Raw genomic sequence first — 53,369 nt, 5'->3', positions numbered from 1 at the left:
TACTCGATCAACAAGGTGCTGAGCGACGAGCAGCACACCAGACTCACTGCATGGATCAAGCGATTCGGCGGTTCAGCACGCGCAGGCGAACCGCTAGTGCTGGACAACTCGGCAACTTGGACCCCGACCGCGCAAACCGGCGTCGACGCGCAGCACGTTGAAACCCGGCGCTTGCAGATTGAGGAGGTCTGCCGGGCGTACGGCGTCTTCCCCGCCATCATCGGCCACGCTGACAAGGCATCAACCCACGCGAGTGCTGAATCGTTCTTCGACGCACACCTCCGGCAAACGCTTAAGCCGTGGCACAAAGCCTGGCGCGACCGACTGGACGAAACAATGCTTGACGGCGCCGGGCCGCTCTATGTGCAGTTCGACACTCGCTATATGGTCGCCGGGTCCATGAAGGACCGCGCTCAGTGGGCACGAACCATGGCCGAGATGGGCATCTATACCCGCAACGAAATCCGGGATGAGGAAGGTAAAGACCCGCTCCCAGGTCTCGACGAACCGCTCACCCCTCTAAATATGACGCAGGGCAGCAAGGAACAAGACGATGAAGACACTGAGCCAGACGCCAAATAAGCGCGACCGCAAGGATATGCCCGCACCGGCGCCACATCGCCAGCAATCGCCGATCGCAGCCGCCTCCAAGCCATCGCTGGAGCGAAAAAGCGCCGGCACCGGTGGCCGTGAGGTGCGCTCCTATGTCCTGCAGATTAAGGCGGTTGGCGACGACGGCACGGTCGAGGGCTACGGCTCGGTGTTCGGCGTGCGCGACAACTACGACGACGTCATCGCACCAGGTGCATACCTGGCGTCGCTCGCCGCGCACAAGTCGGCCGGCACTATGCCGGCCATGCTGTGGCAACACGATGCTACGGCGCCGATCGGCGTCTGGCTCGAGATGGTCGAGGACGCTAAAGGCCTGCGTATCAAGGGCAAGCTGGCGTTAGACACCGTCAAGGGAGCGGAAGCGTATGCGCTGCTCAAGATGGGCGCGCTCAACGGGCTGTCGATTGGCTTCGTCTCCAAGCAGTGGACGTACGACCGCGAAACGGACGTCCGCACGCTGACTGAGGTCGACCTGTGGGAAGTTTCCCTAGTCACGTTTCCAGCAAACGACAAGGCGCGCATCACTGGCGTCAAGGCGGCCGACGTCGCCGGCATCAAAACCATTCGTCAAGCCGAACAGGCCCTGCGGGATGCGGGCTTCTCGGCGGACACGGCCAAAGCGTTCCTCGCCGAGGTCAAACGCATCGCCTTGGATGAGCGGGACGCTCATGGGGCAGCTGCGGCACTGAAGGCGGCCAACCGGCTGCTCGACACCCTCACCTCATGAAAGACAACCACATGACCAAGAAAATGATCGTGATCGGCGCCGCAACCGCGATGGCCGCCCACTTCGCAGCCTTCCAGGCGAAAGCCGCGCTGCTCCCGTACGAAAAGCGCGAAGACCCAACCATCAAGTCGGTCGCCGAGTCGATCGACAAGATCGCCACCGCTTTCGAAGAGTACAAAAAGACCAATGATCAGCGCATTGAAGCAATCAAGGCTGGCAACTCCACAGCCGACTTCGATGCCAAGCTGGCCAAGATGGACCAGCACATCGAATCGCTGAACGAAGCAAAGTCCCGCCTCGAAAAGGTCGAGACTAAGCTGGCCCGCCCGGGCGCCGGAGGCGGCGAACAGAAGGACGGTCAGTCGAAAGAGGCGGTCGAGTACCGCGAAGCTTTCATGAGCTGGATGCGCGCACCTGGCGATCATGAGCGTCAGCAGAAAGCCGCGCAAGCCCAGAAGGCACTGGAAGCGAAGGCCACCCAGACCGTTACTTCGACCGGCTCCGCTGGCGGCTTCGCTCTGCCGGAAGAAATCGAGCGCACTATCGCGCGCCTCGGCGTTGAGGCTTCGCCGATGCGTCAGCTGGCCACTGTCCGAACCGTTGGCAGCCCGGACTACACCGAACTGTTCGACATCGGCGGCGCCGGCTTCGAATGGGTGGGCGAGACCGACACTCGCAACCAAACCAACACCCCGAACCTGGTCGAGGTGAAGCCGACCTTCGGCATGGCCTCCGCTAAGCCACAAGCGTCGGAGGAGTCGCTGGACGACCTGTTCTTCAACGTCGAAGATTGGCTGATCAGCTCCGCCTCCGAATCCATGTACGCCGGCGAAGGCGCCGCCTTTTTCCTGGGCGATGGCATCAAGAAGCCGACCGGCATGCTCGGCGGCCCGGCGCCGGTAGCTACCGCTGACGGCGGCCGCGCATTCGGCACCCTGCAGTACATCGCTTCGGGCCAAGCAGCAGCCATGCCGACCAGCGCGGACGTGTTCTACGACTTGATCTACTCGCTGCGCGCTCGCTACCGCGCCAATGCTCGCTGGGTGACCAACAAGCTGATTCTGGCAGCGATGCGCAAATATAAGGACACCCAGGGCCAGTACCTGTGGCAGCCGTCGCTGGTCGCTGGACAGCCCGATCTGTTCATGGGCTACGGCGTGACCGAGGCGGAGGACATGCCGGGCCTGGCCGCCAACGCTTTCCCTGTTGCCTTCGGCGACTTCAAAGAAGGCTACCTGATCTGCGACCGAGTCGGCATGCGCATGACCCGCGACGAGATCACCACGCCAGGGATGGTCAAGTTCTACATTCGCAAGCGTGTTGGCGGCAAGCTGCGCAACACTCAGGCGATCAAGCTGCTGAAAATCGCGACGGCGTAACCCAAGAGCGGGCCACTTCGGTGGTCCGCCTCGTTTTAGGAGCGGTAATGAAGCTGATAGTACAGTCGCCCTTTAGCTGGGCGCACCGCGGAGTCGAGATCGAGAACTTCGCGCAAGGCCAAGAGATCGAGACTGAAGATCACGACCTGATCGATGTAGCTAAGAACGAAGGCTGGGTTGCGGAACCTGGCGCCCAGGCGCCGGCGAAGCCCGTCCGCACCAAGAAATAACCGATCCGGCCGCCGTCGCCTACGCCGAATCGCTGAAGTAATCCCCTGCCGCTGGCTCTGCTGGCGGCTTCACAGAACATCGAAAGGCAGCACATGCCCACACTGCAAAAATTCGAAGATTTCGCCGAGCAGGTGCTGCGCGGTAAGCACGACTTTGGCACGCACGTGCTCAAGGTCGCGTTGACCAACACGGCGCCGGCCGCGACGAATACTGTCCTGGCAAACATCACCCAAGTTGCAGCGACCGGCGGCTATGTCGCCGGCGGCTATGTGCTGGATTCGGTCGTGCTGGCCGAGGTCGGTGGCATCGCAAAGGTCACGATTGCCGACGAGGTAGTCACCGCCGCCGGCGGTTCGATCGGCCCCTTCCGCTATGCCGTCGTATACAACGACACCGCGACTGGCAAGCCTCTCGTGGGCTACGTCGACCGCGGCGACAGCATCACGCTGCTCGAAGGCGAGAGCGTTACCGTGGACTTCGACGCCGCCGGCGGCGTCCTGACGCTGAGCTGATCATGCTCGCCAACTGGACCCAAGCGACGACCAACACGGCGGGCACTGGGGCGATCACGCTGTCGTCCGTAACCGGCTTCCCTGCCTTGGGCGACTGGTTCACCGACGGCGACCTGGTCGCCTACAGCATCGTTAGCAGCTCGGATCAGCCGATCGAATCCGGAATCGGCGCTTTTACGGCATCGGGCTCGGTGCTGTCGCGCACCCTGGTGCAGGCGACCTTCGTTGGCGGCTCGTTGACGAAAGCTGGCGGCGCTGTGTCAGCGGCCACCCTAAGCGGAACGAACAAGGTGTACATCTCCCCGCTGACCGGGACATTTTCCCCTGGGCGGCGCGCGACAATGCAGTTCGGCGCCGCCGCTCAATTGATAGCCGCCTTCCCCGAAGGCTACGCGAACGTATCGGGCGGCAGCGTTGTCGCCAACCGAATCTACCTGTCTGAGTACAAACACGACAGCCCGCGTCAGATCAAGGGGTTTCGGGTATTTTGCGGATCCGCGAGCGGCAACATCAACTTCGCGATCTACCGCGTAAACGCGGACGGCTCGGTCGGTAAGCTGCTGGCCACAACCGGCAGCAAGCCGGTTGTGGCGGGCCTGCAGCCGTACGCACTGACGTCTCCCATCTGGCTACCACCCGATCGCTACTATGTCGCCGCCATCGTCGACAACGGGTCGGCCTCGTTCCGCCTGGCTTTCGGGTACGCGGTGACTGCCTTTGGTCCGGACGCGGCGGGAAATTCTCTCGGGTTCATGACAGCGTCGCCAGGGGCGTTCACGCTCCCTTCGCCCACGTGGTCCGGGGGCCTATCGGCGGTTGATGGCGGCAACGCTGGGCCCGCTGTCTTTATGGAGCTCCTCTGATGGGTAAAGAACGTTTTGCCGGCTCGCTGGTCAACCCGGAGTTTTCACTGGATGACGCCAAATCATACAAGTGCGAGCTGGTCGAGCGGCATGCCAAGACTCTGCGTGACCGGCTGACTTCGAATCTATCGAAAGGCGAGTTGTCGAGCTGGCCAATCAAGCGCGAGGAAGCCCGGCAGTGGGAGATGCTACGTGAGCAAGGCGAGTGTGCGATCCTGCGCGCCGAGGCATTTGAACGCGGCATCTCGATGGATGAGATGGTAGCGAAGGTGAAGGGTAACGCCGCGCTGTTCGGAAATCTTGAGGCAGGAATTGCCGGGGTCAGTGGGCGTCACCGCGATGCTATCCGCGCGCTGCCCGACTTCGATGCCGTCGCCGACTACGATTTCTCTGCCGGCTGGCCGGAGGTCTAAATGATGCTCGGGCTATCGCCACTGGGTGCGCGTCCGCTTGGTCTCGCAAAAGTCGCGAGTGCAGCAGGCGCTCCCTACTCGCTCACCGTCACAGCAGCGTTCCTAGTGATGGGTGGCGGCCAAGTTGAGATGCGAGTGTCGCGTCGACTCGCGGCACAGCCGACTGCGCTTTCGCTCGCGAACGGCTCTGCTGCACTAATCGCCGCGCGTGCACTTCCAGTGCAGCCGGCATCGTTCCAGGCAACCGGTCGCGACGTCGGACTCAGGGCGGCACGCCGCATCGTAGTAGCGCGAGCTGATCTGTCGGCCACCGGCAGCGCCGTCGCAATGCGAGTTTCGCGGCGGATGACGGTCGCGCCGGTAGAAATGACGATCACCGGCGGATCGATCCAGTTCGAATACATGCCGTCGCCGCCGGCTGGCAGCTACGAAATGCCGGTTTCCCCGGCTGCGCTCGCGTTCACCGGCGGAAATGTCGGAATGCGCGTGACCAGGCGCGTTTCGGTGGCGCCGGCCGCGCTCGCGATGTCTGCTGGCGACGTTCGGCTGCTTGCTGGGCGTCGCATGGCGGTCGCCGGTGGGGCGCTGCAGCTGGCCGCTGGACCTGCGTTGCTGCGCGCCGCCCGGCTGCTGCAAGTCAGCCCGTCCCAGATGGCCGCCGCCGGAGGAGCCGTGACGCTGCGCTACAGCCAGCAGATCGAATACGCGCGGGCGCCGGCCGGCCCCGGCTACGCACCACAGCGCGTCGAAGTGCAAGCCAGGCCGGCGCAGATCGGCGGCTACCGCCCTGCTTCAATTCAAAGGAACAACCGATGACAACGAAACTGGTATCGCCGCCGGTCGGCCTGCCGGTGCCGCTTGCTGCCGCGATCAGCAAGGCGCGCGCCGACGGGGCCGACATGGAGGCCGAAGTCGAGCTCGAGGTGCGCGGCATTGCCGGCGAAGTAGAGCACCTCCTGCAGCGAGCACTGATTGACCAAACCAGGCGCGTCACAATGGATGCCTTCCCTGGCGCGATCAAGATGTCTGGCGCGCCGCTGATTGCGGTCGAGCACGTGAAGTTCTACGACCCGGCGGGCGTGCTGCAAACGCTCGATCCGCAAGACTACCTCGTAGACAGCGTGAGCGAGCCGGGCTACATCGTGCCGGCACCGGGCCGGGAATGGCCACCCACCGCCGATCGCGTGAACGCCGTCGAGGTGCAATACCGCTGCGGCTACGGCGCTGATCATACCGCGGTGCCGGCGGCGATTCAGAGCTATATCCTCGGGCGGCTGGAGTTGCTGCACTTGCCGGCCGGCAGCAAGAGCGGCGAATACCTAAGTGGGCTGCTCGACAGATACAGGATCTACGAATGAACGACAAGATCACGATTCAGCGCCCGCCGACCACGAAGAATGCCGCCGGCCAGATCGTAGGCGAATGGTCCGACGTGGCTGCCGTGTGGGCTGACGTTCGCCATCAATCCGGCGCCGAGGTGCTGCGGAACGGCCTCCCGGTGTCGACCGTCCGCGCTTCGATCATGATCCGAGCCCGCGCAGACGTAGATAACAGCATGCGCGTCGCCTACAAGGGTGCGCTCTACAACATCAAGTCGGTGCTGCCGAACGATCGGGACCGCCGCTTTATGTTCCTGGTCTGCGAGTCGGCCAAATGATCCGGATCGACATGAGCGAACTGACGGAGGTCGTCGAAAGAACGGTGCGCGAGATCCGCGAGTCGGTCAATGAGCCCGCTCTACGCAAGGTTGGCTTCGCCGGCGCCGAGGTCTTTCGCGACGAGGCTAAACGCAACGCCATGGCGCACATCCAGACCGGAACCATCTACCGCAACATCATCGTCAAGCGCCTGGAGGAACAATCTGACGGGGGCAACCGCCAGGCGTACCTGGTCACCGTGCGCAAGGGCGACTATGGCGGTGGTGATGCCTTCTACTGGCGCTTCGTCGAACACGGGCACAAGTTCGTGCCGCGCAATACCAGGGTCAGCGCCCGAACAGGACGAAAGATCGGATGGGCTGCACACCGTCGGGCCGCCGAGCTCGAGTACGGCACCGCCAGCGCGCCGGCCTACCCATTCATGCGGCCGGCCTACGAAAGCAAGAAAGGCGCGGCGACCAGTGCGATGACCCGCGCCCTGTCTGAAATCCTCGCGAGGAACACGTGACACCTGAAGCCCTCATCTATGACGCATTGAAGCACCTCGCCGGCGGCCGTGTTCTGCCCGACTTCGCGCCAGAAGGCCCCGACGCGCCCTTCATCGTCTACCAGGTCGTGGGCGGCGAGCCGATCAACTACCTGACCGGCGAGCAGCCTGACAAGCAGCGGGTGCGCATGCAAGTAAGCGTGTGGGCCGGCGAGGATCGCATCGAGGCGTCCGAGCTTGGCGCCGAGGTCGAAGCAGCCATCCGCGCCGCGACCGCCCTGCAGCCCGAGGTCGCAAGCGGCCGCATCGCCACCTACGACGAAGAGACGCGCAGCCGCGGCACTCGCCAAGACTTCTACCTGCTCTGCTGATTTACCGATTTCCATCTAAGCCGCCCCGAGCAGTCCGGGCGGCTTTTTCTTTGCCCGGCTCCCGGGCTTTTAACTTCGAAAGGCCCTAAATGCAACTGCCAAACAACATCGCGTTCGCCGTAGCGACCGTATTCGCTACGGCCGTCAGCGTCACCGCCGCCACCAACGCGGCTGAGACTGTTCTGACGGCCACCAATAGCTACACTGTTGGCGACTTCCTTGAGTTCACCAGCGGCTGGAGCAAGGCCAATGGTCGCGTGTTCCGCGCGAAGGCCGTTACCGGCACCACCGTCACCCTCGAGGGCCTGGACACTACTGACGTCAACCTGTTCCCGGCCGGCGCCGGCATCGGCACGCTGCGCAAGGTCACGACCTGGGTGCCGATCACTGGTGTGAACCAGGCCGACATCAGCGGCGGCGATGGCAAGACCGTCGAGGTGCAGACCCTCGACAGCGACATGCCGATCATGCTGCCGGACGGCTTCAGCGCAACCAGTGTCACCCTGACGATCATCGACGAGCCAACCAAGGCGCACCATGCCGCCCTCAAGGCAATCTCGGACGGCGTGAAGCTGACCTGCCTGAAGGGCGTCCTGCCGAACGGCGGCACCCTGCTCTACGCTGGCTACTGCTCGTTCAACGAGTCGCCGAGCATGGGCAAGGGCAATGTGATGGCGGTCAAAGCGACCTTCTCGCTGCAGAACAAAGTCGTCCGCTACTAATCCGTTTTGCCAGCCGGTCGGTGCCGGCTTTCCGCCGCGAGGTCGCCCCTCGCGGTCTTTTTCTCCTTCCTGAAAGAACAAAATCATGGCAAAAGCACAAAAGATCACCCTCGGCAAGCGTCCGGAAACCTTCTCGAAGGAAGTCACCTTCCCGATGCTGGACGGCTCGACCGGCTGCGTCCGGATCGACTACGTGTATCGCACCCGCAAAGAGCACGCCGCCTTCGTGGACAGTATCCAGGCCTCCGTCGAGGCGAAGGCCAATGCAGAATCGGAGCGCTACAAGAAGCTGGCCGAGGCCGGTGAGGAAGTCCCGCAGCTCAAGCAGTCTGATCTGGTCGAGTATCAGACCGCGGCGAGCGTCGATACGCTGATGGGTGCGGTGAAGGGTTGGAATCTCGATATCCCATTCGACCGCGAGGCCGTCGAGCAGCTGGTGGATGAGCTGCCGGCCGCTGTCGCTGCAATCGTCGGCGCCTACCGCGAAGCTATCGTCGAAGGTCGCCTGGGAAACTGAAAGCCCTGGCGGAGGCGCTATACACCTCCGCCCCCACCGCCGAGGAATTGGCGGTGGCTGGCCTGACAGAAGATGACCTTGGCGGCGGCGCCGAAATCTGGCCTGAGAACTTGAGAAGCTATGAGCTTTTTAACGCCCTGGCAACACAGTGGCGCATTGGTATGGGCGGCCAGGCAGGGCTCGACTACAACGTGGTGCCCGTCGTATTGCGCCTGCAGGGCGTGCCGCGCGCGGAGTGGCCGGAGTTATTCGCCGATGTGCGGGTGATGGAAGCCGCCGCGCTACAGGCGATGCGCGAATAGATTATGGAGATTCAATGAATCAGGAAGACACAACAATCGTCTGGCGCCGCTTGGCCATTGCTACATATATCGCTGCTGCAGGAATCGGGGTCGGTGCAGGCTGTCTTGGTCTGGCGGCATTGGCGAAAGTGCTGATGAGCTAAGGGTCTTCCATTTCGGATGACCCTTACTGAGCCTTTTTGATTTCGGCCAGAACGCCGTGGAGCATGTTCTCGAACTCGTCGATAAGGATCATCGTTTGACGCGGCTCAAAGCTCTGCTCCAGGCGCGCGACTATCTCGGCATTTAGAGAGCGGCCAGCTTCCTGTGCTGCCGCCTCTAATCGCTCCTTTAGCTCAGGCTGCATACGAAGGCCGAACGGCGTGATGTGCGCAGTTGGTGGGCGAGTTGTTTTTGGTTTCGTCATGGCTTCACAGTGTAGTTAAAAAGTGCTTGACTCGATAGCTACACCATGTAACCATAGCTACATCATGTAGCCATAAGGAGCAAAAGTGAGCACCGCAATTAAACCATTCGGCCTTCGCCTCCCGCCCGATCTGAAGCAGTGGCTGAGCGGCAAGGCGCAGGCAAATCGCCGCAGTATGAACAGCGAGTTGATTCAGATGCTTGAGCGGAGTCGGACCCAAGACCAGCAGGCAGCACAACAAAAATAAACCCCGATCGAGCTTGGCGGCAGGGATCGGGGTTTCTTCCAGAGAGGAATTGAAATGAATGCTACAGCAGGCACTACCAAGATGCAACATGCGCTGACCTTCGGCGCGCATGAAGTCAAAACGATTACTAGCGGTGGGCAGCTCTGGATGAGTGCTCGCGAAGTTGGCCAGGCCTTGGAGTATGCGAACCCTGATGCGGCCGTCTCAAAGCTCTATGGTGCTCACTCGGACGAGTTCACGCCGACGATGACCAAGATAATTAAGGTGATGACCGCCGGAGGCATGCAGGCTGTTCGCTTCTTCAGTCTGCGTGGTGCGCACCTGATTGCAATGTTCGCCCGCACTCCGGTAGCGAAAGCTTTCCGCGTCTGGGTGCTCGACATCCTCGATCGCGAAGTTGAATCGCTGCGCGTTTTGGCTGCGCAAGCAGGTCAACTTGATGAGGCGACCCGAGTGAATGTTGAGGGGCTGTGCAACCATATGGCTTTCCTGCATAGCTGGTGGAGGCGAGTCTACCCTGGCTTGAGGCAAATTAACGAGCCCCTGGCCGCTAAGGCCCACGATCGCTTCGGGGACGGCTCTATCTTCGCCAGCGTGCTAGTAAAAAAGCTAGGTCTTAAATCTTGGAAGGAGTACGCTGATGGGTACCCTTGGGACGGCACTTGGTCGGATGTCGAAGACTATCGCCGCCGGATGGGGAAGATTACATGACTCTGCCAACACTAGAGCGCGTTAAAGAGCTGCTGGAATATGATTTTAAATCGGGCCTGTTCAAGTGGAAAAAGGTGACGTCGAATCGAGCGGTTCTTGGGGCAGAGGCCGGCTGGTTTCATCAAGCCTCCGGCTACCGCATCATCAGTATTGACGGCGAGAAGATCCGATCCCACCGGCTAGCATGGTTCTACATGACGGGCGCTTGGCCGCCCGATCAGATTGACCACATCAACGGTGTTCGTGACGATAACCGCTGGTGCAATCTGCGGCCGGCCACCGATGCGCAGAATGCTCAGAACAAACGACACGCGAAGAGTGACAATCACTCTAGCGGGCTGCTGGGCGTTTCTCGCAATGACAAGCGCTTTAGGCCATGGAGAGCCCATCTCACGCTGAGCGGTAAGTACTACCATTTGGGGAATTATGAAACCAAAGAAGAAGCGCACGAAGCGTACTTGAAAGCCAAGAGAAAAATGCACCCAAACTGCACAATCTGACTGGTGTATTATTGCCTCATAACATTTTATGGGGCGGTCATGGGAGACTTTTTCAAGTTCATCGTGCTGGTGGCACTCGTTGTAGTGCTGGTGTGGCTTTATTTCTGGCCGACTTTTCGCGCAAGGAAGGTCAAGCATCCAGCACTCAACTCTATCTTTATCGTGAATTTGCTGCTGGGGTGGCTTTTCATCCCTTGGGTGATAACGCTGGCGTGGGCGTTCCGTCACTCGCCTACCGCTGATACCTTAAGGCCGCCTGTAGAGGGCGGTAGCGCATAGACACGTCAAGTAACACTCAATATCACAAGGCTCGCTTCGGCGGGCCTTTTTCATTGGAGCGCGCATGGCAGAAACGACCAACACCGCCGAGATTCTGATCGTGGCCGACGCTTCCGGCGTCGAGGCTGGCCTCCGCCAGGCGACGAACGCGGCCGAGCGTACCGAACGCCAGATCACCACTGGCGCAAACAACTCGGCACGCTCGCAGGGCAGCCTGATTTCCGCGATCCAGCGCACGACTGCTCAGATGGAATCGGGGGGGCGCGCAGGCTCTCGCTACTTCGAGATCCTGGCGCAACAGCGAGGCGTCAATCCGCAGGCGCTGGAGCCGTACCTGCGGCAGCTGCGCGCGGTCGAACAGGCGCAGCAGCGTGCCGGACAGTCGGCCGCACAGACCAGCAACGCCATGCGGCAATTGCCGGCGCAGATGACCGACGTGCTCACCAGCCTGCAAGGTGGATCGTCGCCACTGACTGTGCTGATGCAGCAAGGCGGGCAAATTGCCGATTCATTTGGCGGCGTCGGCGCCGCCATCAGAAACGTGGGGTCGCACCTTCTCGGCCTGCTTAACCCCATCACTCTTACTACGGCTGCCGTCGCCGGCCTGACCTATGCCTTCTACGCTGGCAGCAAGGAGGCGCGCGAGTACAACCTCGCGATCGCCACCACCGGCAATGCTGCCGGCACGTCTGCCGCCCTGATGGCTGAGGCTGCAGCGCAAACTGCCGAGTTCGTCGGCTCGCAGAGCAACGCGGCCAAGGTGCTGGCTTCCATGGTTGCCACCGGCCAAATCTCCGGCGCCGTAATGGTCGACCTGAGCGTGGCCGCCATCAAGGCTCAGCGCGACCTGGGGCGCGAGGTGAGCGTCACCATTGAAGAATACAATGCTCTTGGCAGGGATCCGGTCAAGGGGCTTGCTGACCTGATCGGGAAGTATCACCACCTAAGCGGCGCGACCTACGCCCAAGTCAAGGCACTTCAGGACGAGGGCCGAACTGTCGAAGCGGTCACGCTGGCGCAGAAAGAGCACGCGAAAGGGATCACCAGCCAGACCGCACGGGTAGTAGAGAACCTGGGCTACATCGAGTCCGCATGGAAGGGCATCAAGAACGGTGTGCTCGAGGCAGCCGGCGCGACTAAGGACTGGTTCCTCAGCATGGGGCGAGACACTACCCTTGCTGACCTGACTGCCAGCGCTGCCAAGATCCAGAAGAATATCGACGATGCCAACGCGCGCAAGGACACTTGGGGTGCACGGAAGCAGCAGGCCCTACTCGACGTCCTGAACGGCGAGATTGCGGCGATGCAGAAGAAGCTTGGTCTATCGCAGCAGGAGGCCGAGTCTGAAGCGCGCCGGGCGCGTGCTGACCAGCTTCGCATTGAGATCACGAACGGCCTCGACACCCTGCTCAGCCGCGAGCAACTCCGCGCCCGCGACATCGCTGCAGCGCGCACCAAAGCTACTGAAGCTGGCCTTTCGCAAGTCGAAACCGAGCGACTTCTCGCCGTCGTTCGCAAGAAGTACGCCGACGTCGACGAGGCTGCACAGAAGAAGCGCGAGGCCGCAGCGAAGACGGCCGCCGAAGCCCTCAAGAAGGAGGCTGGCCTGCTAGCAGAGCTCGCGGGCCTGACTCCCGGTTTTGCCGAGGACTGGGAGCGCTTGAGTAAGGCCTATGGCAAAGGCGCCCTCTCGCTTGACCAGTTGACGAAAGCGCAAGCGGACCTGCTCGCCAAACAGCCTGGCATCAAGAAGGCGAGCGACGACCAGATCAAGGCTCAAGCTGAATCCGACAAGCTGTATGAGCAAGGCATCAAGACCGCCGAGCAGTACCGCGACTCACTGCTGGAGCAAATCACCGCTCAGCAGCAAAGCAACGAGGTGATTGGTCTGTCCACGCAGGCTGCTGCGGATCTGGTCGTCCGTCGCCTGCAGGATGCAGCAGCGCTGAAGGAGCAAACCGCGGCCTCACTGGATGCCGTAGAGCCAGGCAGCCGCGTGGCGGAGCTATACCGCGCGCAGGCTGCCGCCCTGCGTGAACTCGCCTCTGCAAAGGACGAGGGCGCCCGCAAGCAAATTGCCGCCGATTCGGCCAGGCAAGCCGCTGAGGACTGGAAAAGAGCGGCCGAGGACATCAACCGCTCACTGACCGACGCCCTCCTCCGCGGCTTCGAGTCCGGCAAGTCGTTCGGCAAGAACCTAGTCGACACGCTGAAGAACATGTTCAGCACGCTCGTATTGCGTCCGGTGATTCAAGGTGTCATGGCCCCGGTTACCGGTGCGCTGCTTGGCTCTGCCCCAGGTGCTGCGCAGGCTTCTGGCGGCGGCGTTGGCGGTGCGATGGGTGCGGCATCGAGCCTCGGCGGGATCGCCGGCTTGTTCGGCGCCGGCGGGCTGGCTGGCTCGGTTATGGCCGGCGCTGGATGGCTGACTGGCGCAACCACGCTTGGAGGGTCGTTGGCTGCTGCCGGTTCGCTGGCTGCCACTGGCACGCTCGGCGGCATCGCATCGAGCCTTGGTATGGCTGTCGGCGCCTTGGGCCCGATCGCCCTTGGCATCGGTGCTGCAGTAGCGATCTGGAAGAAGCTCGACACCTCCGGCACGTACCACACTGGCGGGGCTGCATCTGCTTCGGCGTCCGGGGCAAGCGTGATTCGTGCTGAATCGCTGAACTTCCAGGCGACGCGCACGAGTAGCGAGACGGAGAAGCTAGTTACTCAGCTGGCATCCGGCATGGTCGGCATCCTCGACTCCACGGCGCTTGCGTTTGGCAAGACTGCGGGTTACACGGCAGCCACCGCCTTTGCCGACGACACATCGAAAGATGGCGCATGGGGCTCGCTGGTGATCTCCAAGATGGGAGAGAAGTTGGTCGACTGGCAGGATACTCGCACCTCCAAGTGGGCTCCAAAGGAGTTTGCGGACGGCGCGAAGGGGCAGCAGCAATACCTTGAGGCACTGACGAAGTCGGTGCGCCAGGCGCTTGATGGTATCGGCCTGCCAGCGTGGGCGACGAAGATGCTCGACTCGCTTGGCAAGGAGGCTGGGCTTGATGAGATGGCGAAGGTTGTTGAGAGCATCAACGCCACGCAATCGGCCCTGAAGACCATGGGCGCCCATCTTGTCGGCTTCTCATCCTTGAGCGATGGTGCGGTAACCGCACTCATCAATGCGTCTGGAGGTATTCAGAACTTGGCCGGAGCAACCTCCGCCTATTACGAAAACTTCTACAGCGATAGCGAGAAGACTGCGGCCGCAACGAAGCAAGTGGCGGACGCTTTCAAGGCAGCTGGCCTGCAGATGCCAGCAACCAAGGACGAGTTCAGGAAGCTTGTGGAAGCGCAGATGGCCTTGGGCGAGAAAGGCGCCGGAGCCGTAACTGCTTTGCTTGGGGTGAGTGCCGCTTTCGCGCAGCTCTCCGATGCCGTAACAGAGGAGCGGAAAGGCCTGCAGGGGCAGCTCGACCAGTTGACCTTAACGCCCGAGCAGCTGCGCAATAAAGAGCGCGGCAAACTTGACGAGAGCAACCGTCTTCTGTTCGATCAGATAAGTTTCATGACGGAACGAAAGGGCCTGCAGGATCAGTTGGATAAGCTGACCTTGTCATCGTCCGAACTGCTCCAACGTCAGCGTGATGCCCTGCATTCCAGTAACCGAGCACTGCTAGATCAAGTCACGGTTCTCGCTGAGCGCAAGAACCTTCAAGACCAACTTGATGAGGTCACTTTGTCTGCGGCGGAACTGCAGGCGAAGCAACGCGAAGCTATCCAGGGAAGCAATCGGGCGCTGTTTGATCAAATCAACATTCTCAGCGAGCGCAAGGACCTGCAAGAAAAGCTCGACCAGGTGACACTGACTTCCGCGCAGTTGCTCGAGAGGCAGCGTAACGCGCTAGACGAGAGTAACCGCGGTCTGTTCGATCAGATCACGGTCATGACGGAGCGGAAGGGACTTCAAGAGCAGCTGGACGACCTCACGCTGACATCAGGGCAGCTGCTAAAAAAACAGCGCGATGCTCTCGACGAAAGCAACCGCGCTCTGTTCGACCAAGTCCAGGCGGTTAAAGCGCAGAAAGAGTTTGTTAGCTCGTTCGGCGGCGCGATCATGGATTCGATCGGCCGAGCCGAGCAAGCAGCGAAAGCCCTGCGCGACTTCAACGACTCCCTGCTGCTTGGCAACCTGTCGGCGCTCGACCCGGATGCGAAGTACCGCGCAGCCAAGTCGCAGTTCGAAGCCGCCGGCGTCAACGACACCCAGGCGATGCAGGCTTTCCTGCAGGCGTCGAAGGACCGTGGCGCCGACTCGTTCTACTACGAGCGTGACTTTGCTGCGGTCCAGGCGAAGCTGGCCCAGGGCATCAAGCAGGCGGATGCATACCCGGCGGCGCTGGCTGCGATGTATCGGGACATGTCGAGCTGGCTGTCGCCTTCTCTGCCGGTGTTCACGGCGCCGACCGCGCCGGTGGTTCAGGTTGGCAGCATGTCGAAGTCGTCGGCGCAGCAGTCGTCGGAAACCTTGGACCTGAAAGTTGAGATGGCAGAAATGCGCAAAACCAACGAAAGAATGGCTAGCAGTATGGATAAGCTGACGACCATGTTTGACCAAGTGTCGAATGGCGGCGCCGGCCTGGTACTGGAGGGTCCATGACACCAGTCAGCTTCATTTCCCCTCTGACCATCACGGCCAGCATGATCACCAGCAGCACCGCAGTGAGCAAGCTGGCCGGCGAAGCGGACTGGAATGCCACGGCGACCTACTCGGTCGGCACGGTGGTCTACCGACCTGTGATCGGCCGGCGCTTCGAGAACAAAATCCCCGGGGTGAACAGCAACCCTCCCGAGGATGACTCGGAGCGCTGGTATGACCTGGGCGCTACCAGCTCCCTGTCGATGTTCGATAGCGAGGTCAGCACGCAGTCGATGTGCGCCGGTACGCTAACGACCACGTTCCGGCCTGGGGCGTTCAATGCAATGCATCTCGCCGGCCTTGAAGGTAGCGCGCTCGCGATAACGATCAAGGACACCCCCGGCGGGTCGCCGGTGTACAGCTACAGCGGATCGCTCGAGGGTTCTCAGCCCGAGGACTACTACGAGTACTACTTCTCGCCGTTCAGGCCCAAGACCGACTTTCTGGTCACCGACCTGGCACCGTACGCTAGCTGCGAGGTGACGATTTCGATCTCCAATCCGAGTGGTGTGGCCCGGTGCGGCATGGCATCCCTTGGTGACCTCGTTTCGCTCGGCGGCCCGGCGCTCAGCGGCGTGACCGTCGAGCCGAAGTCCTATGCCCGGATCGTCACCGACGAACGCGGCAAGACCAGCATCAAGAAGGGCAAGGCCGCCCGAGACATGGCGATCACGGCTTGGGTTCCCATCGAAGACACCGACGCCGTAGTCGACGCGCTTACCAACGTGATGGGCGTGCCATGTACGTGGATCGGTACCGATATGGCCAACTACCGATCCCTCCGAACCTTCGGCCTAGGTAACGGTAAGTTCACCTACGACAAAGTCAACTACGCAACCCTCAACCTCACCGTGCAAGGAATGATCTGATGCCGACTACCCCACCAACCATTAGCGCAGCCCCGGCCGCGCCGCAGCGGAACGTCAAGGCGACCTTTTCGGATCGCGTCGACGCCTTCGTGACCTGGCTGGTCACGGCCGTATCGCAATTCGCAGCCGTAGCCAACAACGTCTACAACAACGCAGTCGAGACCTACAACAGTGCGGTCACGGCCAGCACCGCTGCCACCACCGCTACCGACGCTGCAGCCGCAGCAGTCGCCACCGCCAACGCCACCCTGTGGGTCAGCGGCCAGACTGTCGCGCAGGATGCTAACAAGATCAGTCCGCTGACCCGCTTGACCTATCGCCGCAAGACGGCAGCTGGTTCTGGAACAACTGACCCTTCTCTTGATCCGACAAATTATGTACCACTGTCTTCGGCGCTCGTTCAGATGTTTACTTCGGCTGACCAGACTTTCACAGCGAACGGCAGTCTGACGATAGCTCACGGGCTTGGCGTGGTGCCAAAGATAGTTCTGTTTTTTGCTCGCGACACTGTAACCGGGCGCGTTTACTCGGTTCCGTGTGTCGTCTATTACGGCGAAGGTACTGCCTTTCGAGGAGCGACCGTCACCGCTGACGCTGCCAACATTTACATCGTGTTCTCGTCAAATCCTCCGAACATTGCCAATGGCGTCTACTTTGTGAGGGCCTTCGTATGACCCAATATTTCGTAGATGAACAAGGCCGCTACCTGGGTGGCTTCGACGGTGCAGAGCCTCCAGAGGGTGCGATCGAAGTACCGCATCCCCCGGCGGACGCGCGCATGGTGTGGGATGGTGAGCAGTTCGGCGCAGCGCCGGCGCCGGAAGCGCAGATCGTCGCCGGATACATGGCCGAGGTCCAGCGGCACATGGATGCCAAGGCGGTCAGCTATGGCTACGACAACCTGCTTTCGGTGATCACCTACGCCGAAGCGCCCGAGGTGGAGCGCTACCAGGTCGAGGGCCAAGCCTTCCGGGCCTGGCGCTCGCTTTGCTGGGCCAAGTGCGAACAGGTGCTGGCCGAGTTCAAGGCTGGCGAGCGCGCCGAGCCCTCCTACGCTGAACTGATTGCCGAGATGCCGGAACTGGGCCTTGGCGCCCCGGCGCACTTCGCTGCCTGACCTCCTCAGCCGCACCCACCCAGCCCGCTTCGGCGGGCTTTTTTACGCCCATACGAAAGGCACGCCATGAACCCACCGACCCCGCAGGGCAGCATCGACGTTGACGCTTTGCTGAGCTGGATCCTCCTCATCCTGTTGTCCCTGTGGGGCGGCTGGGCCTCGTTCGTCCGGAAGATGCGAGACGGCCACGCCCGCGCGTGGAACATCACCGAGTTCGTCGGCGAGCTGTGCATCTCCGGTTTCACCGGCATCGTCACCGCGCACCTGTGCGACTACATCGGCGCGCCGGTCTCGCTCAAGTACGCCCTGGTCGGGATCATGGCCCACATGGGCAGCCGGGCGCTGTTCAAGCTCGAGAGCCTGGCCAACACGAAGTTCGGCCTGCCGGCCGACGCACCGAGCAAGGAGGGCTGAACATGCCGCCTACCGCATTCCTCGACCTGCTGCTTCCCGCCGCGCGCGAGTGCCAGCGCATCACCGGCATTCCCGCTTCCTTCACCCTGGCCCAGGCCGCGCTCGAATCCGCCTGGGGCACCTCCAGGCTCGCCCAGCAGGGCCGCAACCTGTTCGGCGTGAAGGCTGACCGATCCTGGAAGGGCGAGACGCTGGACATGCTGACCACCGAAGTGGTGCGCGGCAAATCCATCAAGGTGGTCGCCAAGTGGCGCGTCTACCCCACCTGGTCGGCTTGCATCCTGGACCGCGCCAAGTTCTTCCGCGACAACCCGCGCTACAGCAAGTGCTGGGCTGAGAAGACCGGCGAAGGCTGGGCCCGGGCTGTCGCCGCTGCCGGCTACGCGACCGACCCCGACTACGCGCAGAAGCTGATCGCCACGATCCGCGCCCGCAACCTCACCCGCTTCGACACCCTGGAGACCGAATGAAAAAGCTCATCGCCCTGGTCTTGGTCACCACCCTCGCCGGCTGCGCCAACCTGACCGTCAAGGCCACGTTCGAATATCCGGCGAAGGCCGCGGTGGCGAAATGACGGCGCCCGCCAGGTTCCACACGGCGCTGTCGGTCGAGCAGCTGGACGATGAGCGCTGGCGGCTTACCGGCCTGTTGGCGTTCTACTCGGCGAAGCTCGATCGCATGATCATCGTGCGTAAGGGGTTCGTTACCGACTTCGCTAGCATTCCGCGCATCCCCCTCGCCTACTGGCTGTTCGCCGGCGTCGGTCAAGCTGCCGCCGTGGTGCACGACTCGCTCTACACGGACGGAATCGTGCCGCGCGAGGTGGCCGACAGCATTTTCCTGGAAGCGATGGAAGCGTGCGGCGTGTCAGCCTGGAGGCGGTGGCCTATGTTCTGGGCGGTTCGCGCGTTCGGCGGCAGTCGGTACAGCGCTGCGCCGCTCGCCGGGCCTAAGCAGCACCCTGCGGGCGAGCTCGAGCGGGAGCCCGAGTTGGAATAGCTGACTGGCGCCGGCGGCGACGCCGTGCGAATCGGCCAGGTTAATGGCCAGGTCGACGTGGAAGGCTGTCAGGCGGTCGGTTCGCTTATGCATCCTGGGAGAATAGCAGGCCCGGCCGCGCGCCGGGTTTGATCCTGCTCAACAGTCCTCGTCCTCGTCCATTGCCGCAAACTGGATCGCATCGAGCTTAGCCAGCGCCTGAGCCAGCGACTGCCGAACTGCGGTGAAGTGCGCCCGATACTTCTCGTCGATCACCACCATGGCCGGATAGTCCGGATGCTGGTGCAGCCGGATCGTCTCGTCGATCACCTCGCTCAACGGCGACGACACGACCAGCACCCGCTCCTCGCCCTTTGCGGCGCCTTCGATTAGCAGCGGCAACACGGACTTGAGCGGTTCGGCGCGGTCACTGAAGTAGTGCGCCAGGACGGGTTCTTCCTGGCCGGCGGTGGGGTCGAATTCGATGGTTGGATGTTGCTGGCGTTCGATGAACATGGGGGGCTCCTGCCCTGCCTTCTGGGCCCGCTATTATGCCCAAAATGGCACAGATTTTTTACTAAAACGCTGTTGTAAGTGTTTGATTATTGCTTGGAATAGGTGGCAAATTGTTGATATAGAAGGGATGTTAATTTGGCCATAAGTAGCTGATTTTCCTATGAAAACCTACCTTTACAGATAGGTTTCAGATGTAAGCATCTGCTTCAACGCTCCCTCCCGCCGGACTCCGGCGATATAGTGGGTCATCCGTTTTTGGATCTGGAGACCCGACATGAAGCGCACCTACACCCTCGCTGCCCTGATCGCCCTTGGCGCCGCCTTCGCGCCGCTGCCGTCGATGGCGCAGACCGATTTCCAACTGTACATCGGCTCGGCCCCGCCGGCGCCCATCTATGAACGCGTACCTGCCCCGCGCCACGGCCATGTCTGGGCCCCGGGCTACTGGGAATGGCGCGGCCACCGCCACGCCTGGGTGCCGGGCTACTGGGTCGCCGCCCGTCCGGGCTATGTGTACGCACCGCCGCGCTGGTACCAGCGCCAGGGCGGCTGGTACATGGAGCCGGGGCGCTGGGACCGCGACCGCGACGGCATTCCCGACCGCTACGAGCGCCGCGGCTACGCCCCGGTGTACGCCGGCGGGTACCGCGACGGCGGCGACTACGGATACAACCGCGACGGTCGCCGCTATGACCGCGACCGCGACGGCATCCCCGACCGCTACGAGCGCGGCGGCCGCCGCGACTTCGACCGCGACGGCGTGCCGAACCGCTACGACCGCGACCTCGACAACGACGGCGTGCGCAACCGCTACGACCGCGACATCGACGGCGACGGCGTCCCGAACCGCTACGACCGCCGGCCGGACAATCCCTACCGCCGTTGATCCCGACGGTCCAGAGACGGAAAAGGCAGCTTCGGCTGCCTTTTTGCTATGCTTGCGCCATGTCATTTCACCCAACCGACGACACCGCCCTGCTCGCCGCCGCCTTCAAGTCGGAACTCGCCGCCAGCCGCAAGCTCGCCGCCCGCAGCGGCATGCCGGAAGCAGAGGCGCTGCGCGCCACGCTCACCCTGCAGGCCGGTGCGGCCGGACTGGAACGGCTGCTGGCGGCGCGCGCGGCCGAGCGCCTGCGCAGCGAACACGGCGCCGCGGCGCGCCGGGCCCATGCGGCCGCGGCGCTGGCCCGGCGCCAGCACCAGCCGGTGGCCGCCCCCCCATGGCGCGCCTGGTTCGACGGCTCGGCCCGGCCCAATCCCGGACGATGCGGCATCGGCGCCCTGCTCGAAGGGCCGGGCGGGCTACGCATCGAACTGTCGCGCCAGGCCGGCCACGGCAACAGCAGCGAGGCCGAATACCAGGCGCTGATCGCCGTGCTCGAGGCGGCCGTGGCGCATGGCGCGCAGGCGCCGGCCGTGTACGGCGACAGCCAGGTGGTGATCGACGACGTCCACGCGCCCGACAGCGCCAGCGCACCGGTTCTGCGCGCCTACCGCAGCCGGGCGCACGCGCTGCTGGCGCGCTTGCCCGGCGCCACCCTGCGCTGGATTCCACGCCACAAGAACACCCGGGCGGACGCGCTGTCGCAGCGCGCCGTGCCTGCCCTGACCCATGAAGAGCCGCATGAACGACCCGAACGACGCAGCGCAGAACACCCCGCATACTGATCTCGCCACCTGGCGCCCGCGCCTGGCCGCCATGGCCGCGGGCAGCAGCGGCGGCGACGGCGCCCACGACAGCGCCCACCTCGAGCGCGTCTGGCGCAATGCCCAGGCCCTGCTGGTGCAGCATCCGGAAGCCGACGCGCTGGTGGTGATGGCGGCCTGCTACCTGCACGACCTGGTCAACCTGCCGAAGAACGACCCGGAGCGCAACCAGGCCTCGACCCGTTCGGCCCAGCTGGCGCGCCACCAGCTGGCGTGGATGAACTTTCCGCCCGAGCGCCTGGACGCCGTGGCGCACGCGATCGCCGCGCACAGCTTTTCGGCGAATATCGCGGCTACCTCGCTGGAAGCGCAGATCGTGCAGGACGCCGACCGCCTCGACGGGCTCGGCGCCGTGGGCCTGGCGCGGATGTTCTACATCGCCGGCCGCATGGGCAGCAGCCTGGCGCACCCGGACGACCCGCTGGGGCTGGCGCGCGAATTCGACGACCGCAGCTATGCGCTCGACCACATCATGGTCAAGCTGGCCAGGCTGCCGGGGATGATGCAGACCGCGGGCGGGCGCGCGCTGGCCGAGGAGCGGCTGGCGCGGCTGCTGGCCTTCCGCGAGGAATTCGCCGCCGAAAGCGGCGGCCTGCCGTGAAGCCCGCGGCGACCGCGGGTTTGCCAACTCGGCCTTGCTCGATGTTAAGATAGTTGCACGTCATCCGTCCGAGGCCTTCATGAGCAGCCCGACCGCGTCACCGAAGCCAGACTGCGCGAAGCCAGACAGCGCGAAACCAGGCGCCGGCAAGCTGAATTTCGTCCTGGTCTGCATCTTCATCGACATGCTCGGCATCGGCCTGATCGTGCCGGTGATGCCCCTGCTGGTCGGCCAGTTCGTTCCCAGCCGCGACGACCACGCCCTGTGGTTCGGGGTGCTGGCCGCCACCTTCGGCGTGCTGCAGTTCCTGTTCATGCCGGCGCTGGGCGCGCTCAGCGACCGCATCGGGCGCCGCCCCGTGCTGCTGTATTCGATGGCCGGCATGTGCCTGAATTTCCTGGTCACCGCCTGGGCGCCGAGCCTGTTCTGGCTGTTCGTCGGGCGCGCCATCGGCGGCATGTCCTCGGCCAGCATGTCGGTGGCCTCGGCCTACGCTTCGGACATCTCGACCAAGGAGAACCGCGCCAAAAGCTTCGGCAAGATCGGCGCCGCCTTCGGCCTCGGTTTCATCTGCGGCCCGGTGCTGGGCGGCCTGCTGGGCAACAGCGACCTGCACCTGCCCTTCTACGTGGCCGCCCTGCTCAGCGCCGCCAACTTCGTCTACGGTTGCTTCATGGTGCCGGAATCGCTGGCGCCCGGCCGGCGCGCCGCCTTCGACTGGGCACGCCTGAATCCGCTGGCGGCGCTGGGGCGCCTGGCGCGCCGCCGCGACATCCGCGGCCTGGTCGTGGTGATTAGCCTGGTGACCTTCAGCCAGATAATGCTGCAGTCCACCTGGGTGCTGTACACCACCTTCCGCTTCGACTGGACCCCGCGCGACAACGGCATCGCGCTGTTCTGCGTCGGCCTGGTCTCCGCCGTGGTGCAGGCCGGCCTGCTGGCGATGCTGGTGCGCCGCTTCGGCGAGACGCGCCTGGCCCTGATGGGCATCGCCTCCGGCGCCTTCGCCTTCCTCGGCTACGGCCTGGCCACGCAGGGCTGGATGATGTATGCGCTGATCCTCTGCAACGTGCTGGGCTTCGCCGCCGGCCCGGCCATGCAGGCGATCGTGTCCAAGGCCACCCCGGCCAACCAGCAGGGCGAGCTGATGGGTTCGCTGCAATCGATCAGCAGCCTGGGCGTGATCGTCACGCCGCTGCTCGGCACCGCCATCATCGCCTCGGTCAGCCACCTGCCGCGCGGCGACTGGCGCACCGGCAGCCACTTCCTGCTGTGCGCCGCCATGCAGGCGCTGGCGATCGTGGTGGCCTGGCGCTACTTCCGCAGCCACCGCGTGCACGACAGCCGCGGCGCAAGCGCCGACAGCGACAAGCTGCGCGCCTGATGCCGGCGGCGGTCCCCGGCCCGGTGCTGGCGGCGGTGCTGGGCGCCGCCCTGCTGCACGCCGGCTGGAACGCAGCCGTCAAGGCCGAGCCGGACAAGCTGCTCAGCGCCAGCGCGGTCACGCTCGGCGCCCTCGCCCTGTGCTTCCTGCCGGCCCCGCAGGCCGCCAGCTGGCCCTTCATTGCCGCATCCGGCGCGCTGCAGGTGGCGTACTACCTGCTGCTGGCCGCCACCTACCGCGACGCCGACATCAGCCATGCCTATCCCCTGATGCGCGGCAGCGCGCCGGTGCTGGTGGCGCTCGCCAACGGCGGCAGCGAAGCGCTGCACGGCGCCCAGCCGGCGGCGCGGCGCTGCTGCGGCTCGCCTGAGGGCTAGAATTTCATCTCGAGCGTGCTGCGCAGCTTGACCCCGCTCGGGTAGTTCCAGCGCCGCTTCTCCAGGCCGGAAACTGGATCGAAGTAGCTCGGTTCGAAGGAGTTGCCCCTGCCGAGCAGGTTGGACAGCGCGATCCGCAGCACGGTCCTGGGCCTGAAGGTCCATGCCGCATAGGCATCCAGGTCGGTGCGGGCCACCCTGTAGAAGCCGCGGTTGGCCTCCACCCGCACGTAGCCGCCGCGCCGGTGCGACACGCTGGCGCCCGCCGCCAGCCTGCCTGCCTTGTAGTCGAGGCCGAGGTTGGCGGTGAGCGGGGTCTGCTGCTCCATGCGGTTGTCCGGCCCCGGCACCGATGCCACCCGCGACCAGAAACGGCTGACGCCGGCGCGCAGGTCGATCGCCGGGGCGTCCGCGAACAGCGACTTGAGCGGAAATTTCGTTTCCAGCTCCAGGCTGCGCATTAGCGCGCGGTCGTCGTTGACCGGGGTGAAGATCCAGCGCAGGCCGTCGAAGTAGATGCGGTTGCTGGTGTAGTCGTCGATACGCCGCACGGCGCCGCTCACCGACAGCATCGCGCCTTCGGCCCAGTAGTGTTCCCAGGCCGCGTCGACGCCCCAGGCCAGTTCCGGCTTCAGGTCGGGATTGCCCTGGTAATCGGCTTCGGTGGCGCTGTTGTTTTCCCATCCCAAGCGGCGCGGCACGATGCTGTCCAGCTCGGGCGCCTTGTAGGTGCGGCTGACGGCGAAGCGCAGCTGGTCGCCCCGCTTGCCATCCCTGGACGGGAATTTGTACAGGGTCTGCAGGATCGGACTGAGCACGCTGGAGCGCACCCGCGTCGATGCGACCGCGTTGCCCGACACGCGCGTGCGCACGCCTTCCCAGCGGGTGCCGAGGTAGAGCGACCATTGCGGGTCGAGCGTCCATTCGTCCTGCACGTAGAAGGCGGCGCGGCCGACCGTGGCGCGAAAATCCTCGTCCGGCAACTGGCCGGGCGGGAAGCTGCGCACCCGGTCGCGCTCGACGCGGATCGACGAGGTCTGGTCGACGCGCAGGTCCCAGCCAAGCGCCAGCAGGTGGCCGCCCTCGACGCTGCGGGCGGCCTTGCCGGTCGAGTTGGCGCCCCTGGTATGCGCGTCGTTCAGCACGCTGCCCTCGGTCTCCGGCAAGCCTGCGGCGTCGCGGCCGCTGCGGCGCACGAACATCTTGCGCGACGACCATTCGGCGCCGAGCTTGGCCTCGAGCGTCAAGCCGGAGGCCGTGTTGCGGCTCCAGCTCAGGTCCGATTTCAGCAGCCGGTCGTCCATCTCGCCGAAGGTCTGCAGGTCGGGCGTGCGCGGCGGGCGGCCCAGCAGGGTCGTCACGACCGGATGCGCACCGTTGCGGAAACTGGCGCTGTTGAACAGCGTCTCCCAGCCGAGCGTATCGCCGTTGTCGAGGGTCCAGTTCAGGCGCGGGCTCAGGTTCAGCCGGTTCATGCGGCCATCCTCGGGCGCGTGCGTGGTGCGGAACATGTCCACCGTGCCGTCGGGCCGGGTGTTTTCCTCGAAGCCGCCCCATTCGCGCGACAGCTTGTCGTGGTTGCCGCTGGCCGAGAACGACCAGGACGACTTCTCGCCGCGGTCGCCCGCCTGGGTGCTGAAAGTCGGGCCGCGGAAGTCGCTGGAGAGCAGGTAACCCAGCTTGGCCTCGCGCTGAGCCTCGCTCACCTTCTTGCGCAGCACGATGTTGATGGTGCCGGCCACCGACTCGGTGGAGAATTCGGCGGTGGCCACGCGCAGCACCTCGATGCGCTCGATCATCTCGGGCGACAGGGTGTCGAGCGCGAAGCCGGTCGGGGTGCGCTCGCCGTTGACGAGGATCTGGGTGTAGCCGCCGCCCAGGCCGCGCATCCGGACCTGGGTGCTGCGCCCGGCCCCGCTGGTGACGGTCACGCCGGGGATGCGCTTGAGGGCGTCGGCCACGTTGGTGTCGCCATAGCGCAGCACCTCTTCGCGCTTGACCACGATGCGCGCCGCGGTGTCGTCGCGGCGCGCATCGTAGGCCGCGCCCTTCACTTCCACCTGCTGGACCGGCCCATCCTTGGCGGACTGCTGGGCGAATACCGGGCCGGACAGGCCGGCGAGGAGAACTGCCAGGTGACGCGGGCGCAGCAATGTCATTTCCACTCTCCAGAAATTGTTGTTCGAGTAACTGAGCGACAATATGCCACATAAGAGCAAGATGTAGACGCTACATGGAATATTTTATTGCCTATACATAGCAATATATATTTCCATCTAAAAGAAAAACCCGGCGCGGCCGCGCTTGGCTGGAGAGTCGCCGGATCAGAACTTCCGTTCATAGGTGGCGCGCAAGCGCACCCCTTGCGGGAACACGAAGCTGCGGGTCTGCGTGCCGAAACGCGCATCCTCATAAGTGTTCTCGGCCAGAAAGTCCTGGCGCAGCAGGTTGCTGGCCGCCAGGCGCAGCTGGCGCTGCGCGTCGAACTTCCACAGCGCATACAGGTCGAGCTCGCGGCGCGGCCAGGCATAGGCGCGCTGGTTGGCCGAGATCCGTACCGGTCCGCCGCTGCGGTAGGCGAAACTGCCGCCGGTGCTCAGGGCGCCGGCCTTGTAGTCGATGCCGAGGGTGGCGCTCAGCGGGGTCTGCTGGTCGAGGCGGTTGTCCGGTCCGGGCACCGATTCGACGCGCGGACCCTGCCGTCCGGCGCCACGCCGCGCTCCACGCCCGCCGATTCGAACTCGAAGCGGTCCTGGGTGGCGTTGGCCGACACCGAGTACGAGAAGCCGCCGTCGCGGTCGGACAATTGCAGGTTGGCGTTCGGCCCGTAGCCGTTGCGCGAACCCTGCATGGCGAGCTTCAGCTCGCGCAGGCGGTTCTTCACCGAGCGCTTCAGGATGATGTTGATGGTGCCGGCCACCGACTGGGTCGAGAATTCGGCGCTGGCCGCGCGCAGCACTTCGATGCGCTCGATCGAATCCGGCGCCAGCGAGTCCATCGAGAAGCCGGCCGGCGCGCGCTCGCCGTTGACCAGGATCTGGGTATAGCCGCTGCCGAGGCCGCGCATGCGGATCTCGCCGCCGCGGCCGTTCGAGGAATTGACGGTGATGCCCGGCACGCGCTTGAGCACGTCGAGCACGTTGGTGTCGCCGTATTTCGTGATCTCTTCGCTACTGACCACGATCTTGGTCGCGGTGTCGTCGCGGCGCGGGTCATAGGCGTCGGACCTGCCCTTCACTTCCACCTGCGTGATCTCCTTGCCCTCCCCGGCCTTGGCGGCATCGGCCTTGGCGGCGGTGGCCGCCGGGGCGGTCCGGGCTTCCTGCGCGGCAGCCAGCGCGGTCAATGGGGTCGGGCGGGATGGACGGAATACGGGGGCATGAATTGCTTCGAAAGTAAGAGAAAGCACGAATTGTCCCAGATGCAATTTCCCATGTCTCGAAGAATCGAATATGCATGCAGCAACTATTTTCCTCGCATACGCCTGCCAGGCAGGCGCTGGAGTACACTGCGGGCACGGCAAGCGATAAACATGCGTTCTCGTATGCAATGCTGGCTATAATGCGGCTCGCTATAATGCGCGATCGATTTCAAACCTAGAGGCCTATCAAAGTGTCCCGGATAAAAGTCCTGCCCCAATATGTAATGCCGAAAACGGCGCTGACCAACTTCGCCGGCCGCGTGGCCGGCGCCAAGGGGGGCGCCATGACCACGCGCCTGATCCGCTGGTTCGTGGGCAAGTACGGCGTCAACATGGACGAGGCGGCGAACCCGGATATCGCCAGCTACGGCAGCTTCAACGAATTCTTCACGCGCCCGCTGCGCGCCGATGCGCGCCCGCTGGCGCAGGCCGATTTCGTGTGCCCGGTGGACGGCGCCATCAGCCAGTTCGGCGACATCGACGACCACCATATCTTCCAGGCCAAGGGCCACAAGTTCACCTCCGCGGAACTGGTGGGCGGCGATGCAACGCTGGCCGAGCACTTCCGGCACGGCCACTTCGCCAACCTCTACCTGAGTCCGAAGGACTACCACCGCATCCACATGCCCTGCGACGGCCGCCTGACCCGCATGATCTACGTGCCGGGCAAGCTGTTCTCGGTGAACCCGACCACGGCGCGCGGCGTGCCGGGCCTGTTCGCCCGCAACGAGCGGGTGGTGTGCGTGTTCGAGTCCGACGAACACGGTCCCTTCGTGATGACCCTGGTCGGCGCCACCATCGTCGGCAGCATGGCCACCGCCTGGCATGGCGTGGTGAATCCGCCGCGCATGCCGCGCATCTGCGAGTGGAACTACGGCGCCGGGTCGGGCGCCCAGCCGGTACTGCTCAAGAAGGGCGAAGAGATGGGCCGCTTCCTGCTCGGCTCCACCGTCGTGATGCTGTTCAAAAAGGGCGCGATCTCCTTCAACCCGGAGTGGGCGCCGGAACGCCCGGTGCGCCTGGGCGAGACGATGGGGAACCGGCCGCGCTGAGTCCCTGGCGCTGGCCCTGGCCGCCACCTGGCTCCCGCTCGCGGCACATCTCTTCCATCAGGTCCAGGAAAGCCCGGGTCTTGGCCGGCATCAGCCGCCGCCCCGGGAATACCGCCCAGCCGCTGGCGGTGGGCAGGTCCCACTCCGGCAGCACCCGCACCAGCTCCCCCGTCTGCACATACGGCCCGGCAAAGGTCTGCGAACTGGCCGCGATGCCGGCGCCGCGCGCGGCGATGCGGGCCAATAGCTCGGGCGAATTCGCCGTCAGCCGTGCCGGCAGCTGCCGTTCCCAGCGCAGCTTGCCGCGCGTGAGCACCCAGGGCGTGGCGCCGCCGTAGCGGCTCAGCATGCACAGCAGGTCGTGGCGCAGCAGGTCGTCGGGATGCTCGGGCAGGCCGTGCCGCGCCAGGTAGGCCGGCGCCGCATACAGGCCGAAATGCTCCACATTGATGGGACGCGCATGCAGCGAGGCGTCGTCGGGCAGGTCGCCCATGCGGATGGCGATGTCGAAGTTCTCGGCGATCAGGTCGACCCGGCGCGGCGACAGGTCCATTTCCAGCGACACGGCCGGATAGCGCGCGATGAAGCGCGCGATCACCTCGTGCATGCCGATGTTGGCGAAATCGCCCGGCACCGACAGGCGCAGCTTGCCGCTCGGCTCGCCCTGGCGGTGCTGCGCCAGCGCCCCGGCCGCGTCCACTTCCTCGGCCACCCTGCGCGCGTGTTCCAGCAGGCTGGCGCCGAATTCCGTCAGCACCAGCTTGCGCGTGGTCCGCTGCAGCAGGCGTTCGCCCAGCTTCTGCTCCAGCAACGCGATGCGGCGCGACACGGTCGATTTGGGTAACTGCACGCGTTCGGCGGCGCGGCTGAAGCTGCCTGCCTCGACGATGCGCGCGAACAGCAGCAGGTCATTCGGTTCGACATCCATGATTGCTTCGATTGTTCCATCAGCAGAATAATGTTATCCATTCTAAGGGCTTCCGGCACGATTTTGGAACCATTACAGTGTGTCCATCAACATCTTTCTTGGATAAAGGGACACAACATGAACATCCTGCAAATCACCTCCAGCGTCCGCGGCAAGGATTCGGAATCGACCCGCGTCGCCAATCTCATCGTCGACAAGCTGCTGTCCTCCAACCCGGAGGCCACCGTGCTGCGCCGCGACTTCGGCGCCCAGCCGCACCCGCTGCTGGACGGCGCCGCCGTCGGCGCCCTGTTCACCCCGGCGGAGCAGCGCAACGCGGAGCAGGCCGCCCGCGTGGCCCTGGACGACGCCCTGATCGCCGAAGCCCAGGCCGCCGACGTGATCGTGATCGGCGCCCCGATGTACAACTTCGGCATGCCGGTGCAGCTGAAGAACTGGTTCGACGCGATCGCCCGTTCCGGCGTGACCTTCCGCTATACCGAGACCGGCCCGGAAGGCCTGCTGAAGAACAAGAAGGTGTACGTGGCCACCGCCCGCGGCGGCATCTACCCACTCGAAGCCGATCCGCAGGTGCCGCACATCCGCATGCTGCTGAACTTCCTCGGCCTGACCGACCACACCTTCATCTACTCGTCGGGCCTGAACATGGGTCCGGAAGCGGCGGCCAAGGGCCAGCAGGCCGCCAACGAAGCCGTGGAAGCGGCGCTGGCGTAACATCACGCCGCCGCGCGGCGGCGCAACCGATCGACACAAGGAGAATCAGCATGACCCAGCAAGCCACTACCGCAAACGTGCAGCAATCGCGTGGCGTCGAACGCCTGGTCCAGGGCCAGTTCGTGATGGACGGCGCGGGCGTGAAGATCAACCGCGTGCTGACCGGCTCCCTGCAGCGCCGCCTCGACCCCTTCCTGATGCTGGACGCCTTCGGCAGCGACAAGGCCGGCGACTACATCGCCGGTTTCCCCGAGCACCCGCACCGCGGCTTCGAGACCGTCACCTACATGCTCAACGGCCGCATGCGCCACCGCGACAGCGCCGGCAACGAGGGCCTGGTCACCAACGGCGGCGTGCAGTGGATGACGGCCGGCCGCGGCGTGATCCACTCCGAGATGCCGGAGCAGGACGAGGGCCTGATGGAAGGCTTCCAACTGTGGCTCAACCTGCCGGCCAGGGACAAGATGATGGACCCGTGGTACCGCGACATCCCGTCCGAGGACGTGCCGCGCTTCACCAATGCAGACGGCGTGACCGTGCAGGTGATCGCCGGCAGCACCCACGGCGTGGCGGGCGCGGTGCAGCGCGAGCATACGCAGCCGCTGTATCTCGACATCGCGATCCCGGCCGGCGTCGAGTTCGAGCAGCCGATCCCGCAAGGGCACAACGCCTTTCTCTACGTGTACCGGGGCGAGGCCGTGGTCGAGGGCAAGGGCGTCGGCCAGACCCGCATGGCGGTGCTGGACAACGCGGCGGGCGCGGACGGCGTGCGCATCAAGGCGACGGAGCCGACCCGCCTGATCCTGCTGGCCGGCCGCCCGCTGAACGAGCCGATCGCGCAGCACGGGCCCTTCGTGATGAACACCACCGAGGAGCTGTACCAGGCCTTCGACGACTTCCGCGCCGGGCGCTTCGCCGCCTGATCCGGCGGGCTGATACACTCACGGGATGACGCAAGCTCATCCCGTTTTTGTATGCCTCTGATCGACACCGTCGCCGACCTGCTCGGGCGCGCCAGCCGCGCGCTCGGCTTCGAGACCGCGGACTCCTTCCCGCCCGGCCACGCCTACGCGCGCACGCGCTGGAACAAGGCCTATTTCGACATCCCTTCGGACCTGAAGCCCGAGGCGATCGAGCAGCGCATGTGCGAGGCCATCGCCAACACGCCCTCGCTGTTCGGCGAAATCCAGAACCCGACGCCGCGCATGCAACGCACCCTGCTGGGCATCGTCGAGCAGCGCCTGCGGCGGGCCCAAGGCGCGCCCGTGGACCTGGCAGCGCTGCTGGTGGCGGCCTACCGCAGCCCGCATACGGTGGAAACCGTGCCGGGCCTGCGCCAGGCGATCCGCGATACCGCCGGCTACGAGCCGCAGGTGCAGGCGAATGCGATTCTGGCCTACCTGGCGGATGCGCCGGCGGCGTTCGGCGTCATCGAGGCGCGGGGCTGAGCAGCGCCGGGCGCAGCGCATTGCTCGGCACATAGCGCTCGCGCAGCCGCATGAAGGGCGTCTCCACCAGCTTGTACAGCAGCCAGCCGGTAATCACCGACAGCGCCAGCAGCGCCGCGATCGTCAGCGGGTGCTCCGCGCCGTAACCCTGCGCCTGCATCCACTTGGCCGCCATCACGCATACCGGCTTGTGCAGCAGGTAGATCGCATAGGACCACAAGGCCAGCGCCGCGGCGCCCGGCACCCGCAGGCTGCGCAGCAGCGAGCCTTGCGCCACCGCCGACACGATCAGCATCGAAAAGCCCAGCGCCATCAGGGGAAAGCCGAACACGGTGATCCCGAAGGCGTAGCGCTCGTCCACGAAGCCGCGGAAGGCCGCGCCGCACACCAGCAGTCCGCCCAGGCCCATCAGGTTGCCGTGCCGGGTCAGCCGGCTCCAGGCGCCCGGATGGTGGTTGCGCAGCAGCGCCAGCGCCACGCCGGCCAGCAGCTCGTCGAACCTGCATAAGCTGGAGTAATAAATGTACTTGAAATAGAAGTAAAGCTTATACTTCTGCCCCGCCATCTCCTGCCACAGCTCGGCCCGGACCAGCATCCCGGCCAGGAAGACCAGCGCGATCGCCACCCAGGCCAGGCGCGGCGAGCCGCCGAACAGGGCCCCGAGCAAGGCCACGGCCGGCAGCAGCATATAAAACTGCTCCTCGATCGCCAGCGACCAGGAATGCGAGAAGGCGCTGCCTGGCTCCAGGGCGAAGTTCTGGATGAAAGTCGCGTACTCCCACAGCGGCAGCAGCGGCGCATCGCCGCGGAAGGCCGGCCACAGGAAGTACAGGGCCAGCACCACCCAGTAGTTCGGCAAGGTGCGCAGCAGGCGGCGCGCATAGAAGTGCCGGAGCGAAAAGCCACCCGGACTTCTCAATGCGGCGAAGATCTGGTTGCCGATCAGGTAGCCCGACAGCGCGAAGAACAGGTCGACGCCGACCCAGCCGACCTCCCCCACCCAGCCGAAGGTGGGCGCATCGCTCACGAACAGCACGTAGTGGTGCAGCACCACCAGCGTGACGGCAAGCGCGCGCAGCGTGTCAAGGCCGTGGATGCGGATGGTGGAAGCGGGCATGCGGTTCCTGAAAAAGGCGGAGAATGGCGGATCATGCCACGCCGGCCTCATTTTCTCAATTTGCCGATAGAATGTCGGCACCAAGTTTGCCCAACCCTTTTCCACCGGATCAGCACCAGAATGACTTCGCCCAGCAAATACCAGTTCAAGTCCGTCAACTACACCGGCATCCAGCCCGGTCCGCGCGTCATCATCATGGGCGCGACCCATGGCAACGAAGTCTGCGGCAGCATCGGCATCCGCCGCGTGATGGACGAGATCGACAGTGGCAAGCTGCACATCGCGGCCGGCAGCGTCACCTTCGTACCGGTGGTGAACCCGAAGGCCTACGAACAGAACACCCGCAACGGCGACCGCAACCTGAACCGCAACCTGTTCCCGAAGGACGACCCGCAGGACTTCGAGGACCACATCGCCAACTGGCTGTGCCCCCTGCTCGCCCGGCACGACGTGCTGCTCGACCTGCACTCCTTCAATGCGGTGGGCGGCGAGCCCTTCGTGATGGTGGGCCCGCTGAACAACGACGGTTCGCTGCAACCGTTCCAGCATGCCGAGAAGGAGCGCGCCTGGGCGCGCCGCCTGGGCGTGAAGCGCTTCGTGGACGGCTGGCTGGCGGCCTACGGCGACGGCGTCAAGCGCCGCAGCCGCAACGCCGACGAACTGGAAACCGTGCTGCGCTACGGCGTCGGCACCACCGAGTACATGCGCACCACCGGCGGCTATGCGCTGACCCTGGAATGCGGCCAGCACCTCGACCCGGCCGCGCCCGAAGTCGCCTACCGCGCCATCATGAACACGCTGGCGCACCTGGGGCTGATCGCGGCCCCGGACCCGGAGCCGGTGCCCTTCGATGCGATGGAAGCGCTGTCGATGGTCGTGGTGCACGACAAGCTGCACGCCGACGACCGCTTCTCGCGTCCGTGGGCCAGCTTCGACCCGGTGGCCGAAGGCGACGAGATCGGCGTGCGCGCCGACGGCAGCAAGGTGGTGGCCGAATTCAGCGGCCGCATCCTGTTCCCGGACGTGAAGGCGGCGGCGAATTCCGAGTGGTACTACCTGACCCGCCCGAACCCGACCTTCGGCCGGGAGTAAGCGATCAGCCGGGCGACAGGAACTTGAGCGCGACGATGCCGGCGGCGATCATTGCGATCGCGCCGAGGCGCAGGGCGTCCGCAGGTTCGTTCAGCAGCACGATGCCGGCAATGGCAACGCCGACCGTCCCGATGCCGGTCCATACCGCGTAGGCGGTCCCGAGCGGCAGTTCGCGCAAGGCCAGGCCCAGCATGCCGATACTGCCGAGCATCGCCAGCAGGGTCCACAAGGACGGCATCAGCTTGGTGAAGCCGTTCGTATACTTGAGGCCGACCGCCCAGGCCACTTCCAGCAATCCCGCGATGAACAGATATACCCAACTCATTGTGACTCCCCGTCTGACCCAAAGGCGCCAAGTATACCGGTGCCCGGCAGGATTTCCGGATATATCGTAAGATAGCGATATTCGGATCGAAAGAACCCGATACAAGGATAGAATCATGGACATCGACGCGATCCACAAGGCCCTGGCGAACCCGGTGCGGCGCCAGATCCTGCACTGGCTGAAGGATCCGCACCAGCACTTCGCCGAGCAGGAACACCCGCTCGACCTGGGCGTGTGCTGCAAGCTGATCGACCAGCGCACCGGCCTGTCGCAGTCGACGGTGTCGGCCCACCTGGCGACCCTGCACAAGGCGGGGCTGGTGAGCACGCGGCGCGTCGGACAGTTCATCTTTTTCCAGCGTAACGAGGAAGTGATCCAAGCCTTCCTCGACCAACTGAACGACGGACTTTAGGAGTAGCACATAATGACGACGATGTTTGACCCGATCAAGGTAGGCGCACTGGAACTGCCGAACCGTATCATCATGGCGCCGCTGACCCGCGCCCGCGCCGTCGGCGGCGCCCGCGTGCCGAACGCGATGATGGCCGAATACTACGTGCAGCGTGCATCGAGCGGCCTGATCCTCTCGGAAGCGACCGCGGTCACGCCGATGGGCGTGGGCTATGCCGACACCCCGGGCATCTGGTCGGACGAACAGGTGGAAGGCTGGAAGATCGTCACCGAGGCCGTGCACAAGGCCGGCGGACGCATCTTCCTGCAGCTGTGGCACGTGGGCCGCATCTCCGACCCGCACTTCCTCGACGGCCAGCTGCCGGTCGCGCCGTCGGCGATCCAGCCGAAGGGCCATGTGAGCCTGCTGCGCCCGATGCGCGACTACAGCACCCCGCGCGCGCTGGAAACGGACGAGATCCCGGCGATCGTCGCGGCCTACCGCAAGGGCGCCGAGAACGCGAAGAAGGCCGGTTTCGACGGCGTGGAAGTGCACGGCGCTAACGGCTACCTGCTCGACCAGTTCCTGCAGGATTCCACCAACCAGCGCACCGACCAGTACGGCGGCTCGGTCGAGAACCGCGCGCGCCTGATGCTCGAAGTGACCGACGCCTGCATCGACGTGTGGGGCGCCGACCGCGTCGGCATGCACCTGGCCCCGCGCCGCGACTCGCACGACATGGGCGACGCCAACCCGCGCGAGACCTTCGGCTACGTGGCGCGCGAACTCGGCAAGCGCGGCATCGCCTTCATCTGCGCCCGCGAAGCCATCGGCGACGACAGCCTGCGCGCCTACCTGAAGCAGGAATTCGGCGGCGTCTACATCGCCAACGAAAAGCTGACCAAGGAAAGCGCCGAGGCGCTGATCAAGTCCGGCGAAGCCGACGCGGTGGCCTTCGGCGTGTGGTTCATCGCCAACCCCGACCTGCCGCAGCGCCTGAAGGCCGATGCGCCGCTCAACACGCCAAAGCCCGAACTGTTCTATGGTTCGGGACCGGAAGGCTACGTCGATTACCCGGCCCTGAACTAAGCGCCGCGCCCGGATGGCCGGGCTGGTGCCATGCGCATCGGCCCGGCCATCCATTCCTCTCCCGAGCCCGTACGTACGCTCTACAATCGCATATGCATGTGGTGTAAACGACAGCCTGCTCATGCTATTCTTGCGCGATTATTTTAAAACGCGCACCGAGCCTGCGCTGTCCCAGGAGACCACGTGAAACACTTCGCACCCCGCGTGATGGCCTTCGCCATCGCTTCCGCCTTCGCCCTCGGTGCAATGAGCACCGCCAGCGCCGCCGCCCCTGCCCGCGCCGAGAACGCCTACCTGTCGGAAGCCGACGCCATGGCCCGTTCGGCGCGCGTGTCGAACGTGGACTACGTGCTCGACTTCACGCTCACCGGCAAGGAGAACTTCGCCGGCACCACCACCGTCAGCTTCGACCTCAAGGATACCGACGCGGCCCTGACCATCGACCTGGACAAGGCGACCATCAAGTCGCTCAGCGTCAACGGCAAGCAGGTCACGCCGCGCTACAACAACTGGTTCGTCACCCTGGCGCCGGAAGACCTGGCCAAGGGCCGCAATACCGTCACCATCGCCTACGAGCGCGCCCACAGCACCAACGGCGAAGGCCTGCACCGCATGGTCGACCCGGTCGACGGCCGCGTGTATACCTACTCGCATTTCGAGCCGGCCGCCGCGCACCAGATGTTCGCCGTGTTCGACCAGCCGGACCTGAAGGCCACCTACACCGTCACCGTCAACGCGCCCGCCGACTGGCAGGTGATCAGCACCACCCGCGAATCAAACATCGCGGACGCAGGCGCCGGCACCCCCGGCGCGAAACGCTGGACCTTCCCCAAGACCAAAAAGCTCAGCCCCTACAACTTCTCGCTGCACGCCGGCCCCTACCAGGTGTGGGAAGACAAGAGCGGCAAGTACCCGATGCGCCTGTTCGCGCGCCAGTCGGTCGCCAAGCAGGTGACACCTAGCGACTGGTTCCGCTACACCAAGGCCGGCCTGGCCTTCTTCGACGACTACTTCGGCATCCCTTACCAGTTCGAGAAATACGACCAGCTGCTGGTGCCGGACTTCCTGTACGGCGCCATGGAAAACGCCGCGGCGATCACCTTTGCCGAAGGCGGCTTCCTGTACAAGTCCGAGATGACTCCGGCGCAGAAGGCCAGCCTGGCGGAAGTCATCATGCACGAGATGGCGCACCAGTGGTTCGGCGACCTGGTCACCATGAAGTGGTGGAACGGCCTGTGGCTGAACGAGAGCTTCGCCTCCTTCATGGCAACCCTGGCCACCGCCGAGGCCACCGAGTTCAAGGACGCCTGGCAGTCCTTCTACCAGCAGGACAAGCAGAGCGCCTACATCCAGGACCAGAAAGTCTCGACCCACCCGATCGAAGTGCCGGTGCCGTCCTCGGCCAACGCCTTCGACAACATCGACGCGATCACCTATTCGAAGGGCGCCTCGACCCTGAAGCAGCTGCGCCACATGCTGGGCGAAGAGGTGTTCCGCAAGGGCGTCCATAACTACCTGGTGAAATACTCCTGGCAGAACGCCAAGCTCGAGGACTTCATCGGCAGCCTGGGCGACGCGGCCGGCCGCGACCTGTCCAAGTGGACCCGCGACTGGCTGTACCAGGCCGGCGTGAACACCATCACGGCCAACTACAGCTGCGCCAACGGCAAGATCAAGTCGTTCTCGCTGGCGCAGACCGCGCCGAGCAAGAGCCTGCCGACCCTGCGCGAGCAGCGCGTGCAGGTCGGCGCCTTCAAGCTGGAGGACGGCAAGCTGGTGCTGGCCAAGAACGTGCCGGTCACCTATGCGGGCGCGAAGACCAATGTCGCCGGCATGGTGGGCGCGGCCTGCCCGGACCTGGTCTACCCGAACTACCAGGACTGGGGCTTCGTGAAGGTCAACCTCGACAAGCGCTCGTTCGAGACCGCCCGCACGACCCTGGGCGGCGTGGAAGACCCGCTGCTGCGCGCCATGCTGTGGCAGGCCCTGTGGGACGGCGTGCGCGACGCCAAGCTGCCGCTGAACGAGTTCATCGACGTGGCCCTGGCGAATGCGCCGCAAGAGAAGGACTACACCCTGCTGGGCGACGTGCTGGGCAAGGTGAGCTTCTCGAAGCACTACCTGGACGCGATGGGCCTCGAGGAGGGTCCATATCGCGCCTACGCCAAGCAGGCCAAGAAGGCACTGGAAGACATGGCCTGGAATGGCGTCGTCGCCAACAAGGGCAACGAGAACTTCCAGCGCCGCTGGTTCAGCACCTACCTTGGCCTGGCAAACAGCCCGGATGCGCTGGCGCGCCTGGCCGGCATGCTCGAAGGGAAAGGCACCGAAGGCCTGAACATCGGCCAGGACCAGCGCTGGGCCATCATCAACCGCCTGAACCGCTATGACTACCCGGGCGCGGCAGGCCTGCTGGAAGCCGAGCAGGCGCGCGACAAGTCGGACAGCGGCCAGGCCGCCGCGCTGGCCGCCACGGTCGTGCGTCCGGATCCGAAGGTCAAGGGCGAGTGGCTGGCCACGGTCGAAGACCTGAGGACCAAGCTGCCGTTCTCGCGCGTGCGCACCGCCATGGGCAGCATGTACCCGACCGAGCAGCGCGCACTGGCCGAGCAGACCGCGGCCAGCCGCCTGGCCAAGCTCCCGGCGATCGACAAGGCGGCCGGTCCGGTCTTCATGCGCAGCTACGCCGGCACCATGATCCCGGCCAGCTGCAGCCCGGAGAGCGTGCAGCGTCTGCAGCGCGCCGCCGACACCATGAAGGCGCTGTCGGCCGGCACCCGCCGCGCGCTGCTCGACACGCTGCAGGAAGACCAGCGCTGCGTGGCGATCAAGAAGGCCATCAGCGCGCCGAAGTCCTGAGTCTTGGCGTACGCGGCATTCCCTCCCCGGCATGCCGCGCCCGGCTGGCCGCTGCTGGCCACGCTGGGCGTCCACCTGCTGCTGGCCTGGAGCTGGCGGATCGCGCATCCGCCCGCGCCCGAGCCGGGCGGGGAACGGGTGATCGAGCTCGTTCCCGTGCCGCCGGCGGCACTGCCGGCGCGGCGCCAGCCTCCCGTCCTGCGTGCCGCCCCGCCCGCCGCGCCGCGGGCGCGCGCCGGAAAGGCTCCGGTCTATATCGCCGCCGAACCCGAACCGATGACGGCCCCTGCGCAAGCGCCGCCGGCGGCCGCCGATCCCTTCTCCATGCCGGTGCCGCAAGCAGCCCCATCCACGCTCGACGCGATGCTCGGCCGCGCCAGGCGCGACGCCGCCCTCATCGACCGTGAACTGCGCAAGGGGAAATCCGGCGTGCCGGAGCTTGCCGACACGCCCTCGGGCCGCTTCACGCAGGCGCTCGCGGGCGCGTACAAGGAGCGCGGCCTGGGTGTCAGCAGCGAAACCTATACCGCGCCGGACGGCCAGGTGATCTACCGGTTCCGCCGCGGCGGAAAAATCAAGTGCCGCAGCGGCGGCAGCGTCGGACCGAAGATCGGCGGCGCCGTCGGCGGCGGCGAGGTGTTGTTCGACGTGCAGGGCGGCGCCGGACGCGCCGGGGAAGTGCCCTGCCCCAGCCATACCGACTGGAAGCGCGACTGAGACCGCGCCGTCGCAAGCAGCGCAATGCCCGCCGCCAGCTTACTTGGCGGCGCCCTTGCCGTGCTCAGGCGCCGGTCCCGAAGCCGACGGCGCACACAGCTCCGTCACGCGGCGCCAGGCCCCGGTGCCTTCGCACACCACCGGCGGCCTGCCCTGCAGCAGCTTGCCCAGGTCGACCGGCTTGCCCTCGTTGACGATCACGTTGCGGTTGACCGGAATGCACATTGCGTCATGCCAGGCGGCCGCGTAGCCCTGCGGCGTCGGCAAGGGCCCGCGGGCACGCACGGCGGCCGCCTCGCAGGCCTTTTTCGTCTGGAAGCTTCCACGCAGGCTAGTACTCTCAAGCATCACATCACCGTTCTGCTGCAGGTAGAGCAGCAGGATCATCGTAAACATCCATTCTCCTCTCGGCGACGGGGCAGCATCTCCCGCACGCCTGACCTTGTTCAAACGTCCTGCCGGGACCGCACGTTAGCCTGAGGGTCAAGGAAAGGACCTCTCATGTTCAAGCTCGTCACCTGGAATATCCAGTCCGGCCGCAGTCCGGACGGCAAGACCGACCTCGACCGTATCATCGCATGCCTCGACCGGTTTTGCAGTTTTGACATGCTTTGTGTACAAGAAGTTTCAAGCGGCTATACCGCAGGGGGCGAAGACCAGTTCGCCATGCTGCGCGAGCGCCTGCCGGGCTATGCCGGCTTTGCGGCCCTGGCCTGCGATACCATCGACCAGTCGGCCGCGCCCGGCGCCCAGGACGACGCCCGCCGCCGCTTCGGCACGATGGTGTTCTCGCGCCATCCGGTGCTGCAGGCGCTGCGCCATTCCCTGCCCTGGCCGGCCGAACCCGACGTGATGAGCATGCCGCGCAGCGCGCTCGAGCTGACGGTGGCGGCGCCCGGCGGCCTGCTGCGCGTTACTACCGCCCACCTGGAATATTTTTCGCAGCGCCAGCGCATGGCCCAGGTCGAGCGGCTGCGCGAGCTGCACCGCGAAGCCGGCCTGCACGCACTGTGTCCGCCGGCGCCCGGCAACGGCCCCTTCTACCTGCCGCCGCGCGCCATGCCGGCGCTGCTCGCGGGCGACTTCAACATGCTGCCGGGCTCGCCCGAGCACCAGCGCCTGCTGGCGCCCTTCGGCGACGGCATCCATCCCTGGCGCGACTGCTGGCAGCTGGCCCAGCCGGGCCGGCGCCACGCCCCCACCGTCGGCCTGCACGACCCCAATCCCGACGCCTCCGCCCCCTTCACCTTCGACTACGTGTTCGCCAGCGCCGACCTGGCCGAACGGGTGCGGCGCGTGCGCGTGGACGCCAGCGAGCAGGGCTCGGACCACCAGGCCCTGCTGGTGGAACTCGACTGGGACTGAGCGTCAAGACACCCGGGCCGGCGGGCCGCCGTACAATGGCGGTTTCCGCTCATCGCTCCACGAGGCCACCTTGGACTGGGATTACCCGCACCCCTTCACCCTGCCCGTCACGCCGGCGGCCGCCGACATCGACGGCCTGGACCATACCAACAATGCCGTCTACGTGCGCTGGTGCGAGCAGGCCGGGTGGGCCCATTCCGAACGGCTCGGCCTGTCGCTGGACGATTACCGGCGCCTGGACCGTGCGATGGCGATCCGGCGCGGCGAATACGACTACCTGCTGCCCACCCTGCAGGGCGAGGCGCTGACCCTGGCCACCTGGCTGGTGGCCGGCGACGGCAAGCTGGCGATGCAGCGCCGCTTCCAGCTGGTGCGCGACCGCGACGGCGCCACCGTGCTGCGCGGCTGCTGGGACCTGGTCTGCATCGAGATCAGCAGCGGGCGGCCGCGCCGCATGCCGGCCGAATTCCTCGACACCTACATGCCGGCGGTCGCGCAGCAGGTGTAAACCTCAAGGTGGCGCGCCGTGTTGCGTGCCCTCAAAGTAGACATTGAGGCAACCGGCCCCCTTCCCGCTTGTGCTGGGTCAAACTGGCCCCGTCCATGTCCGCTGCCGCGAGGGAAAGATGCGCCACTACCTGTCCACCGTCCGGTCCGCCGGCCGCCCGCTGTTTCGCTCCCTGCCCGCCGCGCTGCTCGGCGCGCTGTGCGTGGCCCTGGTGCTGTCCGGCTGCCGCCTGCGCGAGACCGGGCAGGAAGACCTCGTCATTCCCGAACTGGTGCGCACCCACCTGTACGTATCGCCCTCCGGTTCCGACAGCAACCCCGGTACCCGCGACGAACCCTTCCGCACGCTCACGCGCGCCGCGCAGGCGGTCACGCCGGGCACCACGGTGCATGTCGCGCCAGGCACCTATTTCGGCGGCGTGCGCACCAATACCCACGGCACGGCGGAGGCGCGCATCGTGTTCGAATCCACCGAGCGCGGCGGCGCGCGGCTGGTGCCGCCGCTCGATTCGCGCCAGCCGGCGGCCTGGGACAACCGCGCCAACTACCTCGACATCATCGGCTTCGAGATCGACGGCAGCCAGTACCAGAGCGGCATGAAGTGGCTGAGCGGCATCTACAACGGCGGCTCGCACAACGGCGTGCACTACAACCACATCCACCACATCGGCAACGACGTGCCCTGCGAGGCCAAGGGCGGCGCCGGCATCGGCATCGACAGCTACTACAAGGGCATCGACGCCGAGGTGGTCGGCAACCAGGTGCACGACATCGGCCCGCCCGACTGCCGCTACATGCACGGGATCTACATCAGCACCACGGCGAGCGTACGCGACAACGTCATCTACCGCGCGTCCGGGGCCGGCATCCACCTGTGGCACGACGCCAACCACGTCAGCATCCGCGGCAACACCGTGGTAGGCTCGGGCACCGGCATCGTGATCGGAGGCGGCGACTTCTATCACAGCAAGGGTCCGAACGACCACACGCACGCGGCCAACAACATCGTCTACGACAACGGGCACGGCATCCTGGAACAGGGCGCCATCGGCGACAACATCAGCTACCGCAACAACCTGGTGTTCCAGAACGCCGGCGGCGACTGGAAGCTGTCGGCCGGACGCCGGCATACCGGCACCATCACGGCGGCGCCGCTGTTCGCCGACTACAACCGCACGCTACCCGCACCCGACTTCCGGCTGCAGCCCGGCTCGCCCGCGATTGGCAAGGGCCTGGCGGCCGACGCCGTCAGCGATGCGGTGGCCCTGCGCCCGCGGCGCCAGGTCGATATCGGCGCCGTGCCCTATACCGAAACGGAACCGGCGGGCGTGCCCTCGCCGGCTGCCGCCAAGTAAAAAACGCCGGGAGGGCGCCAACTAAGCGCCAACTAAGCGCCAACTGAGCGTCAACTGAGCGCCAACTGAGCGCCAATTAAGCGCCAACGAAGCACCAATGAAGGGCCAGGCAGCGCCCGGCCGGTACCGCGCACGCGTACCACCCCATGCCATCGACGAGCGCGCGGCGCGCCCGCGCCCTGCCCCTTCACTGGATCGGAATCTGCCTCCTTGCCTTGCCGGGCTTCTTCGGCAGGGTCAGGTGCAGCACCCCGTCCTCGTACTTGGCCTCGGTCTTGGCATCGTCGACTTCCTGCGGCAGGGTGAAGCTGCGGTATTGAGAGCCGCTGTAGCGTTCACGGTAGACCGTGTCGCCGACGGTTTTTTCGTCCTGCGCCTGGGTGGCGGCACTGATCGACACGTGGCTGCCCTCGACCGCGATCTTGATGTCTTCTTTCTTGATACCGGGCATGTCCGCCTTCACCAGGTAGGCTTGGTCGGTCTCGTTCACATCGATCCGCATGTGATGCTCGGCGTCGAAGCTGCGCAGCGCGGGAGAAAAATCCCGCATCAGATCCTGGATGTTGCGCATGCCCGAGAGCCGCATGAGCTCGCGGAGCGGATCGAAGTGACTCAGCTTGTGTGCCATGCTGTCCTCCTTGTCTGTATGGAAAAGCGCCGCGGTCGGCCGCGGCCCGCTTGTCCTTCCTCATGCTAGGAGCCGTCATGGCGGGGCGTATGACGCGGATCAATGTGCGCCGCTTGAAATGCGCTTGTCGCTAGCGAAGCAAGTCGGGACGGCGCCTGGCCTCGACGTATGCGGCCCTGAATTCGGGCGCACTTCCGCCGCGACAAGGCGTCTAACTCCGGTTGCCCATATGTCTTTCACGCCGCGGAGGTGCATCATGAACAGGATTGCCATCGACATGCCGGTCGTCGGAGAATGCTCCGTCGGCGAGTGTGCCTACAATGTGGATCGCAACTGCCACGCACGCGCGATCACGGTCGGGGACGGTGTGCACCCCGGCTGTGACACTTTCCTGCAGGCCTCGCCGCATGCCCGGGACAGCGGGCGCCATGCCGGCGTCGGGGCCTGCAAGCTGTCGTCCTGCCAGCACAACGACGACTACGAATGCACGGCGCAGCAGATCGCCGTCGGCCACGATGGCAGCCACGGGGCCTGCTGCCTGACCTACCTGCAGCGCGCACTGCCGACCGGCGTCGGCCATCCGGTCCAGCCGCCGGCCTGACCCGGCGCGCCGATTTCCCTGGCGAAGCCGACGCCGGCGCGCACGGCTTCCCTGGAAAGCGCCGAGCCGTCGGTCGGCAACAGGATCAGCTTGACCATGTGATCTCCCCGCTCAATCGGCCGGCATGCGTGGCGCGATCCCGAGCGCGCGTTCGACCTCCACCAGGTTGCGCACGGTCGCCAGCAGCGAGTCCGGATTCAGGCTGATCGAATCGATCCCCTGCTCCACCAGGAAGCGCGCCACCTCCGGGTAGTCCGACGGCGCCTGCCCGCAGATCCCCACGTGGCGCCCATTGCGGCGCGCGCCGGCGACCGCCTGGCGCAGCATCTCGAGCACCCCCGGGTCGCGCTCGTCGAAATCGAAGGCCACGATGTCGGAATCGCGGTCCACGCCCAGCACCAGTTGGGTAAGGTCGTTCGAACCGATCGAAAAACCGTCGAACAGCCGGGCGAAGGCATCGACCTGGATCACGTTGTTCGGAATCTCGCACATGACGTACACCTCCAGGCCGCGCGCGCCGCGCTCCAGGCCATGCGCGGCCATCGCGCTCAGCACGTCCTCGGCTTCCTTTACGCGCCGGCAGAACGGAATCATCAGGAGCAGATTCGACAGGCCCATGTCCTCGCGCACCCGCCGCATCGCACGGCATTCCAGCGCGAAGCCTTCGGCATAGGCCGGATGCGCATAGCGGGACGCCCCACGAAAACCGATCATGGGGTTGGCTTCAAGCGGCTCGAAGGCGGCGCCGCCAAGCAGGCTGGCGTACTCGTTGGTCTTGAAGTCGGACATGCGGACGATGACCGGCTTCGGGTAGAAGGCCGCTGCGATCGTGCCGACGCCCTCGGACAGTTCGCGCACGAAATAGTCGGCGGGCGAGGCATGGCCGCGGGTGAGGCGCGCAATCTCCGCGCGTTCGCCCGCGTCGCGCACCTGTTCCGGATGCACCAGGGCCATCGGGTGGATGCGGATGTGCTCGGCGATGATGAATTCCATGCGCGCCAGGCCGACTCCGTCGTTCGGCAGGAAGCGGGTGCGGAAGGCGATGTCGGGGTTGCCGATGTTGAGCATCATGCGCGTGCGCGGCATCGGCAGCGACGCCAGGTCGGTGCTGGTCCGGTGAAAGGGCAGACTACCGGCATACACGTGGCCGACGCTGCCTTCGGCACAGGACAGGGTGACCAGGTCGCCGGTGCGGATCGTTGTCGTGGCATTGCCGCAGCCCACCAGCGCCGGCACGCCGATCTCGCGCGCCACGATCGCGGCGTGGCAGGTGCGCCCGCCGCGGTTCGTCACCACGCCGGCGGCGGTCTTCATGACGGTGCCCCAGTCCGGCATGGTGGTGTCCGCCACCAGGATCTCGCCCGGCCGGAACTGGTCCAGCTGGCCGACATCCGCGATCACCCGGGCCGTCCCGGCGGCGACCCTGCTGCCGACCGCCCGTCCGGATGCCAGCACGGGGCCCTTGGCGTCGAGATGGAATTCTTCCAGCAGGGTGGCGGAACGGCGCGCGGCCACCGTCTCGGGCCGCGCCTGCACGATGTAGAGCTGGCCGTCGATGCCGTCCTGCGCCCACTCGATGTCCATCGGCACGGCATGCCCCGCGCGCGCGCTGTAGTGCGCCTCGATGCGCAGCGCAGCCTCGGCCAGTTCGAGCACGGCGGCGTCGTCGAGGCAGAAGCGTGCGCGCTCGTCCGGGGTGGTCGGCAGGTTGCGCGTGGTGCCCGCGCTGCCCGCCTGCGCATACACCATGCGCGCTTCCTTGCTGCCGAGGCTGCGCCGCAGCACGGCCCGCGAGCCGGCGCGCAGGGCCGGCTTGAACACGTAGAACTCGTCGGTGTCGACCGTTCCCTGGACCACGTTCTCGCCCAGCCCGTAGGCGCCCGTGACCAGCACGACGTCGCGAAAGCCGGTCTCGGTGTCGAGCGTGAAGATCACGCCGGAGCTGGCCAGGTCGGAACGGACCATCTTCATCACGCCGACCGACAGCATGACCTTGAAGTGGTCGAAGCCGTTCTCGATCCGGTAGACGATTGCGCGTTCCATGAACAGGCTGGCGAAGCAGCGCCGCACGCTGTCCAGCAGCGCCGCTTCGCCGCTGACGTTGAGGTAGGTTTCGTGCTGTCCGGCGAAGCTGGCCGTGGGCAGGTCTTCCGCGGTGGCGGAGCTGCGCACGGCCACGGAGAGTTCCTTGCCATATTGCTGCTGCAGCGCGCGCCAGGCCTGCAGGATGCCCTCTTCGAGCTCGGAAGGCAGGGGCGCGCCATGGACGATCTCGCGCGCAGCCTGTGCGCGCCGGGTGAGGTCGGCCATGTCGGCAGGATCGAGCCCATCGAGGGCGGCGTGCAGCGCGTCCCAGGCGCCTGCCCGATCCAGTGTGGCGCGGTAGGCGGCGGCGGTGACGGCAAAGCCGTTCGGCACCCGTACGCCCTGGCCGCCCAGCTCGCGGACCATCTCGCCGAGGGAAGCGTTCTTGCCGCCGACCAAGGGCACATCGGCGATTCCCAGGTCCTCGAACCAGGCGATGAACTTGCTTGTTGTGTCCATTCCGGTTCTCCCAGATGACAAGCATTGCACGCCGGACGAACCAGTCGAGGCGCGACCGGGTTTCGTTTTATTCTACCCAATCTGTCAGCATTGCGCTTCCCTTTGCGTGCACAACATTTTAGACTGATGGAATGCAAGGGGCTCGCAGTCATGCGGGCCCGGCGCCGTTGCCCGCCTGTCCTCTTGATGGAGGAAACAAATGTATAAACGTATCCTTGTCCCGACCGATGGGTCGCCGATCTCCCTGGCGGCGACCGACGCCGCGCTGTACCTTGCAAGGGCCTGCGGCAGCGAGATCGTGGCGCTGTCGGTCGCCTGCCCCGAGGCGCTGCTGGGCGGCGTCGAGCGCGGACTCGTCAGCGCAGCGGGACGCCAGGCGGAGGCCCTGCTGGAGCAGGCCGACCTGCTCGTGGCGGACGTGGCCGGGCGCGCCCGCTCACAAGGCGTGCCCTGCACCACCGATACCGCCTATTCGCTCACTCCGGCGGAGGCGATCGTCGACGCGGCCAGGGCGCACCAGTGCGACCTGATCGTCATGGGTTCGCATGGCCAGCGCGGCCTGAGCGACAGGCTCGCCGGTAGCGTCACCCAGCACGTCCTCAGGTATTCGGCGGTCCCGGTCATGGTGCTCAGGCCGCCGCTGGAGGACGCTGTCGACAACGCCCGGTTTTGAGACCCCGGCACGCAAAACCTGCCGGGCTTGGCGGCCGGCGCCGGCGCCCTTGCTCGGCGTGATCGCCGGAGGCCTGCCGGCGCCTCAGAGAATCTGGTGCACCAGCTCGAACGGCCGGCACAGGCGCACGCCCTTGGGCGTCACCACGAAAGGACGGTTGATCAGGACCGGATGCGCAGCCATCGCGTCGAGCAGCGCCGCGTCGTCCACGCCCGGCTGGTCCAGCCCGAGTTCGCCATACAGGGCTTCCTTGCTGCGCACCGCCTCGCGCACGCTCAGGCCGGCCGCGGCGATCATCTCGCGCAAGGCCTCGCGCGAAGGCGGCGTGGACAGGTAGTCCACGACCTGCGGTTCGTGGCCGGCCTCGCGAATCGCGGCCAGGGTGTTGCGCGAGGTCCCGCAGCGCGGGTTATGGTAGATGGTGATATCCATGGAATGCCTGCCTTTCAATATTGCCAAAAAAGTAGCGGCATCATAACCACACCGCATGAAGGGCACCAGTTTTTTTGCTTGTTCGCCGCTTCGGCTCGCTATAGAATTCCTCGCTTATTTTCCGTAGATACATAACAACTGCCGGGAAATAGCACTTTGTACAGCGACGGAGAATCGATGAGCGAGCACCTGCTGCGTCCCGCAGCCCTTCCCACCTGGGGCCAGCGCACTGCGCTTCGCCTGCTGAACCTGGCCGGCTGGCAAGTGCACTTCAAGCCCTTGCCGGGGCCGCACGGGATCGCCGTGGTCTATCCGCATACCTCGAACTGGGACTTTCCGATCGGCCTGCTGGGCAAGTGGGCGATCGGCCTGAAGTTCCGCTGGCTGGCCAAGGACTCGCTGTTCCGCGGGGTGCTGGGCAGCATCATGCGCTACTGGGGCGGCATCGCCGTCGACCGCCGCGCCTCGATGGGCGCCACCCGCAAGCTGGCCCAGGACATGCTGGCCGCGCCGTGGTGCTGGATCGGCATCACCCCGGAAGGCACGCGCAGCTACCGTCCACACTGGAAGAGCGGCTTCTACCACCTCGCCACCACCGCCGACGTGCCCCTGCTGCTGGTCTACATGGACTACGGCGCCAAGGTGCTGAGCGTGGTCGACACCCTCACCCTCAGCGGCGACACCGAGCAGGACATGGCCGCCATCGCCGCCGTCTACGAAGGCCGCCAGGCCCTGTATCCGGACCAGGCCGCGCCGATCAAGCTGGCGCCGCCGCGCGACCCGGCCGAGCCGCAGCGCCGCCGCGCCTGAGCCCCCGGAGCCGCAGGCTCCGCCTCGGCATGCCACGCCGGCAAAGAACGCCTCCGTAGCGCGATCGGCCACCGCGGCCGGCGGGTGGAATCCGGGTATGCCCGCCTAGACACTGCCGCGTCGTTTGAACAGGCGCGTCCACGCGAGGATTTCCGGGACGCCGGCCGCGATCACCAGCCATCCCAGGTTATCGCGCATGCCGAGAAACCACAGGATGGCGGCGGTGGCGAACAGGGCCAGTGTCAGCAGGTGGTAGCGCATGGGGTCTCGGATGTTTGTGCTTGGCTTGCCAGTGTGGCACGGCTGCATTAACACATGCTTAATGAACAGCAACTAAACCGGACGACATCATGCGCCGCCCGCCGGCCGGGCCGCCAGCTCGTCCCAGGCCATCGCCGCGCTCAGGAACAGGCGGCCGTTGAGCGCCTGCAGCAGGGTGCTGTGCTTGAGCCGGTCCATCACCGGCCCCTTGACCTCGGCCAGGTGCAGCAGCACTCCACGCTGGCGCAGCGAGGCATTCAGCTCGCCCAGGCCGAACAGGGCCGAGGTGTCGATGGCGTTTACCGCCGACAGCACCAGCACCAGGTGGCGCGTTGCCGGATACGCCGCCAGCTCGTCCTCGATGCGTTCGTTGACCGCCTCGACGTTCCCGAAGAACAGGCCGGCGTCCACGCGCAGCATCAAGAGGCCCGGCGCGGTCTCGGCCGAATAACGCTCGACGTTGCGGAAATGCTCGGTGCCGGGAATCCGCCCCAGCACCGCGATGTGCGGGCGGCTGGCGCGCCAGATCAGGGCGCCCATCGACAGCGCCACGCCCACCACCACGCCGGCCTCCACGCCCAGCGCCAGCACGCCGCAAGCGGTGGCCAGCAGCGCGGCGGCGTCGGCGCGGTCGTAGCGCCAGGCCGTGTACAAGGTCGACAGGTCGAGCATGCCGAGCACCGCCACGATGATGGTGGCTGCCAGCACCGGCAGCGGCAGCAGCGCCAGCCAGCCGGTCGGCGCCACCAGCGCCACCGCCAGCAGGCCGGCCGTGATGACGCTCGCCAGCTGGCTGTTGGCGCCGGCCGCGAAGTTGACCGCGGAGCGCGAGATGCTGCCCGTGACCGGGAAGCCGCCGCTCAGCGCGCTGCCCAGGTTGGCCGCGCCCAGGCCGACCAGCTCGCGGTTGCTGCCCAGCTTTTCGCCGCGCTTGAGGGCGAGCGCCTGCGCACCCGACATGCTGATCAGGAAAATCATGAAGCCGATCAGGAGCGCCGGCTGCAGCAAGGCCTGCCAGTGCGCGCCCGAGGTCGCGAGGTTCAGGCCCGGCAGGCCGGCCGGCACGGCCCCGGTGGTGGCCACGCCGAGCGCGTCCAGGTGCAAGGCCGGCACCAGCGCGGTGGCGCCGAGCACCACCAGCATCGGCGCGAGCTTGGCGCCGATGTCGGCCGCCACCGGCGACAGCCCGGCACGCGCCAGGGTGCGCCCCATGAAGTGACGCGCCCATACCAGCATGGCCAGCGCGCCCAGTCCCAACGCCGCGCTCGGCCAGTGCCAGGCCGGCGGCATCACGCCCAGCAACGGGCGCACCTGGCCCCAGGCGATCAGGAGCGCCGAGCCGATGGTGAAGCCGCTCATCACGGGCCGCGAAAAGAAGTTGGCGAGGAAGCCGATGCGCAGCAGGCCGCAGGCCAGCAGCACCATGCCCGACAGCAGCGCCAGTTGCGCCGCCAGCACCCCGTACAGGGCGCTGCCGGGCGCGGCCAGCGGCGCCAGGCTCGACGCCGTCATCAGCGAAATGATCGCCATCGGACCGACCGACTGGGTGCTGCTGGTGCCGAACAGCGCGTACAACAGGGGCGGCACGATGCTGGCGTAGATCCCGGCCACCGGCGGCAGGCCGGCCACCAGGGCGTAGGCCATGCCCTGCGGGATCATCATCATCGCCACGACGATGCCGGCGCTGATGTCGCCCGGTAGCATCGAACGCCGGTAGTGCTGCAGCCACTGAAGCATACGTCTTGCCTGAAAGAAAAGCCGCTAGCCTATCACAGCGGCGGGCCGGGACACGGCCGCGCCGGACCTCATCCCATCGCCAGCTCGACGCAGTTGCGCCCTGCCCGCTTGGCGCGCGCCAGGGCGGCATTTACCCGCACCGCCAGCGAATCGCCGCTTTCCCGTTCGCCCAACTGGGCCACGCCGAGGCTGACGGTGAGGTGGTCGCAGCCGGGGATCTCGGCCGCCTCGATGGCGACGCGCAGCTTCTCGGCCAGCTTCAGGCCGTCGATGGCGCTGGTGTGCGGCGCGATCACCTGGAAGTCCTCGCCGCCCGAGCGCACCAGCACGTCGCTCGAACGCAGCAGGGCGCGCGCGGTATCGGCCACGGTGCGCAGCGCCACGTCGCCGACCGGATGGCCATAGGCGTCGTTGATGTTGCGGAAGCGGTCGATGTCGAAGGCGATCAGCGCCAGCGGCAGGCGGTAGCGGCGCGCGCGCCGGATCTCCTGTTCCATCAGGTATTCGCCATGGCGGCGGTTGGCCACGCCGGTCAGCGCATCGAGGGTGGCCAGCTGGGTGACCCGGGCCAGCAGCGCCTCGCTCTCGCGCACCAGCCCGGCCATGCGCAGGCCGAAGGCGGCCAGCTGCGCCAGGTCGTCGAGGGCCGCCAGCTGGGCATGCGAGAACGGATCGGTGCGATCGAACATCAGGCACAGCGCGCCGGCGGTCGGGCGCCGCCCGTCCGGCCCGGCGGCGGGTATCGGCAGGCCCAGCACCATCTGCACGCCGTGCGCGCGCAGCGCCTGCGCCAGCTCCGGCTCGCCGGACTTGTCGGGTGCGTCGAGCAGGGCCGGCTCGCCCGTGGCCGCGGCCAGCAGGCCCGGGAAGGCGTGGCGCAGCGGCGATTGCAGCAGGCGCTCGCCGCGCCCCAGGATCGCGGCCAGGTCGGGCGCTGCCGGCCCGGCTCCCCTGCCATGCTGGGCTTCCAGGCGCAGGTCGCCGCCCGCGTCGGCGCCGATGTCCCCGGACGGGTGCAGCAGGAACATGGCGGCATGCACCACGCCGGGCCAGCCCAGCAGGGCCGCGCACAGGCCTTCGGCGAAGCCGACGCCGTCGTCGGTCTGGGCCAGCGCCCGCTGCGCGGCGCTGCGCACCGCCAGCAGCGCGGCCAGTTCGGCTTCGCGCGGGCCGGCCGCCAGCGGCGGCGCGAAGCCGCGTTCCAGGCGCGCGGCGACTGCGGCGCGCAGTTCTTCCGGCGCCAGTGGCCCGACGATGTAGTCGATCGCGCCGTGGGCCATCAGCGCCGGCAGCCAGCGTGCATTCGTGAAGGGGCACAGGACCAGCACCGGCGCGTCCGCGCGCTGCGCCACCAGCCGGCCGAGCGCCGCCAGGTCGATCGCGATCTCGAAACGATCGAGGTCGAGCACCAGCAGCTCGGCCGGCTGCCGGACCAGCAGCGCGGCCGCCTGTTCGGCGCCGTCGGCCGTGCGCAGGCTGCCGAACAGGTCGGCGCAGGCGCGCTCGAAGCCGGCGCGGCGCGGCGCGGCCGGATTGACGTACAGGGCGCTGCCGGCCCGGCGTGCGCCTTCCTGCTGAGACATCCCGTTCTCCTGACAAGCATTGTGTAAAAGCGCTGGCAAGTTTGCCATAAAGCCATTACAGCGGATAGCGAAGAATTGTCTTCGAGTGTGTGGGAGCGCACCGTCGGGCACGCGGCCCGCATGAATACTCTTCCTGGTCGATTCGAACGCAATTGAACACCGCATCTGAACATTTACGGGAGCAGGCAATGGCACACCAGGATGACGTGGCGAACAAGCAGAAGGCGATCCAGAGCCGCCAGGACCAGAAGGACGGCAGCATGCAGAAGGCCGGGAACGAGGACGCGGTGCAAACCGGTATCCGCCAGCCGGCGCCGCCGATGCCCGAACAGCATCTGGCCAAGCCGGGCATCGAGGCCCAGATGGAACTCAAGCCGAAGTTCATGGCCGAACAGTACAAGGGCAGCGGCAAGCTGGCCGGCATGGCGGCCATCGTCACCGGCGCCGATTCGGGCATCGGGCGCGCGGTGGCGGTGCTGTTCGCGCGCGAAGGCGCCGACGTGGCCGTGATGTACCTGAACGAACACCAGGATGCCGAAGAAACCAAGCGCTGCGTCGAGGCCGAGGGCCGCCGCTGCGTCACCATCGCCGGCGACGTCAAGGACGCCGCATTCTGCAAGGAGGCGGTCGAGAAGGTGGTCGCCGAATTCGGCCGCCTGGACGTCCTGGTGAACAACGCGGCCTTCCAGGAACACGCCGGCTCGCTGCTGGACATTACCGAAGAACGCCTGGACGAAACCTTCCGCACCAATATCTACGGCTACTTCCACATGGCGCGCGCGGCCCTGCCCCACCTCAAGGAGGGCTCGTCGATCATCAACACCGGCTCGGTGACCGGCCTGAAAGGATCCAAGAAGCTGCTCGACTATTCCGCCACCAAGGGCGCGATCCACGCCTTCACCATGTCGCTTGCGGCCAGCGTGATCGACCAGGGCATTCGCGTCAACTGCGTGGCCCCGGGACCGGTCTGGACCCCGCTCAACCCGGCCGACCAGTCGCCCGAGGACATCCAGGAATTCGGCGCCAGCACCACCTTCAAGCGCCCGGCCCAGCCGGAGGAACTGTCGCCGGCCTACGTGTTCCTGGCCTCGCCGGTGTGCTCGGGCTACATCACGGGCGTCATCCTGCCGGTCACCGGCAAGGTAGGCGAGTAAACCGACAACAGGAGGGAAGCGATATGCCGCGCAGCATGTGGAAGGGTGCGATCAGTTTCGGGCTGGTGCACATCCCCGTCGATATGTATCCGGCGGTCGACAACAAGGGGCTCGACCTGACCATGCTCGACCGGCGCGACTTCTCGCCGGTCGGTTTCAAGCGCTACAACAAGGGCAACGGCAAGGAAGTCTCCTGGGACGACATCGTCAAGGGCTACGAGTACACCAGCGGCGAATACGTCGTGCTGTCGGACGAAGACCTGCGGCGCGCCAATCCGGAGGCCACCCAGACCATCGACATCCTGGCCTTCGTCGATGCCGAGGACGTCTCGCTGCTGTACTTCGAGCAGCCCTACTACCTGGCGCCCGGCAAGGGCGGCGACAAGGTCTACGCGCTGCTGCGCGAGACCTTGCGCAAGGCCGGCAAGATCGGCATCGCGCGCGTCGTGATCCGGGTCAAGCAGCACCTGGCGGCGCTGGTGTGCGTGGGCGACGCGATCGTCATGAACACGCTGCGCTACGCCGACGAGATCCGCGACGCGGCCGACCTCAAGATTCCCGCGGCCGACGACAGGAAGGCCGCCATCACCGACAAGGAACTCAAGATGGCGATGGCCCTGGTGCAGGGCATGGCCGAGGACTGGGATCCCGAGCAGTACCACGACACCTACCGCGAGGACGTCATGGCTCTGATCGAGAAGAAGGTCAAGGCGCACCAGACCAAGACCATCACCATGCCCGAGCCGGGCGAGCCGAAGCGCGAGACCGGCAAGGTGATCGACCTGGTCTCGCTGCTGCAGGCCAGCCTGGGCAAGAAGCCGGCGAAGGCGGCGGCCGACGACGAGGACGACGACGACGAACCGCCACCGAAGAAGCGCCGCCCGGCCGCCAAGGACGAGGACGAAGACGAGCAAGCGCCGCCGCGCGCACGCAAGACGGCCGCGCACGGCACCGACCGGGTCGCCGCCAGCGGCGCCGCGCC

Annotated in this window: 63 protein-coding genes and 2 pseudogenes (2 of these 65 running past the window's edge); 49 read left to right on the top strand and 16 right to left on the bottom strand. The window is 65.9% G+C overall.

From position 1 onward, the window contains the following. The 16 genes from AB3347_RS03150 to AB3347_RS03075 form a co-directional block, all read left to right on the top strand. Nucleotides 1–582 carry the 3' portion of a phage portal protein gene (locus AB3347_RS03150; RefSeq protein ID WP_369090303.1) on the top strand. 639 nt of this gene lie to the left of the window's left edge, so the window shows 582 of its 1,221 coding nt (coding positions 640–1,221); its start codon lies off the left edge, out of view; it ends in the stop codon at nucleotides 580–582. After that, entirely contained in the window at nucleotides 554–1,339 is a 786-nt protein-coding gene (locus AB3347_RS03145) for an HK97 family phage prohead protease (RefSeq protein WP_369090302.1), read from the top strand. The genes AB3347_RS03150 and AB3347_RS03145 overlap by 29 nt, the downstream gene beginning before the upstream one ends. A gap of 11 nt (nucleotides 1,340–1,350) precedes the next feature. Beyond that, on the top strand, nucleotides 1,351–2,718 hold the full coding sequence (locus AB3347_RS03140; RefSeq protein WP_369090301.1) for a phage major capsid protein: 1,368 nt from the start codon (nucleotides 1,351–1,353) through the stop codon (nucleotides 2,716–2,718). 47 nt (nucleotides 2,719–2,765) lie between these two features. Continuing rightward, the gene (locus AB3347_RS03135; protein ID WP_369090300.1) at nucleotides 2,766–2,948 is read left to right on the top strand and encodes a hypothetical protein; all 183 of its coding nucleotides are present in this window, start codon (nucleotides 2,766–2,768) and stop codon (nucleotides 2,946–2,948) included. A gap of 93 nt (nucleotides 2,949–3,041) precedes the next feature. Beyond that, the gene (locus AB3347_RS03130; protein ID WP_369090299.1) at nucleotides 3,042–3,461 is read left to right on the top strand and encodes a hypothetical protein; all 420 of its coding nucleotides are present in this window, start codon (nucleotides 3,042–3,044) and stop codon (nucleotides 3,459–3,461) included. 2 nt (nucleotides 3,462–3,463) lie between these two features. After that, nucleotides 3,464–4,324: a hypothetical protein gene (locus tag AB3347_RS03125; protein ID WP_369090298.1), complete on the top strand. Its 861-nt coding sequence runs from the start codon at nucleotides 3,464–3,466 to the stop codon at nucleotides 4,322–4,324. After that, complete coding sequence (locus AB3347_RS03120) at nucleotides 4,324–4,737, top strand: hypothetical protein (RefSeq protein WP_369090297.1); 414 nt, start codon at nucleotides 4,324–4,326, stop codon at nucleotides 4,735–4,737. The genes AB3347_RS03125 and AB3347_RS03120 overlap by 1 nt, the downstream gene beginning before the upstream one ends. A 135-nt stretch (nucleotides 4,738–4,872) precedes the next feature. Continuing rightward, nucleotides 4,873–5,553 carry a hypothetical protein gene (locus AB3347_RS03115; protein WP_369090296.1) on the top strand — a complete coding sequence of 227 codons (681 nt, stop codon included), beginning with the start codon at nucleotides 4,873–4,875 and terminating at the stop codon, nucleotides 5,551–5,553. Next, nucleotides 5,550–6,095 (top strand): hypothetical protein, encoded by a 546-nt coding sequence (locus AB3347_RS03110; RefSeq protein ID WP_369090295.1) that lies wholly within the window; start codon nucleotides 5,550–5,552, stop codon nucleotides 6,093–6,095. Before AB3347_RS03115 ends, AB3347_RS03110 begins: the two co-directional genes overlap by 4 nt. Beyond that, nucleotides 6,092–6,394, top strand: coding sequence for a phage head closure protein (locus AB3347_RS03105; RefSeq protein WP_369090294.1), 303 nt, complete (start codon nucleotides 6,092–6,094; stop codon nucleotides 6,392–6,394). The genes AB3347_RS03110 and AB3347_RS03105 overlap by 4 nt, the downstream gene beginning before the upstream one ends. Continuing rightward, nucleotides 6,391–6,903, top strand: coding sequence for an HK97 gp10 family phage protein (locus AB3347_RS03100; protein WP_369090293.1), 513 nt, complete (start codon nucleotides 6,391–6,393; stop codon nucleotides 6,901–6,903). Before AB3347_RS03105 ends, AB3347_RS03100 begins: the two co-directional genes overlap by 4 nt. Continuing rightward, nucleotides 6,900–7,253, top strand: coding sequence for a DUF3168 domain-containing protein (locus AB3347_RS03095; RefSeq protein WP_369090292.1), 354 nt, complete (start codon nucleotides 6,900–6,902; stop codon nucleotides 7,251–7,253). Before AB3347_RS03100 ends, AB3347_RS03095 begins: the two co-directional genes overlap by 4 nt. Before the next feature lie 89 nt (nucleotides 7,254–7,342). Then, the gene (locus tag AB3347_RS03090) at nucleotides 7,343–7,975 is read left to right on the top strand and encodes a phage tail protein (protein WP_369090291.1); all 633 of its coding nucleotides are present in this window, start codon (nucleotides 7,343–7,345) and stop codon (nucleotides 7,973–7,975) included. Between the two features lie 85 nt (nucleotides 7,976–8,060). Beyond that, nucleotides 8,061–8,492 carry a phage tail assembly chaperone gene (locus AB3347_RS03085; RefSeq protein ID WP_369090290.1) on the top strand — a complete coding sequence of 144 codons (432 nt, stop codon included), beginning with the start codon at nucleotides 8,061–8,063 and terminating at the stop codon, nucleotides 8,490–8,492. 53 nt (nucleotides 8,493–8,545) lie between these two features. Beyond that, the gene (locus tag AB3347_RS03080) at nucleotides 8,546–8,794 is read left to right on the top strand and encodes a DUF1799 domain-containing protein (protein WP_369090289.1); all 249 of its coding nucleotides are present in this window, start codon (nucleotides 8,546–8,548) and stop codon (nucleotides 8,792–8,794) included. Nucleotides 8,795–8,808: 14 nt separating this feature from the next. Then, nucleotides 8,809–8,937, top strand: coding sequence for a hypothetical protein (locus tag AB3347_RS03075; RefSeq protein ID WP_369090288.1), 129 nt, complete (start codon nucleotides 8,809–8,811; stop codon nucleotides 8,935–8,937). Nucleotides 8,938–8,960: 23 nt separating this feature from the next. On the opposite strand, the gene AB3347_RS03070 is transcribed toward AB3347_RS03075, so the two are convergent. After that, entirely contained in the window at nucleotides 8,961–9,200 is a 240-nt protein-coding gene (locus tag AB3347_RS03070) for an Arc family DNA-binding protein (protein ID WP_369090287.1), read from the bottom strand. 85 nt (nucleotides 9,201–9,285) lie between these two features. Between AB3347_RS03070 and AB3347_RS03065 the strand changes: the two genes are divergently transcribed. The 11 genes from AB3347_RS03065 to AB3347_RS03015 all read left to right on the top strand — a co-directional run bounded on the left by AB3347_RS03065 (nucleotide 9,286) and on the right by AB3347_RS03015 (nucleotide 19,020). Further along, on the top strand, nucleotides 9,286–9,447 hold the full coding sequence (locus tag AB3347_RS03065; protein ID WP_369090286.1) for an Arc family DNA-binding protein: 162 nt from the start codon (nucleotides 9,286–9,288) through the stop codon (nucleotides 9,445–9,447). Between the two features lie 54 nt (nucleotides 9,448–9,501). Then, nucleotides 9,502–10,158 (top strand): Bro-N domain-containing protein, encoded by a 657-nt coding sequence (locus AB3347_RS03060; RefSeq protein ID WP_369090285.1) that lies wholly within the window; start codon nucleotides 9,502–9,504, stop codon nucleotides 10,156–10,158. After that, on the top strand, nucleotides 10,155–10,658 hold the full coding sequence (locus AB3347_RS03055; RefSeq protein ID WP_369090284.1) for an HNH endonuclease signature motif containing protein: 504 nt from the start codon (nucleotides 10,155–10,157) through the stop codon (nucleotides 10,656–10,658). The genes AB3347_RS03060 and AB3347_RS03055 overlap by 4 nt, the downstream gene beginning before the upstream one ends. A gap of 39 nt (nucleotides 10,659–10,697) precedes the next feature. Then, nucleotides 10,698–10,937, top strand: a complete 240-nt coding sequence (locus AB3347_RS03050; RefSeq protein WP_369090283.1) for a superinfection immunity protein — start codon at nucleotides 10,698–10,700, stop codon at nucleotides 10,935–10,937. 64 nt (nucleotides 10,938–11,001) lie between these two features. After that, nucleotides 11,002–15,582, top strand: coding sequence for a phage tail length tape measure family protein (locus AB3347_RS03045; RefSeq protein WP_369090282.1), 4,581 nt, complete (start codon nucleotides 11,002–11,004; stop codon nucleotides 15,580–15,582). Then, complete coding sequence (locus AB3347_RS03040; RefSeq protein WP_369090281.1) at nucleotides 15,579–16,490, top strand: hypothetical protein; 912 nt, start codon at nucleotides 15,579–15,581, stop codon at nucleotides 16,488–16,490. The genes AB3347_RS03045 and AB3347_RS03040 overlap by 4 nt, the downstream gene beginning before the upstream one ends. Beyond that, nucleotides 16,490–17,164, top strand: coding sequence for a hypothetical protein (locus tag AB3347_RS03035; protein WP_369090280.1), 675 nt, complete (start codon nucleotides 16,490–16,492; stop codon nucleotides 17,162–17,164). Before AB3347_RS03040 ends, AB3347_RS03035 begins: the two co-directional genes overlap by 1 nt. Further along, nucleotides 17,161–17,607 carry a hypothetical protein gene (locus AB3347_RS03030; protein WP_369090279.1) on the top strand — a complete coding sequence of 149 codons (447 nt, stop codon included), beginning with the start codon at nucleotides 17,161–17,163 and terminating at the stop codon, nucleotides 17,605–17,607. Before AB3347_RS03035 ends, AB3347_RS03030 begins: the two co-directional genes overlap by 4 nt. A gap of 66 nt (nucleotides 17,608–17,673) precedes the next feature. Continuing rightward, nucleotides 17,674–18,021, top strand: a complete 348-nt coding sequence (locus AB3347_RS03025) for a phage holin family protein (RefSeq protein ID WP_369090278.1) — start codon at nucleotides 17,674–17,676, stop codon at nucleotides 18,019–18,021. Nucleotides 18,022–18,023: 2 nt separating this feature from the next. Next, the gene (locus AB3347_RS03020) at nucleotides 18,024–18,491 is read left to right on the top strand and encodes a glycoside hydrolase family 73 protein (protein ID WP_369090277.1); all 468 of its coding nucleotides are present in this window, start codon (nucleotides 18,024–18,026) and stop codon (nucleotides 18,489–18,491) included. A gap of 100 nt (nucleotides 18,492–18,591) precedes the next feature. After that, nucleotides 18,592–19,020, top strand: a complete 429-nt coding sequence (locus tag AB3347_RS03015; protein ID WP_369090276.1) for a DUF1353 domain-containing protein — start codon at nucleotides 18,592–18,594, stop codon at nucleotides 19,018–19,020. Nucleotides 19,021–19,158: 138 nt separating this feature from the next. Here the strand turns inward: AB3347_RS03015 and AB3347_RS03010 are convergent, their stop codons facing one another. After that, nucleotides 19,159–19,515, bottom strand: coding sequence for a hypothetical protein (locus AB3347_RS03010; protein WP_369090275.1), 357 nt, complete (start codon nucleotides 19,513–19,515; stop codon nucleotides 19,159–19,161). 274 nt (nucleotides 19,516–19,789) lie between these two features. Between AB3347_RS03010 and AB3347_RS03005 the strand changes: the two genes are divergently transcribed. The 5 genes from AB3347_RS03005 (at nucleotide 19,790) to AB3347_RS02985 (ending at nucleotide 23,584) form a co-directional block, all read left to right on the top strand. Then, a complete protein-coding gene (locus AB3347_RS03005) occupies nucleotides 19,790–20,401 on the top strand; it encodes a binary toxin-like calcium binding domain-containing protein (RefSeq protein WP_369090274.1) in 612 nt (203 codons plus the stop codon). Between the two features lie 59 nt (nucleotides 20,402–20,460). Then, a complete protein-coding gene (locus AB3347_RS03000; RefSeq protein WP_369090273.1) occupies nucleotides 20,461–21,183 on the top strand; it encodes a ribonuclease HI family protein in 723 nt (240 codons plus the stop codon). Then, nucleotides 21,140–21,823 (top strand): HD domain-containing protein, encoded by a 684-nt coding sequence (locus tag AB3347_RS02995; protein WP_369090272.1) that lies wholly within the window; start codon nucleotides 21,140–21,142, stop codon nucleotides 21,821–21,823. Before AB3347_RS03000 ends, AB3347_RS02995 begins: the two co-directional genes overlap by 44 nt. Nucleotides 21,824–21,902: 79 nt before the next feature. Beyond that, a complete protein-coding gene (locus AB3347_RS02990; protein WP_369090271.1) occupies nucleotides 21,903–23,207 on the top strand; it encodes a TCR/Tet family MFS transporter in 1,305 nt (434 codons plus the stop codon). Beyond that, on the top strand, nucleotides 23,207–23,584 hold the full coding sequence (locus tag AB3347_RS02985; RefSeq protein ID WP_369090270.1) for a hypothetical protein: 378 nt from the start codon (nucleotides 23,207–23,209) through the stop codon (nucleotides 23,582–23,584). The genes AB3347_RS02990 and AB3347_RS02985 overlap by 1 nt, the downstream gene beginning before the upstream one ends. Here AB3347_RS02985 and AB3347_RS02980 read toward each other — a convergent pair. From AB3347_RS02980 to AB3347_RS02970, 3 genes are all read right to left on the bottom strand, one after another. After that, complete coding sequence (locus tag AB3347_RS02980; RefSeq protein ID WP_369090269.1) at nucleotides 23,581–25,743, bottom strand: TonB-dependent receptor plug domain-containing protein; 2,163 nt, start codon at nucleotides 25,741–25,743, stop codon at nucleotides 23,581–23,583. The genes AB3347_RS02985 and AB3347_RS02980 overlap by 4 nt on opposite strands. Before the next feature lie 165 nt (nucleotides 25,744–25,908). Continuing rightward, nucleotides 25,909–26,262, bottom strand: coding sequence for a hypothetical protein (locus AB3347_RS02975; RefSeq protein WP_369090268.1), 354 nt, complete (start codon nucleotides 26,260–26,262; stop codon nucleotides 25,909–25,911). Next, nucleotides 26,220–26,993, bottom strand: a complete 774-nt coding sequence (locus AB3347_RS02970) for a TonB-dependent receptor plug domain-containing protein (RefSeq protein WP_369090267.1) — start codon at nucleotides 26,991–26,993, stop codon at nucleotides 26,220–26,222. Before AB3347_RS02970 ends, AB3347_RS02975 begins: the two co-directional genes overlap by 43 nt. 236 nt (nucleotides 26,994–27,229) lie before the next feature. Between AB3347_RS02970 and asd the strand changes: the two genes are divergently transcribed. After that, nucleotides 27,230–28,057 (top strand): archaetidylserine decarboxylase, encoded by an 828-nt coding sequence (asd, locus tag AB3347_RS02965; RefSeq protein WP_369090266.1) that lies wholly within the window; start codon nucleotides 27,230–27,232, stop codon nucleotides 28,055–28,057. Here asd and AB3347_RS02960 read toward each other — a convergent pair. Then, nucleotides 27,990–28,985: a LysR substrate-binding domain-containing protein gene (locus AB3347_RS02960; RefSeq protein WP_369090265.1), complete on the bottom strand. Its 996-nt coding sequence runs from the start codon at nucleotides 28,983–28,985 to the stop codon at nucleotides 27,990–27,992. The genes asd and AB3347_RS02960 overlap by 68 nt on opposite strands. Nucleotides 28,986–29,102: 117 nt before the next feature. Between AB3347_RS02960 and AB3347_RS02955 the strand changes: the two genes are divergently transcribed. Genes AB3347_RS02955 through AB3347_RS02945 form a run of 3 tightly spaced genes read left to right on the top strand, consistent with a single transcriptional unit; the run spans nucleotide 29,103 to nucleotide 31,147 of the window. After that, a complete protein-coding gene (locus AB3347_RS02955; RefSeq protein ID WP_369090264.1) occupies nucleotides 29,103–29,699 on the top strand; it encodes an FMN-dependent NADH-azoreductase in 597 nt (198 codons plus the stop codon). Nucleotides 29,700–29,749: 50 nt separating this feature from the next. Then, nucleotides 29,750–30,622, top strand: coding sequence for a pirin family protein (locus AB3347_RS02950; protein ID WP_369090263.1), 873 nt, complete (start codon nucleotides 29,750–29,752; stop codon nucleotides 30,620–30,622). Nucleotides 30,623–30,673: 51 nt separating this feature from the next. Further along, the gene (locus AB3347_RS02945) at nucleotides 30,674–31,147 is read left to right on the top strand and encodes a hypothetical protein (RefSeq protein ID WP_369090262.1); all 474 of its coding nucleotides are present in this window, start codon (nucleotides 30,674–30,676) and stop codon (nucleotides 31,145–31,147) included. Here AB3347_RS02945 and AB3347_RS02940 read toward each other — a convergent pair. Beyond that, complete coding sequence (locus AB3347_RS02940) at nucleotides 31,128–32,264, bottom strand: acyltransferase family protein (RefSeq protein ID WP_369090261.1); 1,137 nt, start codon at nucleotides 32,262–32,264, stop codon at nucleotides 31,128–31,130. The two genes, AB3347_RS02945 and AB3347_RS02940, sit on opposite strands and share 20 nt — an antisense overlap. A 120-nt stretch (nucleotides 32,265–32,384) precedes the next feature. On the opposite strand from AB3347_RS02940, the gene AB3347_RS02935 reads away from it, so the two are divergent. Continuing rightward, nucleotides 32,385–33,356, top strand: a complete 972-nt coding sequence (locus tag AB3347_RS02935; RefSeq protein WP_369090260.1) for a succinylglutamate desuccinylase/aspartoacylase family protein — start codon at nucleotides 32,385–32,387, stop codon at nucleotides 33,354–33,356. 4 nt (nucleotides 33,357–33,360) lie between these two features. On the opposite strand, the gene sugE is transcribed toward AB3347_RS02935, so the two are convergent. Beyond that, nucleotides 33,361–33,681, bottom strand: coding sequence for a quaternary ammonium compound efflux SMR transporter SugE (gene sugE / locus AB3347_RS02930; RefSeq protein ID WP_369090259.1), 321 nt, complete (start codon nucleotides 33,679–33,681; stop codon nucleotides 33,361–33,363). A gap of 115 nt (nucleotides 33,682–33,796) precedes the next feature. Here sugE and AB3347_RS02925 point away from each other — a divergent pair, with 115 nt between their 5' ends. From AB3347_RS02925 to AB3347_RS02910, 4 genes are all read left to right on the top strand, one after another. After that, nucleotides 33,797–34,093 (top strand): helix-turn-helix transcriptional regulator, encoded by a 297-nt coding sequence (locus AB3347_RS02925; RefSeq protein ID WP_227801043.1) that lies wholly within the window; start codon nucleotides 33,797–33,799, stop codon nucleotides 34,091–34,093. A 12-nt stretch (nucleotides 34,094–34,105) separates the two neighbouring features. Continuing rightward, entirely contained in the window at nucleotides 34,106–35,161 is a 1,056-nt protein-coding gene (locus AB3347_RS02920; RefSeq protein ID WP_369090258.1) for an alkene reductase, read from the top strand. Nucleotides 35,162–35,344: 183 nt separating this feature from the next. Then, nucleotides 35,345–38,020 (top strand): aminopeptidase N, encoded by a 2,676-nt coding sequence (pepN, locus tag AB3347_RS02915; RefSeq protein ID WP_369090257.1) that lies wholly within the window; start codon nucleotides 35,345–35,347, stop codon nucleotides 38,018–38,020. 3 nt (nucleotides 38,021–38,023) lie between these two features. Further along, nucleotides 38,024–38,737 (top strand): hypothetical protein, encoded by a 714-nt coding sequence (locus tag AB3347_RS02910; protein WP_369090256.1) that lies wholly within the window; start codon nucleotides 38,024–38,026, stop codon nucleotides 38,735–38,737. Nucleotides 38,738–38,776: 39 nt separating this feature from the next. Here AB3347_RS02910 and AB3347_RS02905 read toward each other — a convergent pair whose 3' ends face one another. Continuing rightward, a complete protein-coding gene (locus AB3347_RS02905) occupies nucleotides 38,777–39,133 on the bottom strand; it encodes a hypothetical protein (protein ID WP_369090255.1) in 357 nt (118 codons plus the stop codon). A gap of 105 nt (nucleotides 39,134–39,238) precedes the next feature. Between AB3347_RS02905 and AB3347_RS02900 the strand changes: the two genes are divergently transcribed. The 3 genes from AB3347_RS02900 (at nucleotide 39,239) to AB3347_RS02890 (ending at nucleotide 41,964) form a co-directional block, all read left to right on the top strand. Beyond that, entirely contained in the window at nucleotides 39,239–40,102 is an 864-nt protein-coding gene (locus AB3347_RS02900) for an endonuclease/exonuclease/phosphatase family protein (protein WP_369090254.1), read from the top strand. A 70-nt stretch (nucleotides 40,103–40,172) separates the two neighbouring features. Beyond that, entirely contained in the window at nucleotides 40,173–40,610 is a 438-nt protein-coding gene (locus tag AB3347_RS02895; protein ID WP_369090253.1) for an acyl-CoA thioesterase, read from the top strand. 118 nt (nucleotides 40,611–40,728) lie between these two features. Further along, the gene (locus tag AB3347_RS02890) at nucleotides 40,729–41,964 is read left to right on the top strand and encodes a DUF1565 domain-containing protein (protein WP_369090252.1); all 1,236 of its coding nucleotides are present in this window, start codon (nucleotides 40,729–40,731) and stop codon (nucleotides 41,962–41,964) included. A gap of 187 nt (nucleotides 41,965–42,151) precedes the next feature. Here AB3347_RS02890 and AB3347_RS02885 read toward each other — a convergent pair whose 3' ends face one another. Further along, a complete protein-coding gene (locus tag AB3347_RS02885; RefSeq protein ID WP_369090251.1) occupies nucleotides 42,152–42,592 on the bottom strand; it encodes an Hsp20/alpha crystallin family protein in 441 nt (146 codons plus the stop codon). 256 nt (nucleotides 42,593–42,848) lie between these two features. On the opposite strand from AB3347_RS02885, the gene AB3347_RS02880 reads away from it, so the two are divergent. Then, complete coding sequence (locus AB3347_RS02880; protein ID WP_369090250.1) at nucleotides 42,849–43,193, top strand: DUF1540 domain-containing protein; 345 nt, start codon at nucleotides 42,849–42,851, stop codon at nucleotides 43,191–43,193. Nucleotides 43,194–43,198: 5 nt separating this feature from the next. On the opposite strand, the pseudogene AB3347_RS02875 reads toward AB3347_RS02880, so the two are convergent. Together AB3347_RS02875 and ppsA are read right to left on the bottom strand one after the other, a co-directional pair. Next, a pseudogene (locus tag AB3347_RS02875) lies at nucleotides 43,199–43,291 on the bottom strand (universal stress protein); the annotation flags it as partial. Between the two features lie 13 nt (nucleotides 43,292–43,304). Continuing rightward, complete coding sequence (gene ppsA / locus AB3347_RS02870; RefSeq protein ID WP_369090249.1) at nucleotides 43,305–45,737, bottom strand: phosphoenolpyruvate synthase; 2,433 nt, start codon at nucleotides 45,735–45,737, stop codon at nucleotides 43,305–43,307. A 199-nt stretch (nucleotides 45,738–45,936) separates the two neighbouring features. On the opposite strand from ppsA, the gene AB3347_RS02865 reads away from it, so the two are divergent. Further along, a complete protein-coding gene (locus AB3347_RS02865; protein ID WP_369090248.1) occupies nucleotides 45,937–46,410 on the top strand; it encodes a universal stress protein in 474 nt (157 codons plus the stop codon). Nucleotides 46,411–46,497: 87 nt separating this feature from the next. On the opposite strand, the pseudogene arsC reads toward AB3347_RS02865, so the two are convergent. After that, nucleotides 46,498–46,842: pseudogene (gene arsC / locus AB3347_RS02860) on the bottom strand (arsenate reductase (glutaredoxin)); the annotation flags it as partial. 177 nt (nucleotides 46,843–47,019) lie between these two features. Here arsC and AB3347_RS02855 point away from each other — a divergent pair. Then, nucleotides 47,020–47,652 (top strand): 1-acyl-sn-glycerol-3-phosphate acyltransferase, encoded by a 633-nt coding sequence (locus tag AB3347_RS02855; protein ID WP_369090247.1) that lies wholly within the window; start codon nucleotides 47,020–47,022, stop codon nucleotides 47,650–47,652. A 105-nt stretch (nucleotides 47,653–47,757) separates the two neighbouring features. Here the strand turns inward: AB3347_RS02855 and AB3347_RS02850 are convergent, their stop codons facing one another. From AB3347_RS02850 to AB3347_RS02840, 3 genes are all read right to left on the bottom strand, one after another. Continuing rightward, entirely contained in the window at nucleotides 47,758–47,913 is a 156-nt protein-coding gene (locus AB3347_RS02850) for a hypothetical protein (RefSeq protein ID WP_369090246.1), read from the bottom strand. A gap of 87 nt (nucleotides 47,914–48,000) precedes the next feature. Beyond that, the gene (locus AB3347_RS02845) at nucleotides 48,001–49,650 is read right to left on the bottom strand and encodes a SulP family inorganic anion transporter (RefSeq protein ID WP_369090245.1); all 1,650 of its coding nucleotides are present in this window, start codon (nucleotides 49,648–49,650) and stop codon (nucleotides 48,001–48,003) included. Nucleotides 49,651–49,718: 68 nt separating this feature from the next. Then, nucleotides 49,719–51,233 (bottom strand): diguanylate cyclase, encoded by a 1,515-nt coding sequence (locus tag AB3347_RS02840; protein WP_369090244.1) that lies wholly within the window; start codon nucleotides 51,231–51,233, stop codon nucleotides 49,719–49,721. Between the two features lie 188 nt (nucleotides 51,234–51,421). On the opposite strand from AB3347_RS02840, the gene AB3347_RS02835 reads away from it, so the two are divergent. Further along, on the top strand, nucleotides 51,422–52,387 hold the full coding sequence (locus tag AB3347_RS02835) for an SDR family oxidoreductase (protein WP_369090243.1): 966 nt from the start codon (nucleotides 51,422–51,424) through the stop codon (nucleotides 52,385–52,387). Nucleotides 52,388–52,410: 23 nt separating this feature from the next. Continuing rightward, nucleotides 52,411–53,369: the 5' portion of a Ku protein gene (locus AB3347_RS02830; RefSeq protein WP_369090242.1), read on the top strand. It continues 94 nt past the right edge of the window; only the first 959 of its 1,053 coding nucleotides appear in the window; it begins with the start codon at nucleotides 52,411–52,413; its stop codon lies off the right edge, out of view.

It is taken from the genome of Massilia sp. X63, from assembly GCF_041023745.1.
Lineage (GTDB): Bacteria > Pseudomonadota > Gammaproteobacteria > Burkholderiales > Burkholderiaceae_D > Telluria.
Note: the sequence above shows the minus strand (reverse complement) of the source record. Positions and strands in the feature narration are given on the sequence as shown.

Excerpts from the sequence above, each read along its gene's own strand:
- AB3347_RS03145 (WP_369090302.1), top strand. The coding sequence starts at position 554 with ATGAAGACACTGAGCCAGACGCCAAATAAGCGCGACCGCAAGGATATG.
- AB3347_RS03140 (WP_369090301.1), top strand. The coding sequence starts at position 1,351 with ATGACCAAGAAAATGATCGTGATCGGCGCCGCAACCGCGATGGCCGCC.
- AB3347_RS03135 (WP_369090300.1), top strand. The coding sequence starts at position 2,766 with ATGAAGCTGATAGTACAGTCGCCCTTTAGCTGGGCGCACCGCGGAGTC.
- AB3347_RS03130 (WP_369090299.1), top strand. The coding sequence starts at position 3,042 with ATGCCCACACTGCAAAAATTCGAAGATTTCGCCGAGCAGGTGCTGCGC.
- AB3347_RS03125 (WP_369090298.1), top strand. The coding sequence starts at position 3,464 with ATGCTCGCCAACTGGACCCAAGCGACGACCAACACGGCGGGCACTGGG.
- AB3347_RS03120 (WP_369090297.1), top strand. The coding sequence starts at position 4,324 with ATGGGTAAAGAACGTTTTGCCGGCTCGCTGGTCAACCCGGAGTTTTCA.
- AB3347_RS03110 (WP_369090295.1), top strand. The coding sequence starts at position 5,550 with ATGACAACGAAACTGGTATCGCCGCCGGTCGGCCTGCCGGTGCCGCTT.
- AB3347_RS03105 (WP_369090294.1), top strand. The coding sequence starts at position 6,092 with ATGAACGACAAGATCACGATTCAGCGCCCGCCGACCACGAAGAATGCC.
- AB3347_RS03100 (WP_369090293.1), top strand. The coding sequence starts at position 6,391 with ATGATCCGGATCGACATGAGCGAACTGACGGAGGTCGTCGAAAGAACG.
- AB3347_RS03090 (WP_369090291.1), top strand. The coding sequence starts at position 7,343 with ATGCAACTGCCAAACAACATCGCGTTCGCCGTAGCGACCGTATTCGCT.
- AB3347_RS03085 (WP_369090290.1), top strand. The coding sequence starts at position 8,061 with ATGGCAAAAGCACAAAAGATCACCCTCGGCAAGCGTCCGGAAACCTTC.
- AB3347_RS03075 (WP_369090288.1), top strand. The coding sequence starts at position 8,809 with ATGAATCAGGAAGACACAACAATCGTCTGGCGCCGCTTGGCCATTGCT.
- AB3347_RS03070 (WP_369090287.1), bottom strand. The coding sequence starts at position 9,200 with ATGACGAAACCAAAAACAACTCGCCCACCAACTGCGCACATCACGCCG.
- AB3347_RS03060 (WP_369090285.1), top strand. The coding sequence starts at position 9,502 with ATGAATGCTACAGCAGGCACTACCAAGATGCAACATGCGCTGACCTTC.
- AB3347_RS03055 (WP_369090284.1), top strand. The coding sequence starts at position 10,155 with ATGACTCTGCCAACACTAGAGCGCGTTAAAGAGCTGCTGGAATATGAT.
- AB3347_RS03050 (WP_369090283.1), top strand. The coding sequence starts at position 10,698 with ATGGGAGACTTTTTCAAGTTCATCGTGCTGGTGGCACTCGTTGTAGTG.
- AB3347_RS03045 (WP_369090282.1), top strand. The coding sequence starts at position 11,002 with ATGGCAGAAACGACCAACACCGCCGAGATTCTGATCGTGGCCGACGCT.
- AB3347_RS03040 (WP_369090281.1), top strand. The coding sequence starts at position 15,579 with ATGACACCAGTCAGCTTCATTTCCCCTCTGACCATCACGGCCAGCATG.
- AB3347_RS03035 (WP_369090280.1), top strand. The coding sequence starts at position 16,490 with ATGCCGACTACCCCACCAACCATTAGCGCAGCCCCGGCCGCGCCGCAG.
- AB3347_RS03030 (WP_369090279.1), top strand. The coding sequence starts at position 17,161 with ATGACCCAATATTTCGTAGATGAACAAGGCCGCTACCTGGGTGGCTTC.
- AB3347_RS03025 (WP_369090278.1), top strand. The coding sequence starts at position 17,674 with ATGAACCCACCGACCCCGCAGGGCAGCATCGACGTTGACGCTTTGCTG.
- AB3347_RS03020 (WP_369090277.1), top strand. The coding sequence starts at position 18,024 with ATGCCGCCTACCGCATTCCTCGACCTGCTGCTTCCCGCCGCGCGCGAG.
- AB3347_RS03015 (WP_369090276.1), top strand. The coding sequence starts at position 18,592 with ATGACGGCGCCCGCCAGGTTCCACACGGCGCTGTCGGTCGAGCAGCTG.
- AB3347_RS03010 (WP_369090275.1), bottom strand. The coding sequence starts at position 19,515 with ATGTTCATCGAACGCCAGCAACATCCAACCATCGAATTCGACCCCACC.
- AB3347_RS03005 (WP_369090274.1), top strand. The coding sequence starts at position 19,790 with ATGAAGCGCACCTACACCCTCGCTGCCCTGATCGCCCTTGGCGCCGCC.
- AB3347_RS03000 (WP_369090273.1), top strand. The coding sequence starts at position 20,461 with ATGTCATTTCACCCAACCGACGACACCGCCCTGCTCGCCGCCGCCTTC.
- AB3347_RS02995 (WP_369090272.1), top strand. The coding sequence starts at position 21,140 with ATGAACGACCCGAACGACGCAGCGCAGAACACCCCGCATACTGATCTC.
- AB3347_RS02990 (WP_369090271.1), top strand. The coding sequence starts at position 21,903 with ATGAGCAGCCCGACCGCGTCACCGAAGCCAGACTGCGCGAAGCCAGAC.
- AB3347_RS02985 (WP_369090270.1), top strand. The coding sequence starts at position 23,207 with ATGCCGGCGGCGGTCCCCGGCCCGGTGCTGGCGGCGGTGCTGGGCGCC.
- AB3347_RS02980 (WP_369090269.1), bottom strand. The coding sequence starts at position 25,743 with ATGACATTGCTGCGCCCGCGTCACCTGGCAGTTCTCCTCGCCGGCCTG.
- asd (WP_369090266.1), top strand. The coding sequence starts at position 27,230 with ATGCCGAAAACGGCGCTGACCAACTTCGCCGGCCGCGTGGCCGGCGCC.
- AB3347_RS02960 (WP_369090265.1), bottom strand. The coding sequence starts at position 28,985 with ATGGATGTCGAACCGAATGACCTGCTGCTGTTCGCGCGCATCGTCGAG.
- AB3347_RS02955 (WP_369090264.1), top strand. The coding sequence starts at position 29,103 with ATGAACATCCTGCAAATCACCTCCAGCGTCCGCGGCAAGGATTCGGAA.
- AB3347_RS02950 (WP_369090263.1), top strand. The coding sequence starts at position 29,750 with ATGACCCAGCAAGCCACTACCGCAAACGTGCAGCAATCGCGTGGCGTC.
- AB3347_RS02945 (WP_369090262.1), top strand. The coding sequence starts at position 30,674 with ATGCCTCTGATCGACACCGTCGCCGACCTGCTCGGGCGCGCCAGCCGC.
- AB3347_RS02940 (WP_369090261.1), bottom strand. The coding sequence starts at position 32,264 with ATGCCCGCTTCCACCATCCGCATCCACGGCCTTGACACGCTGCGCGCG.
- AB3347_RS02935 (WP_369090260.1), top strand. The coding sequence starts at position 32,385 with ATGACTTCGCCCAGCAAATACCAGTTCAAGTCCGTCAACTACACCGGC.
- sugE (WP_369090259.1), bottom strand. The coding sequence starts at position 33,681 with ATGAGTTGGGTATATCTGTTCATCGCGGGATTGCTGGAAGTGGCCTGG.
- AB3347_RS02925 (WP_227801043.1), top strand. The coding sequence starts at position 33,797 with ATGGACATCGACGCGATCCACAAGGCCCTGGCGAACCCGGTGCGGCGC.
- AB3347_RS02920 (WP_369090258.1), top strand. The coding sequence starts at position 34,106 with ATGACGACGATGTTTGACCCGATCAAGGTAGGCGCACTGGAACTGCCG.
- AB3347_RS02905 (WP_369090255.1), bottom strand. The coding sequence starts at position 39,133 with ATGTTTACGATGATCCTGCTGCTCTACCTGCAGCAGAACGGTGATGTG.
- AB3347_RS02900 (WP_369090254.1), top strand. The coding sequence starts at position 39,239 with ATGTTCAAGCTCGTCACCTGGAATATCCAGTCCGGCCGCAGTCCGGAC.
- AB3347_RS02890 (WP_369090252.1), top strand. The coding sequence starts at position 40,729 with ATGCGCCACTACCTGTCCACCGTCCGGTCCGCCGGCCGCCCGCTGTTT.
- AB3347_RS02885 (WP_369090251.1), bottom strand. The coding sequence starts at position 42,592 with ATGGCACACAAGCTGAGTCACTTCGATCCGCTCCGCGAGCTCATGCGG.
- AB3347_RS02880 (WP_369090250.1), top strand. The coding sequence starts at position 42,849 with ATGAACAGGATTGCCATCGACATGCCGGTCGTCGGAGAATGCTCCGTC.
- ppsA (WP_369090249.1), bottom strand. The coding sequence starts at position 45,737 with ATGGACACAACAAGCAAGTTCATCGCCTGGTTCGAGGACCTGGGAATC.
- AB3347_RS02865 (WP_369090248.1), top strand. The coding sequence starts at position 45,937 with ATGTATAAACGTATCCTTGTCCCGACCGATGGGTCGCCGATCTCCCTG.
- AB3347_RS02855 (WP_369090247.1), top strand. The coding sequence starts at position 47,020 with ATGAGCGAGCACCTGCTGCGTCCCGCAGCCCTTCCCACCTGGGGCCAG.
- AB3347_RS02850 (WP_369090246.1), bottom strand. The coding sequence starts at position 47,913 with ATGCGCTACCACCTGCTGACACTGGCCCTGTTCGCCACCGCCGCCATC.
- AB3347_RS02845 (WP_369090245.1), bottom strand. The coding sequence starts at position 49,650 with ATGCTTCAGTGGCTGCAGCACTACCGGCGTTCGATGCTACCGGGCGAC.
- AB3347_RS02840 (WP_369090244.1), bottom strand. The coding sequence starts at position 51,233 with ATGTCTCAGCAGGAAGGCGCACGCCGGGCCGGCAGCGCCCTGTACGTC.
- AB3347_RS02835 (WP_369090243.1), top strand. The coding sequence starts at position 51,422 with ATGGCACACCAGGATGACGTGGCGAACAAGCAGAAGGCGATCCAGAGC.